The following is a 57,671-nucleotide window of genomic DNA, read 5'->3' as shown; positions in this document are numbered from 1 at the left end:
CCTGGCAGCAGCTGCCTTTCCGTTGGCCTTTGAAATCCCACATGCGTCTGCTGGCGCCGGCCCGGCTCCGCCTGGGTAGAAGCAGCTGCCAAAGCACAAAAAGGTCTCCGGAATTTCGAGCCGCAACGCGCCCAAGTCAGGCGCCCTCTCGAGCGCCGGTATTCGCCAAGAGCCGCAACTCGCGCGCGCCGACCGGGCTCGTGCCACTATTCGGCTTGCGCTCGCCAGCGGCGAGCCGGGAAGAGGCCGGGAAGGGGGAAGTGGGCTCCACAGATGTGGCACAACGGGATTCCCGGGTCTCATGCAAGCAGGCTGGAATGTCCTTGGATCTGTCCCAATCTGGAGATGCTGGCTCCGGCAAGCGTACGCGCTCGCGTGCGAATCATTCTAGGTACAAGACCGCCGAGACCGAAAGCCGACGAGACTACAGCGGTGGTGGTCTCATCATGCGATTCTTACCTGGCCTCTTGCCTCTCGATATCAGACAGTAAAAGCGGGGCGGAACGACGCCCTGGACCGGTGATACGCCGAATCCGCCCCTACATCACCCGGGAGAGATCGGTGATGCTGTTTAGAACGTTGCAAGCAGCGTGCCTAACCCGGGCCGCAGCTCCTCCAACCATCTTATGCGTGTATCGCCTCGAAAGCTTGAGCCATACGCGGCGTCAAGTTCCGCGTGCTTAACGACAGAGCGCAAACAAGCGGCGCTGGTCACGACGGCAACGCCTATGTTGGACCCATCGCCGCATACGGGGCGCGCAAGTTCGCGTCAATCCCGTTTGCCGATCATGTTCTTATACTGCAGACCAAAGTTCCAGACGTTGGTGGCTGAAAGCGTTAATGGACGGAACGACCGTTGAGCGCAGCGCCGTGCCCAGAGTCGATCTCTGCCGTCCACCCGTGATGTGTGGCGGTTGAACGGCGAGACCGTGACTGTCTGCGCGATGCGCTAGCGCCATTCGGCCTGCGCAAGATCACGGAGGTGCTGCCCCTGCCGGAAAGGGCGCATTCAGCACGTCATACGAAGGCGCGCCAGTGGCATGAGGCCGTCGTCAAAACCGCATGCCGCTTGGCGCGGAGCGTCGAGGTCGGGAAAGTGCTTCGCGCGGACGTGAGGTCGCCGTGAAGGGCAGGACAAGTCCAGCGCAGGGGATCATCATCGTCGTTTCTTTCTTTCACTACGCCAGACTACGCTTCCGGTCTTCGCGCAATTGAAGCAGCAGTCATCCTGCCCTTTGTCTCCTCGCATCTTCAGTGGGCCAATCACTGTCATTTGCAACCGATCTCGCGCCGCGTGCTCGCTCACGCGTGCGTCGGACCTTTGCCTCCGAGGACGAGCCGAGCATGAGCTTTGAGACACAACGAGATGAAGCGAACGGACCAACTTTGGAACGATCCAATGTGGCGGGCCCGAGAGCGCGGCAAAGCTCTTCGGTAACACGAAAGATCAGCGTTCAACTTACCGAACAAATCTTCGAGCGCCTCGAAGCTGCAACCGAACGGCCCGGAGTTGGCAAGAGCAGTGTTGTGGAGGCCGCTCTTGAGCGCTTCCTCGATCCTGCGCCCCCGATTGAAGGTCTGATCTATGAGACGCTCGACCGGATCAACAGCCGGCTTGAGCATCTCGATGACGAGGTCCGCATCATCGCTGAGACGGTTGCGTTGCATGCCCGCTATCACCTGACCGTCACACCTGCGATGCCACAATCACAACAGCCTCAAGCGTGTGCATTGGGGCGAGATCGATTCGAAGCCCTGGCCGAACAGGTCAATCGGCGTGTGAGCCTGCGGCGCCCCTTGATACGGGAGACAATCGACCGCATCGAGAACGAACGGGTCTGTGCTGGCACAACCGAAATTGCTTCGCCGGCTTCGTCTGATGCAGTCCGGGATAGTGCGTCGGTCAATAATACAGTGGAAACCGCTGACACGATTGCTGCCGCCGAGGAGGGCGGCAGCAATCGTAACTTTCAACATCTGCCAAACGCGTTCTGCTGAATTGGCCGGAGGCCAGGCGGGCGGTGCGCGAGAAGCAAGCGGCCGCGTCATCCGCAAGCGGTCGGATTCCGATGCTGCGCGCGGATTTCCGATTCTGCGCCTCATCGCTTGTGTTTTTCTCCCGTTTGCCGCGGGTTACTACCTGTCCTATGTGTTCCGGACGATCAACACAGTGATTTCCGGGCAGCTGTCATCCGATCTGGGTCTTGATGCCGCCAACCTTGGCCTTTTGACATCGGTCTATTTCCTGGTCTTCGCCGGGGCCCAGCTTCCCGTTGGAACGCTGCTGGATCGTTTTGGCCCACGCCGCGTCCAGAGTGTGCTTCTGTTGATTGCCGGCTGTGGGGCGGCTCTGTTCGGAGCGGCGACGGGCTTGGTGGAGCTTCTGATCGCGCGCGCGTTGATCGGTCTCGGTGTGTCGGGTGCAGCCCTATCCGGGATGAAGGCTATTGTCACTTGGTTTCCAAGAGAGCGCGTGGCGCTCATCAATGGCTACATGATCACGCTCGGGGCGCTCGGTGCGGTAACCGCAACGACGCCCGCTGAGTGGCTACTAGAATACACCGGATGGCGTCAGCTGTTCGAAATCTTAGCCCTTGCGACGTTCGCTGCGGCCCTTCTGATCTTCTGGGCGGTTCCTGAAGCGATGCGGCCACAGGAGACCAGGCTGAGCCCCCTAAAGCTAAGAGCCATCTACACGGACAGGCGTTTCTGGCGAATCGCGCCACTTTCCGCAAGCTGCGTCGGATCGGCCTGGTCGTTGCAGGCCTTGTGGGCGGCGCCTTGGTTGAAGGATGTTGAAGGGCTTACCCGCGAGTCTTTGATCACACAGCTCTTCATCATGGCGCTGGGAGTCTGCGCCGGAGCTCTGCTGCTTGGCACCCTGGCTGACCGGCTGCGGAGGCGTGGGATCGGGTCAGAAGGACTGTTCGTCGCAGTGACGGTGCTATTCATGGGCGCCGAGCTTGCGCTGGTCTTCCGCGTACCGCTACCATCGCAATTGTCATGGCTCGTCATCTCGGTCGTTGGTGCGGCAACCGTCCTCAGCTATGCGATCATCGCGGAATATTTCCCGCGCGAGTTCGCCGCCAGAGCAAATGCGGGCTTGAATGTTGTTCATTTCGGGTGGTGTTTCGTCGTCCAATACGGCACCGGGCTGATCCTGGAGCAATGGTCCACTCAGAATGGCCACTATCCCGCGATCGCCTACCAGGTGGCGTTCGCATTCGCCGTTGCTGTGCAGTGCCTGGCGTTAGCTTGGTTTTTGATGCCGTGGCTGGGTATATTGGGCAGGTGGAGCGTCAAGCGCTCCCGCAGCACACCGACGATCGACCCATCCTTGATTGAGGCACTCATGCCACCCCCGGAGACTGCTGTGCACCAGGTGGAGGAGGAAGACGAGTGGTAACGCGAGTGGCATCAGCGCGTTTTATTCCCTCCTCATGGTACGCACATCGAAAAATCCGCACGTAAGAACCCGCACGATCTACTCGGTGCCGCTTCTAGGACGTACCTTGCGTTGTCCCTTTTGTAACGTCGGAGACACGGGTGATGCTCGGCCGGCGCGCCCGCAGCATCGTCAGTTAAGCTGCTAAATAGAATGCAGAACGGACTTTCTCGCGACTCTTCCTGCGCGTTTGGCGCGGCTCTTGAGTGTCTCTCTTGCGCGGCGGCAGCAACTGCCGACCGGCACCACTGAGAAAAGGAGTCAACAATGAAGACCGATATGTCAGCCTATGGTGTCACAGAATTAGCGCCTGAAGAAGCATCGGCGACTTCGGGCGGGGTGCTTTGGGGGCTTGTAGCGGGAATTGTCGAACTCCTGGTGCTAGGGGCAGCCGTTCCAGTTGCTGCTACAATGATCCCCTGGAACAAGGCCTGAACGGCCTTGGCTTCGCGCTGACAAACGAAGCCTGAATTGCGCCACTGTGCGTAAGCAGCCCGCCGGCGGAGCCGGTCAAAAACCGATCCGCGGCCGCGGATAGGGCCGCTTTCGTCGTGCCCTTCCCATGAGCGCGCTGCACCAGATCGAGCCGTCTCGAGCGCCGTAGCGGGCGCGAGAAAGTCCCTCAACGCACCCAAGGCATTTGACCGTCGGACTTACCCGTAGAGGTAAAATCCGCCTCTTTGAAGATCTAGAAAGTTGTTGCTTGTCTGTTTCGACAATCCGCCAGCCCGCAAGGGCGTTCGCGAAGCCCGGCCACTTTGACCATCAAACGATCGAAAAATTCACGCTATCAGCGAGCGAAGCCGCACCAGATTGTCGGCGGCGGCAGCTAAGATGAAGGTCCGTCCGGAGGAACCGCGGCCACGAAGCTGTTTTTCTCTTGCCCTGCGGCGATCTTGCTTCGAAACCGCTTGCGGATGAGGCGTCAATGCAAAGATCGGGCGACCGCCTCAGAAGGAGATTGTACGACTGGCAGCATCCACGCGTTCGCGTACAGAGTGCGCGAGCGGCAAGTCCATTCAGCCGCATCCATGTGGTCTCACCAAGTTGCGACTTCTTCATCGTTCTGGACCTGCACGATCTACCCGTTGCTGTTCTCCCCGAGATATATTGCGTTGCCTTTGTCGAGTTTGTCGCGTCCCAGACACGATGATGCCCGGCCGGCGTCCGCCGCATTTTCAGGTAAGCCGTTGAATAGAATGCACATCGGACTTTCCGGGATCGCTCCTGCGCAATTGGCACGGCACTTGAGTTCTCTCTTTTGCTGGGTGGCAGCATGCCGACCGGCTCGACTGAGAAAAGGAGACAACAATGAAGACCGATATGTCAGCCTACGCTGTGACGGAACTAACGCCTGAAGAAGCATCGGCGACTACTGGCGGGTTTTGGGGGCTTGTAGCCGGACTTGTCGGGATCTTGGTGTTAAGCGTGGCTGTTCCAGCTGCCGTTGGAATCATACTCAAGAACAAGGTCTAAACGGCCGTGGCTTCGCGCTCACAAACGAAACCTGAATCTCGCCTTGTAGGCAAAAGGGCCTATCAGCCCGCCCGCGGTGTCGGTCGCGGCCCGCGGGCAGAATCGCTTTCGTCGTGCCCTTCCTATGACAGCGCTGCACGGATCGAACCGTATCGAGGGCCGTAGCGGGCGCGAGAAAGTCTTCACTTACCGACGGTAATTTCACCGTTGGACTTACCCGTGAAGGTGAGATGCGCCTCTTTAACACGTAGAGGAAGTTGCCGCCCCCGTTGTCTGTTTCGACGGTGCGCCAGCGACGTTAGGCTTTCGCGAGGCGCACTCTGACCATCTAACGATCAACGGTCCCGCTATCATCGAGTGAAATGCAGAGCAGCGGCCGTTAGCGTTCCGTGCAAGATACAGCCTCGGATTCATTGAGCGCAGCTCGTTGACAGATTCGTCTGTATCGCAGGGAATGCACTTAGCGATTGCATCCGCGTTCCTCCCTCAACGGCGTGTCAGTCGAAGTCCGAAGGGGGCTCTTCTGGCTAGCAATGGAAAACGAGATTCGAAGGACCGGACGCGCCTGCTAGCTGCGTTCCTGGCTTGCCCGTTTGATATGCAAGCTTGATCGTAGCTTCTATTGAACGTGCGCAGGCTCGCATTCAGATGCGCGCAATTACATAACGCTGCTCACGATTCGCCTGCAACGCTACGCAACGTGAGATTCAAGCCAATCCTCAAAAACTAAATGTTGCCCGCCAGGTACAGCAATTCGCGTCGACGCTGGTAGTAGCGAACGACTGTATCGTCTTAATGGGGTGAAGCTCGAAATGAACAACTTGTTGCTTGCCGCTGCGACCATCGTTGCGCTTAGCGCGGCGGCGCCCGCACTCAGTGCGGATCTAGCTTCGCAGCCGGCCTACATTCAGGCGCCATCGCCGGTCGCAACCCAGGTGAACGAATGGGGCGGTTTTTATGCCGGCATCAATACCGGTTGGGCTTCGAGCCAAAACTGCTGGGATTTCGGTGGCATCAGTTCAGAGGGCTGCCATCATGCAAATGGCGGCACGGTCGGTGGGCAGCTCGGGTATCGATGGCAATACGGTCACGCCCTTGTTGGCTTCGAAGGCCAAGGCAATTGGGCGAATCTCAGCGGCTCCAATGTCAGCATTGCGCTGCCAACCGACTGCATTCGAACCAAGGTCGATGGATTCGGTATGATCACGGGCCAGGTCGGGTATGCCTTCGACAATGACGTGCTTATTTACGCCAAAGGCGGCCTCGCGCTGACGAGCAACATCTGCGAGATCAATTCCAGTCTCACCGGCGCGCCGTTGGCAAGAGCTGGGGAAATTACTTGGGGCGGTGCAGTAGGCGCTGGCGTGGAATTCATGTTCGCACCGAACTGGTCGGTTGCCGTTGAGTATGACCACTTGTTCATGCAGGACGGTGAATTTTTACCACGGCTACAGGTCCCGCGAATGATCGCATCCATCAGGATGTCGATCTCGTGACCGCGCGGCTCAACTACACGTTCACCCGCCTGTGGTTGTCGCGCCGGTAGCTGTCAAATAGCGATTCTCGTCACCTCCAATAGGTCCTCGAGAGCCTCTGCCCCTGGGCGGGGGCTCCTTTACCTCGCTGCTTATCCGCCGCGCAGGCGTTTTCCCCAAGGGCGTGTTACTTCACCCGCCGCCAAATCAAGGTATGATCGGCAAGCCGTTCGCATATCACGCATTCTGTTTGTATCTTCCGGTAGGGGTCGAGCATGAGCTTCGATGCAGAGCTCGGCAATCTCCCTGCCGGTCCTGTTGCATCCCCAGCGATTGGACTTCAGGCGGCTCGTTCAGTCATCGCCTATCGTGGCCGTCAGCGTTAATGCCTTCTTCAAAGGATAAGGGCGCTGCTTCAAATGGCGGTATTTGCCTCGCCATCAGAACGTTGTTCGATTGTCCCCCTGTCGCACGCGAGTCGAAAATGCGAGCAGATGCTGCGCGTAGAGGACGCGGCAACAATCAAAGTGGCTGAAACATCCGCTCAGCAGTGTTTAGGCGCGGATGGCGCGTCCGCTCAAGAGAAATGAGACGGCGGCCGCGTCCGCCAGAGCATGCGATTTCGTCGTCATGCTGATTGCTCGGAAGGTAAAGCGGGGCGGCACCGACGCCTGGATCGGAATACGCCGAGTCCGCCCCTGCGTCACCTGGAAGCTGGTGACGCTGCCTCAAATCTAGCAAGCAACGTGGCCTAACCGAGGCTGTGGTCCTGCAATTATCCTATGCGTGGTTCGCGCTCGAAGCGGTTGAATCGTACGCGGCGTCAGATTGTACGCTCGCGAGTCAACGGCTACTTGGCGATGCTCGGTGAGCGCGGTGCGGTGACTGCAACTATGCTGACTAATGGGGGTTTGACTGCACGCGCTTCGTTCGAACTGGCGGCCCTTGCGTGTTCGTGATGGTCGGTCAGTCTAAGGCCTGATGCTCATGTTCGATCAATTGACGGCGGAGACTTCGCGCGCGTCTCTGCCAGGTTGCGCATCAACCAAGACCGCTTACGCCGGCTTTGAGCGGCCCATTCATTCTCGAATAAATGAAATTCAATATGGAGGCCAAATGCGCATCTGCGGCATCAAACTGGGTCATGATGGAGCAATCGCTGTTATCGAGGATGAACGGCTAATCTTTTGTGTCGAGCAGGAGAAGCGGGGCAACAATCGACGCTATCAAGCGATCGACAATTTCGACGCAGTTGTTGTCGACTTGGCGGAGCACGGCCTCGATCCGCACGATATCGATTGTTTCGTCATCGACGGCGCGTGGTGGAGAGACGGCCTTCGGCTCGTCAGTGGCGCCGAACCTGTCACTCTCGAATGGGCGTCGTATGTCGAACGTCATCCCGAAGGCCTCCTCGTTTCACACGACGGCTGTGGCCTGGTTCTCGACGGCCGGTCCTTTCCTTATAGAAGCTATCCGCACGTCACAGGCCATTTGACTTCGGCATACTGCACCAGCCCATTTGCCAAAGCCGGACAGCCCGCATTCTGCCTGATCTGGGACGGCATCATTTTTCCGCGTCTCTATTATATCGACCCCGGCGGCGCGCGGTTCGTCGAATGCCTGTTTCCGCTGATAGGTCAGGTCTACGCGACCGCGGCCGATCACTTCGGGCCTTATACGAACCGCTCCAGCTGGGACGATCTCGGCGTTGCAGGCAAGCTCATGGCCTATATTGCGCTTGGGTCTACCGATGAAGACATCATAACTGTGTTCCGAAACCTCTACGAGGAGCGTCTTGCGGCCGACGCGGAGCTCATGCGTCACTACCATGCCGAGAGCAGCTTCGACTCCTCACTTGCGGCCATCCACGAATTCTTCCGCGCAAGTGCCCTACAGCTGAAGGCCAAGCGACCGGAAGATGCGCTTGCATCGTTTCATGGTTTCCTCGAGCGTCTCCTCATCCTGGAGATGACGAGCGTTTTGCAGCGGCAGACGGATTTTCCAGGAGCGCGCAATTTGTGTATAGCCGGCGGCTGCGGTCTCAATATCAAATGGAACAGTGCATTACGTGCGAGCGGTCTATTCGATGCTGTCTGGGTGCCGCCCTTTCCGAATGACAGTGGGTCGGCAATAGGTGCCGCTTGCGCCGGAATGGCGGCAGATAAAGGCTTCGTGCCGCTGGAGTGGTCAATCGATAGTGGGCCAGCCCTGCAGCGTGGCGACATGCCGAGCGAATGGAATGCTGTACCGTACAGCCTCCATGAACTTGCCAGGATTCTTGCGGGCAACAAGCCCGTCGTGTTCGCCGGCCGCGCCGAGCTCGGACCACGGGCATTGGGTGGCCGAAGCATTCTTGCAACCGCAACATCGCCGGGAATGAAGGATCATCTCAACGACATCAAGCTTCGTGAACACTTCCGGCCAGTGGCGCCGGTATGCCTGGAGGATCGGGCGGGGGAGTTTTTCAGTCCGGGAAAGCCCGATCCTTACATGCTGTTCGACCACGAAACACGGGCAGAATGGCGAGACAAAATCCCCGCCATTGTACATCTCGACGGATCGGCACGATTGCAGACCATTGCCAGAACCTCCCCGCATAAGATCGCGGAGCTTCTCGTCGAGTATGAAAAACTCACGGGGCTTCCTCTCCTTTGCAATACCAGCGCCAACCTCCCTGGACGAGGGTTCTTCCCCGATGCGGCCTCGGCCTGCCGGTGGGGACGCGTTGAACACATATGGTCGGACGGTCTGTTGTGGACCAAAGGAGCCCACGGCTGAACGGTCGCGGGCCATGCACGTTCTTCATAGGACGATGTTTGCAAGCGTTGAATGACTATTTCCGGCGTAGGGCCCATCGCGAGTCTGCCGTTCAAGGCGACCATTGGCGACTCGGTTCAAGGACGTCGGGGCCGCGGCTGTCGATCTGGACTGACGCCTCGTGCTTATCAATCCGGAGAGATTTGATCGATCAGGTAAGCTGCGGATCTTCTTCGCCGCAATGTTGGTCGCGATCTTGACGGCCTTCACCGTCTTGCCGCTGCCATCGAGCACCGGAATGTAGGATGCTTCGATCCAGATCTCGCGACCGCCCTTTGCCGATCCGCGTGAATTCGGCTGCCTGGAATTCGCCACGAGGCGAGCCTCGCTGGGTGCACTGGGGGCGTCCGAGGGCACGCCCGCCAATCGGGTCCAATTGCCAACCAGTCGGTTTGTTTCCGATCTTGAGCTGCGTTGTTGTCACGCATCGGAAGGTAAGTGGCTGGCCTCGTCTTTCGGAACGGATCGATCGGGTGCCTTCACACGAAATTCCCACGGAAGCATGAAACATGCACCTGATCCGGCCGGCCCATTCATACCTGGCAACCCTCTCACCAAGCGGCTCGGAGCCCGAATCCGCGATCAATTTGCCCGCGACCTCCTGAAGGGTACACTTAATGCGCTCACCCCGAACAATGTGACTACACGGGCGTAGCATTTTTCGGTGCGCATGCGTGAACCCAGCGACTAAGCCTTGCGGGCGATGTAGGCTCTGACCTCGGTTTCCAGCATGTCCAAAGGTAGACTGCCGGCGGCCAGCACAGTTTCGTGGAAATCTCGAATGTCGAACGTCCTGCCCAGCTTCGCCTCCGCTTGTTGCCGAAGTGAAGAGATCTTCAGTTGCCCGATCTTGTAGGCGCAGGCTTGGCCGGGGTGGGTGAAATAGCGATCGACTTCGGCGTGGATATCCCGTTCCGTGTTCAGGGTGTTCTTCCTCAAGTAGTCGACGACCTGGTCGCGGTTCCACCGCTGGGCATGGATACCGGTGTCGACCACCAACCGCACGGCGCGCCAGAGCTCGAAAGCTACGCGGCCAAAGTCGTCGTAGGGATCCTGATACATGCCGGCTTCCTTGGCTAGCTTCTCGCAGTACACGGCCCAGCCTTCCGTATATGCGGTGAAGGACGCGTTGCGTCGGAACGTCGGTAGGTCGGTCTGCTCCAGCGCCCGCGCGATCTGGAAATGATGGCCCGGCGCGCCTTCATGGAAGCAGGACGCAGGAATCTGCGGCTTCAGCACCTGGGTCATGTCGGACAAGTTGAAGTAGACGATACCCGGCCGCGAACCCTCAGGCGCGCCCGGCTGATAGGTGGGCACCGCCGATGCGCTCTTTTCGCGGAATGGCTCGATAGCCCGGACTTCAAGCCGCAACCTGGGCAGTCTGTGAAATTGCGTGCGAGCGAACGTCATGTAGTTGGCGATGATCTTTCGTCCGTCGGCTAGGCACTGCGCCTTACCCGCGGCCGTATTGGGATACTGGAACCGCGGATCGGTTCTCACATGGTCGAAGAACGCCTCCAATGAATCCGCGAAGCCGATCTTGCTCTTGAGCTGTTCGATCTCGGCGCGAAGGCGGGCGACTTCGGAAAGCCCGGTCCGATGCACCTGTTCAGGTGTGAGGTCAGTGGTGGTCTGAAGCCTGAGCATGTCCGCGTAATAAGCGGCGCCATTGGGAAGGACCCAGACGCCATTCCTGCCACTGGCCTTGTCCGCCATCGCCTGCAGCGAGGCGATGTAGCGCTTATAGCCGTGCCGCCATGGACCTTTCAGGGCGGCTTCGGCCGCAGCCTGCAGCTTGGCCTTGACCGCAGGATCTGTTTTCAAGGCCACGAGCTTCATCTTGAAGTCGGCAAAGACGGGATGGTCAGGGCCAGCGTCGAAGGGCGCGCCTTTGAGCTGGTTCTGCGTATCCGAGAGCACCTGGGCGAAGATGAAAGATGGCGGCAGGAAGCCCTTCGCTGTCCGCTCGTCGAGGTCGGCGGATACTTCGCCTGCCACCCGCTCCACGGCGCGCAGGCGGGCGACGTAGGCCTCGGCGTCCGCTACCGTGTCGATCCGGTGGCCGTTGATCATAAGCAACGGCACGGCATCCAGCGGGCCGCCGTTGGAGGTTACGGCATAGCTCTGCCAGTACCAACGAATACTGGTGCGCTCCCTTTCGACGGTCTTGTCGAACAGGTCGTAGGAAAGCTTGGCTCTGTCGCTTAGTTTCTCGCGGTCGAAATCGCACTTCATGCGGACGAGCTGGTCGTTAAGCAGCGCCATCACCTTGTGCTGGAAGGCTTCGGTATAGTCGCCGAGCTCGCCATAGCGCTCCTTCATCCCGCGCCAGGTCATCGTTTCCGGGCTCAGGCGAAGCCGCGCCAGCGAGGCTTGCTCGAAGAAGTCGTTCAGCCGTGTATCCTCCGAGGCGGCGGGAATGGCGCCCGGAGAGGCAGCGGAAAGTTGAGCCAGAGCTCGTTTCGGAATCATGACGGCAGCGAGCACGCTAACACTGAATGTCCTGCGAAGCATGAATCCTCCCGGCGGCCACGTTCGTGCCGCTATTGGCAGCCCGTAGCGTCAGCAGAGTGGGCGCCGTCCGTTGCCTGGGCCATTGACGCTCCACCTGTCTGTGACGAGCACTGCCCTATCGCGGGCCGCTAATTTCAGCGGCCAGCCTCGCCTACAAAGCGAACCACCAGTCGCAGCGATGGTGAGCGCCGCCAAGCTATATTGCGAGGAAGCCCCGTACGCACCTACCAGGGTTGGTTGCTTCACAGTCAAAGCGCCCATCGTGCGAACGGGCCGCGAACTGCCAGCGAGCTATGGATGCTCGAGATGCGAGACGTCTCGCTGAACGTTCCCCAGGTTCGCCAACAGCATGGCTGCGGCGTTCAAGCTCGCCAAGCGCTGTGCTTTGTTAGGCCTCCAAAGAAAGGGCCGGCTGAAACGTTGTTAAGTCTGTACCTGGACCAGCCGAGCTGCCGGAATAGCGGGTTGTCGGTAACGAATAGCATCGCCAAACTCGGACGTGTCCGCAACAACCCGGAACGTGATTGGGATCAGAAGAAAGCCCGGTGCGCTGGCTGACACAGATCTGGCCGCGCTCGGAAGCTTTGCGAACTCGCTACTGGACAATGGCGACGCTCGTGGACAATGGCGCTTGAACGAGTGCGTGAGCCTCATCAGCCAGTCCGCGACCCGAAGATCGCCGAACGCGCTCGCGCCTATGATCTCCGAGTCGATCCGCGCGAAGGTCATCGCAAAATTATGACCGATGGCTACACTTGGCTGCGTCAAATATGACAGCTGGGAGGCAGTGATGGACACCTACTGGCCAATAGTGCATAGCTATCGGCACAGCCCCGACGCCGGCCCCAGGTGGCTTGCTCATCGGCATTTGTGGAGTCTCAAGTGAGCTATCGCCCGCGGGAACAACATTAAGGTTGCTTCTTCACCACATCCTGGCACGATCTTGCAAATGAACCATTGCAGGCGCCCTCTAAAGTTCAGATCGACGCCTTGGGCTTCCCCATAGGCAAAGGCGAGATTTTCGTCATCTGCTGGCGCCGGCATGGTGATGGCAGGCTTGCCTAAGCCGCCGCGACCGAGGCGGGCCGCGGTCCGAGCGCGGTACGCGCCCTCTAATCATCCAGTGGCGGCGCGCTACCGGTCTCGATCAGGTGATTGTGGAAGACAGTCGTCGATCGAACCCGCCTGGTGGAAGACGCAGGCACGATGTTGCACGCGTCGAACCGATCCTTGTCTTTTGGTTTCCGATGGGTTTTAAGCCCGTCACCTCGTGATCTCGACGTGAACGGGAAGCAATTCGTGTGTTCTTTCCGGCCGATGATGAATAGCAAATCGGCGTAGTTTATGTATTCCAGACGGTTCTGCGCCTCTCAAGGGAATCCATCATGGCCAAGATGACCAAGAATCAGCTGATTGACGCGATTGCTGAAGGAACGGAGGTTTCCAAATCTGGCGTAAAGGCCGTCATCGAGCAACTTGCGACTGTTGGTTACAAGGAGTTGAATCAGTCCGGTGAGTTCGTCATTCCCGGCTTCGTCAAGATGTCGGTCGTGAACAGACCCGCGACTGAAGCCCGCAGCGGAGTTAATCCCTTCACGAAGGAGCCGATGGAATTCGCGGCCAAGCCGGCCAGCAAATCGGTTAAAGCGTCACCGCTCAAGGTCGCTAAAGACGCAGTCGCAGTATGACGAGGTCTCTGCTAACCGTGGATAAATTGCAACTGAGCTAGACGGCATGGGTCGTCGACACACTGAAGCCAAGGCAACTCTCAAGAGAGCCAAAAGGGGCTGCGGGCAAAAAGGCTAGCTAAGTCCGACCTGCCGCCATCGAAAGACGGTCGCAACGCCAAGGTCAATCACGTCCGGCGAGACGCCGGCAATGCAAGCGAGTCAGGTGATCACGCGATCGCCTGCCTTGAGCTGGCGAAGATGCTCGCCGAGCGGCTCGGCTCGTATTGCTCGGGCAGTGTCGTGTCGGCTTGGTTACGACGGAACAGGCCGCTTTTGTGCAAGCTCGAAACGAGTTGCACGGCAAAGAGAGCGCAACGGCCGGGTATCCATGCCGGCGTGACATCGAAACCATTGGTCGCCTCAGTCTCGAACCAGATCTGGATGCTATCGGCAATTTTCTCCAGCGGTCGACGATCACTCAGTGACCACATACGCCGGAGAGGCGCTGCACGAGCAGACAGATCGTCGGCCTTTCGCGATCGACGATGTTGGCAATGTGCCCGAATTGGCTGGCGACGCCATGTGCGCGATTTATGTCGATCAGGTAACACGAAAAGGGCATCGAGATAGAACCCGACCGTCCTCTTCTAGCGATCCCTTTGGCGCGTCTTCCCCACTCCCTCGCCGTTTTCATGCTCTGGCTTGCCATTGCGCGCGTTCATCGTCTCGGCGAACTCGTGAACGATTGCGTTCGTTTGGCTCTTCGCCCCCGGTCAGTTCGGCATAGCGATTGTCGGTACCAAACAGCTCGAGCGACAGGATCTGTGCTTCAAAGGGCGAAAAGGATACGTCGAGCAAATCACGACGATCGGGGGGAGCATGGTAGGCGATGTCTGGAGACAAAATCCCGAAGCCATCGAACTCGCGGAGCTCGTCAGTGGGATCATCGAAAAGCTCGCTAGCTAAACGAAGAAGTCAGGATGATGGCGATTCGAGCAGATGAACCGTACCGAACGCCTATAGGCTAACAATCGCTGCAGATTTTCTTTTCGTACGCCAGTCTACGATCGTTGGCCACGCCTCGTTGCATGATCGAGGTCCCGCTTTTTAGATCATCCCCATCCGAGGCCTTCGAGGGCCTCAGCTGTTGGGGCATCGATGACAATCAAGTCGTATCAACCGGAGGTGATCTCGCGCGGCGCGCGCATGCTGCGTACTGCGCTTGGTCCCGCGATCGCACGCTTTCTGGAAGAGCCGTCAATCGTAGAGGTAATGCTCAATCCAGATGGTCGACTATGGGTCGATCGGCTCTCGGTCGGCTTGACTGATACCGGCGAAAGCCTGTCCGCCTCCGACGGCGAACGGATCATTCGGCTCGTTGCTCACCACGTCGGCGCGGAGGTTCATGCGGGTGCGCCCCGCGTCTCGGCCGAACTGCCGGAAAGCGGGGAACGATTTGAAGGTCTCCTGCCGCCGGTCGTTGCCGCTCCGGCATTCGCGATCCGCAAGCCGGCCGTGGCTGTGTTCACGCTCGAGGACTATGTCGCCTCCGGTATCATGACCACTCAGCAGGCCGGCGCGCTCCGGGCTGCTGTTGCCTCTCGCGCTAACATCCTGGTCGCAGGCGGCACCTCGACGGGCAAAACCACCCTGACGAATGCCCTTCTCGCCGAGGTCGCCAAGACGGCAGACCGCGTCGTTCTCATCGAGGATACAAGAGAGCTTCAATGCAGGGCGCCAAATCTCGTTGCCTTGCGGACCCGGGACGGCGTGGTATCGTTATCGGATCTCGTACGCTCTTCGCTTCGCCTACGCCCCGATCGTATTCCGATCGGCGAGGTGCGGGGAGCCGAAGCACTTGATCTTCTCAAGGCCTGGGGCACAGGCCATCCCGGAGGGATCGGGACCATCCATGCCGGCACGGCGCTAGGTGCGCTACGCCGGCTCGAGCAGCTCATCCAGGAAGCCGTGGTCACGGTGCCCCGGGCGCTGATTGCCGAAACGATCAACGTCGTTGCAGTTCTTGTCGGCCGCGGCGGCGATCGTCGCCTCGCCGAGCTTGCTCGCGTTTCGGGCGTTACGCCCTCCGGTGACTACAGCCTTTCAACAATAGGAGATCAATCATGAGCAGCTTTCGCTCGCCTCGCAGCATGGGCATCACTGCGATCACGGGGGCGGCCCTTGTTTGCACCACTGCGCTCCCGGCGTGGGCCGCCGGGTCGAACATGCCCTGGGAGCAGCCGCTCAACCAGATCCTGCAATCGGTCGAAGGCCCGGGGGCTAAGATTCTCGCGGTCATCGTCATCATCGTGACCGGGCTGTCCTTGGCATTTGGCGATACGTCCGGGGGATTTCGCCGGCTGGTTCAGATCGTCTTTGGGCTGTCGATCGCGTTTGCCGCCTCGAGCTTCTTTCTGTCGTTCTTCTCGTTCGGCGGTGGAGTGACGATCTGATGGACGAGCCTGTCGCAGGTTTTGCCGCGCCCGTGCATCGAGCGCTAGCAGAGCCGATCCTGATGGGCGGTGCGCCGCGGTCCGTCGCGATCCTCAACGGGACCTTGGCGGCCGCGCTCGGCCTGGGCTTACGGCTCTGGATCGCGGGACTTCTGCTCTGGTTCATCGGCCATATGGCGGCCGTCTGGGCGGCCAAGCGCGATCCCGACTTCGTCGAGGTGGTGCGGCGGCACGTCCGCATTCCCGGTCATCTGAACACGTGAGTTGTCCCATGATGAATCTTGGCGAATACCGACGCTCCAACACACGTCTTGCCGATTTTCTGCCCTGGGCCGCGCTGGTCGACGAGGGGATCGTCCTCAACAAGGATGGCTCGTTTCAGCGTACGGCGAGATTTCGCGGACCCGATCTCGATAGCGCGGTGCCGGCCGAACTTGTCGCCGTGGCCGGCCGCTTGAACAATGCGCTGCGCCGACTCGGGTCCGGCTGGGCGGTATTCGTCGAGGCCCAGCGCCATTCTGCCGGGGCGTATCCTCCGAGCACCTTTCCCGATGTGGCGTCTGCGCTGGTCGACGCCGAGCGCAAGGCTCAGTTCGAAGAGGAGGGCGCTCACTATGAATCGAGCTACTACCTGACCTTTTTCTATCTACCGCCGGCCGAAAGCGCCGCGATGGCGGAGCGGCTCATTTACGAGGGTGGCAACCGGACGACCGGCGCGGGTTCGCAAGAAGCCTTGGGCGGCTTTGTCGATCGCACCAACCGCGTCCTCCAGCTCGTCGAAGGGTTCATGCCGGAATGCGGCTGGCTCGATGACGAGGCGACGCTCACGTACCTTCATTCCACCATCTCGACCAAGCGGCATCGGGTCCGCGTCCCCGAGATCCCTATGTATCTGGATGCCTTGCTCGCCGACCAACTGCTAATCGGCGGTCTCGAACCGGTGCTGGGCCATGCTCACATCCGGGTCCTGACCGTGGTGGGATTTCCAAGTGCCACGACGCCCGGGATCCTCGATGATCTGAACCGTCTGGCATTCCCCTATCGTTGGTCGACCCGGGCGATCATGCTCGACAAGGCCGATGCGATAAAGCTCCTCACAAAGATCCGGCGCCAGTGGTTCGCCAAGCGCAAATCGATCGCGGCGATCCTGAAGGAGGTGATGACCAACGAAGCCTCGGCTCTGCTTGATACGGACGCGCACAACAAGGCGATGGACGCCGACGCAGCTCTCCAGGAGTTGGGCTCGGATCAGGTCGGAGAGGCCTTTGTCACGGCGACCGTAATCGTCTGGGATACCAATCCGCGACTTGCCGACGAAAAGCTACGGCTCGCCGAAAAAGTCATCCAGGGCCGCGACTTCACCTGCATGAGCGAAACCGTCAATGCGGTGGAGGCCTGGCTCGGCAGCCTCCCTGGACACGTCTATGCCAATGTCCGCCAGCCGCCGGTCTCGACCCTTAACCTTGCCCACATGATCCCGCTATCGGCCGTGTGGGCGGGGGAGCCAAGGGACCATCATTTCGCGGGCCCGCCGCTCTTTTTTGGCAAGACGGAAGGAGCGACCCCGTTTCGATTTTCCCTGCATGTCGGCGATGTCGGGCACACTCTTCTCATAGGGCCGACCGGTGCCGGTAAGTCCGTTCTCCTGGCGCTGATGGCCCTGCAGTTCCGCCGGTATCCCGGGGCACAGATCTTTGCCTTCGATTTTGGTGCCTCGATCCGGGCGGCCACGATCGCAATGGGCGGGGACTGGCATGATCTTGGTGGGGCTCCGGGCGGAGAGGCATCCGACCTCGTTGCGCTGCAGCCGCTCGCCAGAATCGACGAAGTTGCTGAGCGCGGCTGGGCGGCGGAATGGATGACCACAATCCTGTCCCGCGAGCGGGTCGAGATCACGCCTGAGGTCAGAGAGCACATTTGGTCTGCGCTGATGTCGCTGGCCTCGGCGCCGAGCGCCGAGCGCACTCTCACGGGCCTGTCGGTCCTTCTTCAGTCCAACAACATCAAGCGAGCGCTGCAGCCCTATTGTATCGGCGGAACATATGGGCGCTTGCTCGATGCGGAAAGCGAGCGCCTCGGCAGCGCCTCCGTCCAGGTGTTCGAGACCGACGGGCTGATCGGGACTGCGGTTGCCCCTGCCGTCCTTTCCTATCTGTTCCACCGGATTGAGGATCGCCTTGACGGCCGGCCGACCCTCCTCGTTATCGATGAGGGCTGGCTCGCGCTGGATGATGCCCACTTTGCCGGCCAACTGCGCGAATGGCTCAAGACCCTTCGCAAGAAAAATGCCTCTGTCGTGTTTGCGACCCAGTCGCTTGCCGACATTGACGGTTCAGCCATTGCGCCGGCGATCATCGAAAGCTGTCCGACCCGGATTCTGCTCCCCAACGACCGCGCGATCGAGCCGCAGATTGCGGCCATCTATCGTCGCTTTGGGCTCAATGACCGGCAGATCGAGATCCTGGCCCGCGCAATACCCAAGCGCGACTACTACTGCCAGTCCCGCCGCGGCAACCGCCTATTCGAGCTTGGTCTAGGGGAGATCGCGCTCGCGTTCGCTGCCAGCTCCTCCAAGCCTGACCAGGCTCTGATTGACCAGGTCCTGGCCGAGCATGGCCGGGAGAACTTCGTGACGGCCTGGCTCAAAGCCCGTGATCTGTCTTGGGCCTGTGAGCTCATTCCACAACTTGCAAAATAAGGGAACTTCCAATGAGACGCTTAACTCAGCTCGTGGCAGCGAGCTTGATTGCGGCTGGCTTGATCCAGGTGCCGCGAGAAGCCAGCGCACAGTGGATCATGTTCGATCCCAACAACTACGCGCAGAACGTTTTGACCGCCGCGCGCGAATTGCAGCAGATCAACAACCAGATCACCTCGCTGCAAAACCAGGCCTTGATGCTGGTCAACCAGGCCAGAAACCTGGCGAACCTACCATACTCCTCATTGCAACAGCTTGAGCAGTCGATCGCGCGGACTCAAAGCTTGCTCAGCCAGGTGCAAGGCATAGCCTTCGATGTCCAAGAGATCGATCGCGCGTTCTCGTCCACTTACGCACCAGCGTCCACGAGCCAGCCAGACCAGGCGCTGATCGCCAACGCGCAAACCCGCTGGCAGAACGCTGTGGCCGGTTTGCAGGACGCCATGCGCGTGCAGGCGACGGTCGTCGGCAATCTCGATACGAACCGTAGCCAGATGTCGGCGCTGGTGACCGCGAGCCAGGGCGCGACCGGTGCGCTGCAGGCAGCTCAAGCCGGCAATCAGCTGCTCGCACTTCAAAACCAACAGCTTGCGGATCTCACTGCAGCAATTGCCGCGCAGGGGCGTGCTCAAACCTTGGAGCAGGCTCAGCGCGTGGCCGCGCAGGATCAGGCTAAGGAGCAGCTCCGGCGTTTTCTTATCCAAGGGCAGGGCTATCAGCCGAGAACCGTGCGGATGTTTCACTGATGTCGATGAAATGGTTCGAACGGATCCCAATGGCCGTCGCGGTGACCCTTGCCGTCCTGGTTGTTGCTGCTTGCGCGATTCGGCTGCGCGGCGACCAAGATCAGGACCAAGGCCCAGCGGCGATTGCGCAAGGATCTGACCCGTCGGATGCAAAGCTCGCGCAATGTCGGACGGTCCGATACGAGCAGAAAGATGTTCTGCTCGAATGCCAAAAGCTCTGGGCGGAGAAGCGCCGTGAATTCTTCAGCATGGGCAGCGGATCTTCCGCCTCTCGCAACAACGCACCAGAACTACGGTCGCCATCGACTCCGCCCGGGAAGGATGAGAGCCGCCTGCCATCACCCGGAAAGGATGAGAGCCGGTTGCCGTCCGGCTTTCCCCCGATTTCCGATAGGAGCGAGTGAGCGATGGGCGGTACTGGCATCATTGACCAATTCCTCGAAACATTCACCCGCTACATCGATTCCGGGTTCGGGCTTGTTGGCGGCGAGGTCGGATATCTCGCAACCACCCTTGCCGCGATCGACCTCACGCTGGCCGGCCTGTTCTGGTCCTGGGGTGCTGATGAGGACATCATCAACCGGCTAGTCCGGAAGACGCTGTTTGTCGGCGTCTTCGCCTATCTGATCGGCAATTGGAATGGCCTTGCCCGGATCGTGTTCGAGAGTTTCGCCGGCCTTGGGCTGAAAGCCTCCGGCAGCGGCCTTTCGCCGGCGGACTTCTTCAGGCCGGGAAAAATCGCCCAGGTCGGTCTTGACGCCGGACGGCCTATACTCGACTCGATTTCGGGGCTGATGGGCTATGTCAGCTTCTTCGAGAATTTCGTTCAGATCACGGTCCTCTTGTTCGCCTGGATCGTGGTGCTGCTCGCCTTCTTCATCTTGGCCATCCAGCTCTTCGTCAGCCTCATCGAGTTCAAGCTGACGACGCTCGCCGGCTTTGTGCTGATCCCATTTGGGCTGTTCGGTAAGACCGCGTTTGCCGCCGAGCGGGTGCTTGGCAATGTTATCTCCTCCGGCGTCAAGGTCCTGGTGCTTGCGGTCATCGTCGGCATTGGATCGACCCTGTTTGGGCAGTTCACAGCCGGCTTTGGAGGCAATCAGCCGACTGTGGAGAACGCGATGGCGCTGGTTTTGGCTGCCTTGTCCCTCCTGGGCCTCGGCATCTTCGGACCAGGGATTGCCAACGGCATCGTCTCGGGCGGACCGCAGCTCGGCGCCGGCGCCGCCGTGGGCACGGGTCTCGCTGCCGGAGGACTTGTTGCCGCCGGAGCCGGTCTCGCTGCAGGTGGAGCAGCAATTTCGGGTGGCGCAATCGGCGCTGCGGCAAGGGGTGCGACAGCAATCGCGAGCGGAACATCCAGTGCGTTCCGGGCCGGCGGCCTGTCCGGTGTGGCCGAGGCGGGAGCCTCAGCTGCGACAAGTCCCTTGCGCGCGATCGCGGCGCGGCTTGGCGGAGGCGGCAGCGCGGCGTCCGATGTCACCCACGGAAGTGCGTCAGCATCTGGCGCTGATGGTGCACCTAGCTGGGCACGCCGTGCCAAGCGCGCGCAAACAATCCAGCAGGGCGCAACAGCCGCCACAAATGCCCTTCGCGCCGGCGATCACGCGGGCGGCGGCGCATCGGTCGATCTCAAAGAGAAAGACCAATGATGGCGCTGAAGATGCGTCCCGTCCTTTCCGGCCAAGAACGGCACTAACAGATGCGGCGCCAACAAGAGCGGCACTCAACACGAGCGGCACTCAATCTGCCAGTTTCAATTTGAGGAGATCACTTTCATGTTCAAACGATCGGCCGTTCACTATGGCCGCACGCCCGAGCCGGTCACGCCCTATCAGAAGGCAGCCCAGGTCTGGGACGATCGTATTGGCTCGGCGCGCGTGCAGGCCAAGAACTGGCGTCTGATGGCCTTTGCTTGCCTGTTTTTGTCGGCCGGATTTGCGAGCGCCCTCGTCTGGCAGGCGGCACAGGGAACGGTGACGCCGTGGGTCGTGGAAGTTGATCGGCTGGGCGAAGCGCGAACCGTTGCCCCGGCAAATGGCTCCCATCGACCGAGCGATCCGCAAATCGCCTTTCATCTTGCCCGTTTCATCGAGCATGTGCGCGGACTTCCGCTCGACGCCATCGTGCTGCGCCAGGACTGGCTGCGCGCCTATGACTTTACCACGGACCGGGGCGCTGCCGCGCTCAACGACTATGCCCGCAACAATGATCCCTTCGCCAAGCTTGGGAAGACGCAAGTTGCGGTGGAGATCTCGAGCGTCATTCGGGCTTCGCCCGATAGCTTCCGCGTCACCTGGACCGAGCGGCGTTATGACAACGGCCAGCTTGCCGCGACCGAGCGCTGGAGCGCGATCCTGGCCATTATCATTGAGCCGCCCCGGGATATTGACCGTCTTCGCAAAAATCCGCTCGGCATTTACGTCAACGCCATCAACTGGTCGAAGGAGTTCGGATAGTGACGTCTCCAGTTCTTGTGCCGAACCTCCAGAGGTTCCGACGGGGCGCCGTGGCCGCACTCCTGATTGGCGCGATTTCGCTTGGCGGCTGCACCACATTCAAGCCGCCGCAGATCAGCTATGATGGCGAGATCCCGCCCGCGCCCGACTTGCCGACCTTGGCCGATGAACGCGTGAGGCCGCTTCACGTCCCGCCCGCCTGGACGCCGGCGCGCGGCGGCAAGGCGGGTGAAGCCAAGGAACCGATCGAGCGGATCGAGAATGCCAATGAGGCTGCGCGCGTTGAGCCTCGCAAGGGCGGATATTTCAACGCGGTGCAGGTGTTTCCTTATAGTCCGGGCGCGCTTTACCAGATCTACGCCTCACCAGGACAGATTACCGATATTGCGCTCGAGCCCGGTGAGCAGCTGATCGGTTCGGGGCCGGTTGCCGCAGGCGATACGGTGCGCTGGGTCGTGGGCGATACCGAAAGTGGCGAGGCGGATACGCGCCGCGTGCACATCATGGTCAAGCCAACGCGCCCCTCGCTCCAGACCAATCTCGTCGTCAATACCGACCGCCGTACCTACCTGATTGAGCTCCGCTCTCGGGAAAAACCCTACATGCCTTCGGTTGCCTGGTTCTATCCGAAACCTCGCTCCACGCCTGGCAAGACAGCGGCCCTGAGGCCCTACATTCCGGATCTTACCGAGCGGCGCTATCGCTATACAATCGAAGGAGACAGCCCGCCCTGGCGTCCGTTAGGCGCCTATGACGATGGGCGCAAGGTCTACATCGAGTTCTCAGCCGGTATCACCCAGGGCGAGATGCCGCCGCTCTTTGTCATCGGAGCGGACGGCAAGACCGAGATCGTCAACTACCGCGCTTACGGCAATCTCCTCATCGTGGATCGGCTGTTTGCGGCCGCAGAACTGCGGCTCGGCGGCGAAGGCCAGCAGAAGGTCCGCATCGTGCGCGCAGAGGGGAGATCGCTATGAGCAATCCCGAAGATCTGATCGGCCGCGAGCCGGCACGACCGGAATCGCGCGAGGAGCCGGAATCGCGCGAGCAGATTGCCCAATCCTTGCGCTTGCGGCCTGACCGGCCGCGCGTCGCACGCCTGTCGCGGAAGGCCTTGATTGCGGCTGCAGGTCTTACTCTCGCGGCTGTCTCCGGAGCTATTCTTTGGGCGCTGCAAAGGACCGAGAAGCGAGAGAGCACGGCGGAAGAGCTCTACTCGACCGACCATCACACTATTGCGGACGAAGTTTCGACCCTGCCGAAAGATTATGCCGCAATCCCGCGCGATGTGCCGCGGCTCGGACCGCCCTTGCCGGGCGATCTGGGCCGGCCGATCGTTGCAGCCCAGGCCCAAACGCAATCCGGCTCGCTCGCGATGATCGACGCCGAAAAGCAGCGCAGCAACCAGGAAAGCGAGGCCGCCCGCACCAGCAAGCTGTTCGCATCCACCAATATTCGTCAGACAGCTGTGACCACGCCCCCCAGCGAGACGTCTGCGATCGGGGCCGCGTCTTCCGATGAAGCCTTCGCGCAGAATGGGCAGGATCGCAAGCTTGCCTTCGTCAATGCCTCCGTTGATCGGCGAACCACAAGTCCTGATCGCCTGCGGAAGGCCGCTTCGCCCTTTGTCGTCCAGGCGGGAACGGTGATTCCGGCTGCGCTGATTACCGGCATCCGCTCCGATCTTCCCGGACAAATCACGGCCCAAGTGACCGAAAATGTCTACGACACCCCGACGGGGCGGTCGCGGCTGATCCCGCAAGGAGCCCGGCTGATCGGGATCTATGACAGCCAGGTCGCCTTCGGACAGTCGCGCGTGCTGCTCGTCTGGACACGCCTCATCATGCCAAACGGACGCTCGATTGTGCTTGAACGACAGCCGGGAGCGGACGTCGCGGGCTACGCCGGTCTTGAGGATCAGGTCGACAACCACTGGAAGGAGCTCTTGGGAGCTGCGGCCCTGTCGACGCTGCTCTCTGTTGGAACCGAGGTGAACTCCGGGGCCGACACTGGCACCAGCAACGGCGCATTGATCCAGGCACTGCGGCGCGGGGCGGGAGAGTCCCTCAGCCAGGCGGGAGACCAGGTGGTCCGGCGCAACCTCAACATTCAACCGACATTGACGATCCGGCCCGGTTTTCCGGTGCGGGTCATCGTCAACCGCGATCTCGTGCTCGAACCGTATAGAGGGTGAACATGGTGAGACTTAAAATTGGAGCGCTTCCGGATGACAAGCCCGTTCGACTGGCCGTCGAATTGCCGGCCCCTGTGCATCGCGATCTGATTGCGTATGCGGAAGTCCTCTCGCGTGAAACCGGCCAGAAGGTCAGCGATCCCGGAAAGCTGATCGCGCCGATGGTGGCGCGCTTCATGGCGACCGATCGCGCCTTTGCCAAGTCACGAAAGAAGCGTCAAGCAACCGAAGACAAAGGATAGCGCTCCGCCAAGAGCTGAAGGAACTTCGCCAAAGCCGGGTTCTTGTTGTCCTCGCGCCAGACCGCGGAAAAGCAGATCCGGCTTTCCAGACAATCGCGCAATTCTCGATAAACGAGATCGGGAGAGTTGGCGTCAACGTCGGATTCCAGCACGAGACTGATGCCGAGGCCCATGCTGACGAGATTCTTGATCTCTCCGCGGCTGACATCGCGATGCTCGATCCGCGGCGCCTCTCTCGATGTGGTAAGTTTTGCGTTCAGTAGCGCTTCGAGTTCGCGCCCCGGATCGTATTGGCTGATCAAAATGCTCTGGTCCTCCAAATCGTCGCAGGAGATGACCTCCCGGAAAGCCAGGGGATGATCGGGCGGAAGAGCAACAAAGACACCTTCGCTCCAAAGAGGGGCGCTCCTGCTGGCCACATCGACGACATCTCCTGCTACAATATAGAGGTCAATCGCGCCATTGCGCAGCGCGGTGACCAATCGCGTTCTGGATCGCTCAACCGTTCCAAGCGCGACTTTCGGAAATCGCAATCTGTGTTCGAGCAGCGTCGCCCGGAGATGACCCGTTGTCAGTGATGTGCAGAATCCGATTGTGAGGCGGTCGCCTTCCCCATGATCGGTGGCCTTCGGTTTCGCGACGAGCATATCCATCTGTTCAAGGATCGAGCGCGCTGTTCGCAGAAAATGGCGTCCAGCGGGCGTAGCTCTGACCCCGGCAGTTGATCGCTCGAAGATTGTTATACCAAGCGCATGTTCCAGTAGCAGGATAGAACGGCTGAAAGACGACTGCGCCATCGAAAAGCTCTCCGCGGCTTGCCGAAAGCTCCCGAAGTCAGCTGCGGCAACCGCCAACCGAAGGTGGTCGAGGTCCAAATTGAGGCGTCGGGCTCTGACCGTCAAATCCGCAGAATTTGCGTTTTGCTCCATAGCTGGTCCTTGAAAAGAAGCCCGGGAAGGGGGCGTGCAGACAATTGCGAGGATTGGTGGTTGTGATTGCCGTGAGCCGGCCGGCGCGATCATCGCTTAAGACAACTAAGACCTCTCTTCGTGGGACGCCTTCTCCACGTCGCAGGCTCGCGCTAGCGGGCAGCCGCATTTACATGGCCGCCTGTTTCCTTGAAGGGGATGAGCTTGCTCGGGCGATCCATCTCACTCATCACGTCCAGCTCGAAAGGATGCTCGTGATTTGGGTTATTCACGTCCTCCGGACGGCGAAATCGAACCGGAGCGCGTGCGAGCGGTGGCCCAAAGAAGCCATGGCGCATGGCGTGTTCGGCGGCGTTGATGGAGGCAATCGATCGATTTCGACATGGCAGATGGAGAAAAGTCACTTGGCGAGCACAATTCGCGGCGGGCTTTGAGTAGTTCACGCCGCCTCCAATAGGACCGGCGTCCAGAGAACCGGCCCGGAGATAGCCCCGGCAGCCCGCACTTTCTGAAGCACATCTGCCGAGACTTCGAGGTGTCCTGCCAGAGCGAGGGTATTTCCGATGGTGCAGGGAGGCGCGATCCGGGAGAGCGACCAGCCGGCGCGCTTGAGTATCCGTTCCATGCGGACGTCGGTGACCGTGACGATGCTGTTCAGTCGCCGCGCGAGACCGAACTCGAGCATTCCTGCGAAAAGCTCGTAAGTTGCCTTTGCCAGGCCATGCTCGCCCTTGCGACAATCTGGCGGCACATCAATTGCGAACCGGCTGCTCTCCCAGACCTGCGGGTCCAATGGGGCGGGCAGGCCCCCAAGAAGCATCGGAAACGTGTCACGGACCATTGTCGGTCCCGTGGTCGGCAAAAGCCGAACGGTACCTTCGACCCTTCCGTCAGGAGACGTTTGGACGAGGTAGGCCGGACAAAGGAGGTCGAACTCGTCCATCTCCATGTCGCCGCTGGTTATAACGCTCCAGTCTAGCCGTTCCTTAAAGACCCGGTATCGTAACTTGTACATCGACGCCAAGGTGCAAGAGAACGCCTCGTACGATGACTCCGTAATGAGCTGAATCATGACCCCTCCCAAGAAGATGAAAGTTTGAAGGAGTTGCGTGCGAAGATCATCCCGTACAGCTCTGCGGGACCGGAGTCTTAATCTTGCCTATCTGCTTTGGCAGCGGCGAGCCGCATGGCAGCCTGGACGACTGTTTTGACCCCGAGCTTGCTTCTGGCGCTATTGAGATAGTAGGCCGCGGTATTGCGGGATATGCCAAGGATCTGTCCAATCTCCCAAGTGGTCTTGCCGCGGGCGGCCCATCCGAGACAATCCAGCTCACGGGGAGACAGCGGGATTCCGTCGATCGTCACCTCCTGCAAGAGCTTGCGGCGTACCTGCCAATGGAAGCACCTGGCCATCAGCTGAAGCACGGGCACTTGCAGATCAACACACTTTTCAAATTGAGGCCGCCTTTGGTCGGCGGCAAAGGTCAGTGCCGCAACCGAGCCGTCCTCATCGTGAAGTGGGACGGTGAAGCCGATACAGATGCCGAAATCAGCCGCTTCGTGCAGAAATCTCTGCTGAGCCGCAGAGAGTGGTTTTGATGGCAGGTCCAGCCCCCATTGGAATGGTTCGGTGCTCTCCAACGCGAGCGTGATGATCGGATCCAGGCGCTCATAGCGACGGCGCACATAGTGGCTGACCCAGTCGACCGGATAGGTCGATATGACCAGTGGCCTCTTACCGCGCCGCCGCGGCATCGCAAGATATGCAAAGTGAGACAGACCGAGTGCGGTCGCGGTAACCGCCATCGCCTCTGAAAAGCCGTCCGCATATTCAGCGGCAGAAAGAAGATCAACGTATCGTTGAAAGATGCGATGCATCGTCGTGCGCGCTCGATACATGTGTTGGGGGGGAACCAAGGACTGCGAAACGTCTCTAAGGAGATGGTTAGGTGAGGGGGGTCATCTCGGTGAGCGTGAGTTCGTTCGTTTGGAAGGCAAGCTCGTTCGGGTCAAGGATGGTCTTATACTTTCGAGCGGCTGTCGTATTCCAGCGCAGGATGGCGCAGAATTGCGTTTCTGTGCTTATTCTAGTGGGGTCGCAATGGAGGTCGCTTCCGGCTTTGTGCTGTGACGAAGCTGCGAATGCGTACCCCGCACTTTGCTTTGGTTAGTGGCGATGAAATCCTGCATCGGTAAGCGGATCGTCGCTGAATTTCTGCGTTGATGTGACGGTGGGGCTGAAGGCGTCGTTCGCAAAGAGATCCAACGCTTCAACTGCGACAGTTCCGCGGCAATATTCGGCGCTCTGCAACCGATCTATAACCGCAGTCCGTCGAGATAATGCGAACGGCGAACGATCTGTGCGAACGCGTCACGTCATACTTTTGAGCCGAATATTCTGCTCGTTGTGCTCAATCCTCATCGCGGATCGTTTGAGCGAGCTGCTTTCCCGTCATTGATCGAGTGCGTTCAACTCGACTGATGAGAGCAATCGATGCAAACGCGCGGTGAAAAGCACTCGTCATAGAAGATGATGCCAAGTCGCGTGAATAGATTGAAATATGCAACTCTTGCGATTGTCATCGAGCTCTCGCTAAAAACGACATCAAAGCTATCGTGGCATCGCAGGTGGAGATTTCGTGAGAGTAGCTTTCGTCATGGCGCGATTTGTGAGCCTGTTTGAGCGGAGGCCGAAGGAGGCGCTACCTTGGTGCTGTATCAAGGCAGCTCCATCCATCAGGCATCGCGCCACGTCTCATAACCCCACGTGGAGCGCTGACATGAGCACGCGCCGACGGCTTAACTTCGACGTCGATGCCATGAATGCGGCCCATCATGGCGCCTCGTGGCGCGCATCATCGTCCGGGGTGGGGGTGCCGGCGAGTATCGGTCACCGCGCGAAGGTTGACGCGTTCGCCGCCTTTGAGCTGGTTGTTGTTGGTCGTCTGCCGTCGGTCGGAGGCGAGTTGGAAAATCATTCGTTGCGGACGTTCGTGCTAACGATCATGCGTTCCAGTGGAGCCCCTCGCACACGGCGGTTCGAGCGGATCGGCACAATGTCGGAGACGCCCAAACATCCACCCAATTCCGTTCATCGTCCTTTCTTGCGGGAATCCGGCCGCAGCTTGCGTCTCGGTCGCTTGGTGGTGACCACTGCTGACGGAGCGGTTAGCCGAACGGCCTTGCCTCGATTGATCAGTCCTGCCCGGTATTCTCCCGCACCTCTCATGGTCCGCTCGGCTCTCACGCTCTGCGGGAAGTGCTGCGCGCCAAGCGGCCGCGCAGAAGCGCGAAGTCAGCTCGCCCAATAGTCTCGTCAACCCCGCTCATCCTCGAACCGCGCCCGCCGGCCTTGCCTGGAGGTTTCATGTCGTCAGCGACCCGCACGCTTCATCTCGGTCTCAATCTTCACGGCGCGGGCGGCCACGCGGCAGCATGGCGGCGGCCGGGAACCAATCCGAGCGCGTTCTTCGATATCGAGCATTATCTTCGCGCCGCGAAGGTCGCCGAGCGTGGCCTGCTGGACGCGGTCTTTCTGGCAGATACGCCGGCAATTCCCTTCGACATTACCCGCCGGCCGCCACTCAATGGCCTTGAGCCGACCCTTGTTCTGACCGTGATCGCGCGCGAGACCAGGCATATCGGCCTGATCGCGACGGCGTCGACGACCTATAACGAGCCGTACAATCTGGCGCGCCGCTTCCAATCCCTCGATGTCATCAGCGGGGGGCGCGTCGCATGGAATGCGGTCACGACATCGAGCACAGCGACGGTGGCAAACTTCGGCGGTCGCGAGCTTGGGCGCGAGGAGCGTTATGAGCGCGCCGAGGACTTCGTCGAAACCGTCCGGGCACTGTGGCTCAGCTGGGCGGATGACATCATCATCGCCAATCAGGCTTCTGGAACCTATGCCAATCCTGGTCGTTTCCGGCTCCTTGATCAGAGCAAAAATGCCTTCGCCATCCGCGGCCCACTCACCCATCCCGGTTCACCCCAGGGCCATCCCGTCATCGTTCAGGCTGGAGGATCGGATGCTGGCTTACGCCTGGCTGCCCGCAGCGCCGACGTCGTGTTCGCGGCCGCCGGCGACCTGCCGACGGCGCAGCGCGAAGCCGAACGCCTGCGCGTGCTCTCGCGTCAATTCGGCCGAAGGACCACCCCGATCATCTTGCCTGGCGTCGTCACTCTCATCGGTGGGACCGAAGAGGAGGCCGAGCGCCGAAAGAGGGCGATCGACGAGCTGCTTGATCTGCCGACCGCTCTGGTTGCCCTCGCGCACGGCATGAACCTGCCGGCCGAAAAGCTCAACCTCGACAAACCTATTCCCGAAGAGCTGTTGCCCGACCCGAACAGCGTGCCGTTTTCGGTTGGTCATCATCGCACCATCGAAAATCTGGTGCGACAGGGCCTGACGGTCCGCGAGATCATCAGCAACGTTCAAGGCTTTGGCCATCGCGTGCTGGTGGGCGCGCCCGAGCAGATCGCCGATTCGATCGAGGAATGGTTCCGCGCTGGCGCAGTCGATGGCTTCAACATCATACCGGATGTGCTGGAGGACGGTACGCCCGCTTTTGTCGACCATGTCGTCCCGGTGCTGCAACGCCGCGGCCTTTTTCGAACCGAATATCGCGAGACGACCTTACGCGAGCGTCTTGGTCTCGCACGTCCGGGCGAAATAGCCGAAAAACTGGCGATCGCCTGACCGGATTGTAGCCGCCTCGAAAGACAGTGACTCGCTATCGAGCGCGCTCTTTTTCACTCTTATAGGCCGGAGTTCGAGATGCCTCCTTCCGTTGTACGATCGTTGAGCGTTCCACTGGAGCGGCCGCGCAGGCGCAAGCGAAACGCAGCGTCGATCGGGCTTGCGCTCGCAGTCCTGCCGCAAATCGGCGTCATGGCCGCGGCGCTTGCTCAGGAAGGTTTAGCCGACAGCGCAAAGCGAGGCGGCATTATTCGCTATGGCCATTTTCAGGAGCCGCCTTGCCTGTTCGGAGGCTGGGTACAGCAATGGTACCTTCAGCGCCAATATAGCGACAATCTGGTTGCCCGCACCCAAGACGGCCAGATTGTGCCGTGGCTGGCCACGTCGTGGTCGATCTCGGACGATAAGAAAATTTACACGTTTGAGATCAAGCCCAATGTGAAATTCACTGACGGAACTCCCGTCGACGCTCAGGCCATCGCCGACAACATCAATGGATGGCTGAGCGATAGTCCAGATCTTCGCAATCCGACGGCGGCCCCGTACCTTACCGACAGTTTTGAATCGGCAAGCGCGACCGCGCCCTTGAGGCTGCGGATCACATTGCGGACACCATTCCAGCCGCTGCTCAACGTTCTTTCCCAATCCTCTCAGGGCATTTTGTCGCCAACCGCGCTCAAGCGTGGCCTTGCCGCCAACTGCGAGAAACCGGTCGGGTCGGGCCCGTTCATCGTCGAGAAATGGAACCACGGCAAGGACGTGATTTTCCGCCGCAACCCGGACTACAATTCGCCGCCGGCGACCGCACAGCATCAGGGACCGGCCTATGTTGACGGCATCGATTGGAGGTTTTTCCCGGATCAGACCGTTCGCTACGGCTCACTGCTGACGGGCGAATCTGACACAGCTTACGACATTCCTTCTGTCGCCTGGAAAGACGCCAATTCCCGTTTCACGGTCCTGCGGCACATTACGGGCGGCACCCCCTTGCGCCTTGCGCTCTATTCGGCCCGGCCCCCTTTTGACGATGTGCTGGTCCGTCGCGCCTTTGCCTATTCTGCGGACCGAAAAGCGGCGATCGAATCCTCTTTCCTGGGCTCGCTACCGTTTGAAGGAAACGGGGCGCTCAGCCAGAGCTCGCCAGAGTACATCAAGGAGCTTGGCCAGTCCTATCCTTATGATATCGGCAAAGCCAATCGGCTCCTGGATCAGGCAGGTTGGACGGAGCACAACGGGCAGGGCATTCGCCTGAAGAATGGCAAGCCGCTTCTGGTACGCATCTCCTATTCCAGCTCGTTCTTGAAGCCGGACGGAGAGCAGGCATTGCAGGTCATCCAGCAGCAGGCGAAGGCTGCCGGATTCGATGTGCGTCTTCAGCCGACCAATCAGGCGGATTTCTTCGCCGGTAGGAACCTCGGTCCCAACGACTACGAGGTGGCGCTGCTCTATTGGGTTGCTCCTGGCGCGGAGATCTTCCGGATCTCGTGGAAACCCGACCTGAACGGTCAGCTCAACCGCTTCAATCCCTCACGATACCACGATCTGACGCTATGGGACGTCATTCAGAAAGCGGAACAGAGCTTCGATGGCGCTGAGCGGACCGCTCTCTATCAGCAGGCAGAACGCAAGCTCGTGGAGAACGCTCCGGCGGTTGGCTTTGCGGTCTTGGACGTCACTTTGGCCGCCCAGCTCAATCTGAAAGACATTTGGCTGGACCGCGGGTCGGTCGGCGAACCCGTCTTCTATGACGCCTATTTCACTGGGAGGAAATGAGCGCCATGAGGATGGTAGCCAATAGTCGCCTCTTCTGGCTAGCGCGTCGCCTCGCCTCCGGCGTCATCGTGGTGTGGGCCGCGGCAACGTTCACCTTCCTTGTTCAATGCCTGTTGCCCGGCGATCGGGCTCAGATCATCATCAACGTGATGACCGGCAATGTCGGGCAAGCATCACGGCAAGAACTTGCGGCGGTCAACGCCAAATACGGCTTCGACCAGCCGCTTGGTGTTCAATACGCCAAATACATTTGGGCGATCGGGCACGGGGATCTCGGTCAATCCTATCAGCAGCATCGGCCCGTGGCCGAGGTCGTCGCGGAGCAGATCGGACCGACAATTGTGCTCGCGCTCGCAGCTCTGATCGCGGCATGGCTCATCACCATCCTGACAACAGTCCTGGCAGCCGGCCGGGACAATATCTGGTCGAGGCTGCTCGGCGGGGTACAGGTTCTATTGGCAACTCTGCCGCCCTATTGGCTAGCGACCATCCTGCTCGTCGTCTTTGCCATTAAGCTGCGTCTCTTCCCGGTGGCGGGAGGGAACTCGCCGATCGCCCTGGTTCTGCCAACGCTGGCCTTGGCGCTAGAATTGTCGGGATTCTTCGGACAAGTCGTCGTGAGCGAGTTCACGCGCGTGCTCGAGCAGCCCTTCGTGACCTCGGCGCGGATGCGCGGGATGAGCGATCTGGGCGTCCGTTTTCGCCATGTCCTTCGCCATGCAGCTTTGCCCGGCATCACCTTGTCGGGATGGGCTCTGGGTAAGCTGCTTTCGGGGGCCGTCCTGGTCGAGGCTGTCTTTGCTCGTCAGGGACTTGGGGGCGTGCTTGTCACGGCGACTTCCACCCGCGACATTCCCGTCGTCTCCGGCGTGATCCTGGTCTCCGCCGGCCTGTTTGTCCTCACTAGCACGGTCGTCGATCTTACCTACGGCATCGTCGATCCCAGGATCAAACTGACATGAGTAGTTCCGAAGTGCTTGGCGGAGCCGGCGCATTCCCGCATCTGCTGCGGACGCTGGCAAGGGTGCGAACTGTCCCTCTGCGGGTCTACGCAGCTGTCACGATCGTCGGATTCTTTCTTGCTGCGGCGATCGCACCCAAGTGGCTCGAGACGCACGATCCACTGGCGATTGATTTGACGGCCTCGTTGCAAGCGCCGTCAATCGCGCACTGGCTTGGGACGGATCAATCGGGCCGGGATCTTTACTCCCGAATTGTCGAGGGGGCAGGTCAGTCGCTCTCGATCGGCCTTGGCGCGACCGCGCTCAGCCTTTCCCTCGCACTCATTCTCGGCGTCACCGCCGGACTTGTCGGTGGGGTCGTCGATACGGTTCTGAGCAGGCTCTTCGACGTCCTTTTCGCGTTACCTACGCTCTTTCTTGCGCTTCTGTTCGTAACCGTATTCGGAACGACGGTCTTGACCGAAATCATAGCGGTCGGGCTCGGCACGGCGCCCGGCTATGCGCGCATGATCCGGGGGCAGGTGCTCGCTGTGAAGGGGGCCGGCTATGTCGAGGCTGCAAAGGCGCTCGGGCATCCTTATTTGCGTATCGTGCGCAGGCACATTCTTCCCAACGCGATGAATCCGCTGACGGCCATGATGACGCTTGGCGTCGGCCAGGCCATCATCTGGGCATCAGGACTTGCCTTTCTGGGTCTCGGCGTCGCCCCGCCGGCGCCTGAATGGGGTGCGCTGCTCAATGCCGGACGCAACTACGTGATCTATGCCTGGTGGCTCGAGATCATGCCGGGCCTCGCCGTCGTCGTCTTTGCACTCAGCGTCACCGTGCTCGGTCGCTATCTCGGCGAGCGCCTGGAAGGGAAGAGCTGATATGCTGCACTTGGTCCAGCCTGAGGCGCAACTTCTCACGGTCGATTCGCTACGTGTCTGCTTCGCTCGGAACGTGCCTGAGGGCACGGCCGTGCGCGGTGTGTCCTTCTCGCTTGCGCCGGGGCGGTGCCTTGCTATCGTCGGCGAATCCGGTTCCGGCAAGAGTGTGACCGCTCGCGCTCTCGTGGGTCTCGCCGGTCACAGAGCTCGTGTTCATGCGCGCGGGCTGAACTTTGCGGGCATGGATCTGACGGGCTTTGATGACCGCGCCTGGCGGCGCATCCGTGGCAAGGATATCGGCTTCGTTCTGCAGGATGCCCTCGTCTCGCTCGACCCGCTACGCCCAGTCGGGAAGGAAATCGGCGAAGGATTGCGCCTCCACCGCGCTATCGCCTCCCGCGAGGAGCTCGAAAGCCAAGTCATCGGGCTCCTCAAGCTCGTTGGTGTCCAGGACGCCGAAATCAAGGCGCTGCAGCTGCCGCATCAATTGTCAGGCGGCCAGCGCCAGCGGGCGCTCATTGCCGCGGCCCTTGCGCTCGATCCTCGCCTCCTGATCGCCGACGAGCCGACCACGGCTCTCGACGTCACCGTGCAAGCTCAGGTCCTGGGCCTGCTTGAAGAGACCAAGGCGCGCGGCAAGGCGCTCATCCTGATCAGCCATGATCTCGCTGTGGTCTCGCGCATGGCGGACGAGGTTCTGGTCATGCGCCAAGGCGAGGTCGTCGAGCGCGGATCGGCGGACCAGATCTTCCGCGAGCCCCAGCACGCCTATACCCGCCAGCTCCTGGACGCCGTCCCCTCTGGGCGGCGGCGCGGCTCGCGCCTGTCTTCATCGCCGGCTCCCCGGCTGCCGCAACCGCACGGCCGCTTACTGGAGCCGTCTGCCACGAGATCCTCTCAAATCGTGATCGAGGCGACAGATCTCGTAAAGCGCTTCAAAGGGCCGGGCGGAATCTTGCGAACGGTCGTCGATAAGGTGTCCTTCCAGCTGCGATCGGGCGAAACTCTAGGGCTCGTCGGCAAATCCGGATCCGGCAAGTCCACGACGGCACGCATGGCCTTGGCGCTGGACCTGCCGGATGAGGGAGCCGTTCTGTTTCAGGGGGAGGCCTGGACCACACTGACCGAGCGCGAGCGCAGGGCGCGGCGCCGCTCAATCTCGGTGATCTATCAGGATCCGCTCAGCTCTTTCGATCCGTGCTGGACGGTGAGGCGCATCCTGGCCGATAGCCTCCTTGATGACGTCGAGACGAGGCAGGAGCGGCACAAGCGCGTCGCCGAGCTCCTCGATCTCGTTGGCCTGTCACCGGCTTTCCTCAATCGACGGCCCCTTGAGCTCTCGGGCGGCCAGCGCCAGCGCGTTGCCATCGCGCGCGCGATCGCGCCAAGGCCAAAGGTGATCGTCTGTGATGAACCGGTCTCCGCGCTCGACGTTTCGATCCAGGCGCAGATCTTGGATCTGCTCGGGGATCTGAAGGCCCAGTTAAGGGTGAGCTATTTGTTTATTTCGCATGATCTTGGCGTTGTCCGCTATCTCAGCGACCGTGTAATGGTCATGCGTGATGGGCGGGTCGTCGAGAGTGGGAATACGGAAGCGATTTTTGCCGAACCTCAGCACGACTACACGCGCGATCTCCTGGCGGCGGTCCCCACCTTGCTGGGGCGACAGCCTCAGTCTCGTCGCGACCGAGATGCCGTAGCCGCGGTTTGAATCTTGTCTGTGTAGCGGCTTGCAGCGGTCGATTTGCCTCGGCAAGTGCAGGCCTCTAGGCGAAGTGATGACTTACCGCTCGACGAACCTGCTTTGACTGCCGACCGACCATCGTCACGGTCCGCCCGAAAGAGCGGATGATGTGGAAAAGAAGACGTCGATCTCGAAACCTGGACCGGCCCCACTATACCATCGCCTCGACGTGCACTGCCGAATATGGACGGTGATCGCATCTCCCGTCGAATGTAGCGAAGCTCCGCGGGATCGATCCGAGAGGCATCTTTGACCGACGCCGTCGGCCGGATCCTTCGGCGGATATTCTTAAGAGCGCTCTCGACGAGCTCCAACGGTGGACTTATATTTGGTTCCCAAACCTCGGAAAACGCGACCCAACGCCGGAGCCGAGGTTCTATCGAGGATGGACGTGGGAACGATGTCGGAAAGCTCATGGCGACGGGATGGGATCGATTCTGGCTGGTTCATCGCCGCCGATGGCATCGGATCAGTGCGAAGCACTGCCAGTTACGGAAGACCAGGAGGATGGTGGTTTCTCCCCGCCTGGTTGCCTGACACGCAAGAGAACGACATCGGTCCCTTCAAGACAAAAGCTGCCGCACTCAAGGAAGCTGAGCGTCTGGCTGCTGTCCAAGTCCAAACCGCACGGAATTGATCGCGGATTGGCACTAAGGTCGTACCGAAGCATCGCCTACCTCCCAGCCTTTATCAATAAAGCTATCTCGACCTTGATGTGTGCCAGCACGAACGGCTATCCAGGCGGGCCGCTCGTTCGCTTTGGCTGGCGTGAGATGCCACGTACGACCTGGCCCAAGGGATCAATCGACATTCACAGTTCGATTCCTTCCTGCACTCGGCGCCCCGTAGCGGGCTTCGCCCAGCTTCGTGAAGTCGAGCATAGGATTCCAAGGCAGTACAATGTAGTCGTGGATGTACGAGTTAAGCTCGCAGTCTCATCGTTGCGACCATCGCGCGCGATCTCTTTCCTCTGTCCGTAGCCAGGCGGAGCAGCATGCGCCGATCCTGCGGCAAATCCGTCAATGGACTCGAGACGCATCCAACGTTGAGCGTATATCGCTAGATCGCCTTCAAACGGCAACCCGTTCAAACGGCAAGCGGAATGCGTCCCAGCGATCGGGTGCAGGCTGTTCAAGATCTCCGCGCTACAGATTGCACCCGTAAAGCGCGCCTCCCTTCGAAAAAGTGCATCCTTGCCCGCGCACGGTTGCAGCGCCGCAAATTCCCTTCAAACGACCGGTCGCCGCCGAATTCGCGTGGAGATGCGTGTCGACGTCGAGTGCTTTGGCGGCATCGCGACGGCATCAAGCTTCTTCTGGTGGTTTGCTCGATCATTGGCGAAGCCGGGACGGGGCGAGGGGCCCAAAAAGACCCGGCCGATCAACAGCTTTAAGAGCAAGGGTGATCTGTGGCTTGTCCCCGTCTCGGCGGCTCGCAAGTCGATCTCTTGGTTGGCTCGTCCTCGACCGATCTCATCTTTTTCGAACATAAGGCTTTCTCCCTGAGGTTTCATGGCGGCTCGTTTTCATAGGACTGGGCGCGCCTGATCTTTGTGTTTTCCGATGCGCCTGGCCGGCGTATTGGGCATTGCCCGTTTGTTGCGTTGGCGCACGAAATGGCCTGCGCAAGGCGGCGCATGCCGTTGGAACTTGCAATCATGTTCGATGTCAGACAGCGGTACGGGTTTGTCAGGTTCAAGGCAACCGGGATCATTGGTCCCTTTTACTTTTTCGACGTCCTGTCAAGCGCTTAGGTCGCCTGATGTGGCTGGCATGGACGTTGCTGTCGAGATGAAGTGACAGTGACTGACGGCTCAGTGAGTTCTGGCGTGCAAGGCAAGCGACGCTCTCCTTCTTTGCAGGTGCGTGATCGCTTCCTAAGGAGAGCAACAAGCTCTCAAATGGCTCGCTGAAGTGTGATCATCCACCAACGGAGAGGAAACATGGCTTCACTGGGAAAGAATGCAATTTGCGACGAGAAGCCTATCGGTAAGTCGAGCATCTCACGGAACGCAGGGGTAGCTCCGATGTCCCGAACCCCGCCGCTATCGCTCGAGTTGGCGAGAGCGTTGAACCGAGAACGTAGTTATCAGTTGGCAACATTTGCCTGGAGTGGGGCGGCCCTGTGCCCGATTTCGGCCGCGTCAGCTCTGTCGTTGATACCTCGATTAAAGAGAACGGCACCGCAAGAACATAAATCTCGATCGAGCAGCTGGCAGGACAATGTCTACAGCGGCTCCTTCTCGATCGGCCACAAGCGCACCTCTGGACATCTGGATCGTATGCCGAAAGAGATGACGGCGAGATGTGGGCCGCCAAAGATGACGAGACGCGTGCTCTGAAATGGCAGGCGTCTCCGGCTCGATGATCCGACAAGACGGGGCGGGTCTCGAGTTCCTCGGCGTCATCTTCAATAGGCTCAAGTGCAATTCACAAGGCGTCAGTCAACATGAGGCCGGCAAGAATCCGCTCGTCATCGCACAGCATTGAAAGATCTAAGAATGTCGCCAGCTATCGACGCCGAACGCGACGTCGGCATGCGTGAAGATACTGCCGTCCAGCCAGTGTCCCAATGCAGCTCCTCATCAGATGGAGAATTTTTGCGTTTCTGGAGCAGATTGGGCGAGCGAGCGTCGGCGATAGCTGCGGTCAGGAAACGAACCGAGGAGGCGATCAAAAAAACCGGAATAGGTCTACAGTTATCTTCCGCAAATCTTAGCGGCTGTGATCTATCGGAATTTTCGTTGCAGCGATCTGTCCTGAACCGTGCGCAGCTCCACGGCGCTAAGCTCGATGGAGCCGATCTGTCTGAAGCCAACCTTATCTGCCCAGGACTGGAAAAAGCGAGCTTTCGCAGAGCCAAGCTCGACTTCGCCTATATGCATGCAATGGCTGCGCAAGTGTGCAATTTCGATGATGCGAGTTTACGTAACGTCATCGATGCAACCGGCAGCCTGTTCCACGGCTGCAGTATGAGACGGACGCGTTTTGACAAGGCGATTTTAAGTGGCGTGCTCTTCTATCAGTGCGACGCCGCCCATGCGGTCTTCGAGGGCGCCGAATTGCAGGGTTCCATCATCAATGAGTGCTTCCTTCCGCGGTCTTCATTCCGCTCTGCCAAGCTGAACCAGGTGACGATGACGAAGGCCCATCTGGCTGGTTCCTCGTTTTGCCGCTCGAGGGGCGAGAGTTTGTCGATTCTGCGCCCGACCTCGATCAACGATCTCGTTTTGGAAGATGCCCACCTCCCGCACTTCAGGCTTTCAAAGGCGAGCGGACGCATTCTCGCCAAAGCGCTCAACGCGCCATTTGCGGATTTCAGCCTCTCAAATCTTTCGAAGTCGGAGCTTGAACAGGCAGATTTAACGGAGGCGCGGCTTGTGTCTGTCAATTTGACTGAGGCGAACCTGACTGGAGCGGTGTTGAACGGCGCGTCTATTCGTTCATCTCAGCTTGACGGAGCCGACCTGTCTCATGCGTCAGGGGAGACCATCTCCATTGTGGAGAGCACAATGCGATCCGCAAAATTCAATGGCTTTCGCGGCCGCTGCGCGTTTATGCGCGACTGCGACATGACGAATTCGGACTTCGCACATGCCTATCTATACCGATCAATGATCACCGGAGATCCCCCGCAATCCATGGCGTTGAACGACGCCAATTTTGAGGGCGCCAACCTCGTTCAGTCGTATATCGCAGCAGGAATGGCCGGAAGTAGCCTCGAGGCTGCCCGCACCGCATACGCTCGGATGAACCAATCGTCGCTCCGAAAGGCGAATTTGAGCGGGATATCGCCTTTTCAAGCAAGCTTCGTGAAGGCTGACTTTTCAGATGCGACGATTACGACATTCGAGCCACCGTTCTTTGCAGACCGATGTCCTGGACTCGGGACTGCCTTGAAGGATCTCAAGGATCCACACAGCGCAACTTCACGGTACTTAACTGACTTTTCGTTGTTGATGGGACGTGGCCGAAATGGGTCAACCTGATCTCCTGCAACCGAGTCATCGGTTTGGACGAGATGCCATGTCGCGGTTGAGAGCAGGAGAGGTATTGGGCCGTTCGTCTTTCAGACGCCCTTTGTCGACGGGCGCCTCCAAGGCGCTCTCCACCATCGATCCTGGGATCGAGATGGACCACGTTGGATCTGACTCAGCAGCAAACCCGGTGCCAATTCGACAAGTGGAAGTGCAAGTATGCATCTCACGTCTCTGTTAGACGGCAAGGCCTTCCTCACGGAGGTTGCCAGAACTGGCCAGACGATCGGCACAGTCCACACGCTCGGTGCGCTGCACGCAGGGCACGCGGCACTCATCAGAAGAGCCGCAGTCGAGAACGATGTGGCAATTGTCACTGTCTACCCGAACAAGATCCAGCTGAGACCGGGTGACAACTACGACTTCAATCTGGACGAGGATATCCTGTTTGCACTGCGCGCCGGCGCGACTGCTGTGATCTCGTCGAACGACGCGGAGATGTTTCCGCCGGGATATCGAACATTGGTCTCCCAGGGCGAATGTCAGCTTCGTTTGGGCGGACCAGAGGCGCTTCTGAAGGAGGCGATTACCGGCGCGATTCGCTGGATCTGCTACGCCCGACCAACTCGCAGCTATTTCGGCCTAAAGGATATCCAACAGGCGCTTCTGGTGAAGCGGGCCGTCGCAGACCTGCTGCTTGACTGCGAGATACGATTCGTGCCGACAGTGCGGTACAAAAACGGCGTGCCGATGTCGTCGCGTTTGCGACGCTTCAGCCGTTCCGACCTTGATGAGCTTTCGTATCTCTTTATGGCGCTCGACAATATAAGGAAAGAGATCGCTCGAGGAACCTCTTGCGTCCAAGATCATCTGATAGAATCGGCAATGCCGCAGATCAACTTGGGGCAGTTTGACCTGAGGTTTCTTCGCATAGTTGATGCGGACAGCTTTGAAGACCAAGAGCACGTTGTGCTCCCCTTCATCATCGTCGGATCGGTAGCAGCTCATCGCATTAAGGTGTTCGACAATATCTACGTTCCGGATCACGAAACTCTGCTGGATGGTCCTTCATATGTCTGGGCCGATCTGCCAGCGTAGTTGGGAGCAGCTGTGATCATGATGCAAAACCAGAGGCTTGAGGAGCCTGGCCGCGCTGGATCGGCGATCGGCCGGGCAGCCCACGAAAACACATTAGATGCGTGGCGCCATATGCCAGTTGCTCGCGAGAGTGATTCCGGTCGCGTGGGGCCACGAGCTCATTCGTCCCTTGGTCCAATCCGCTCCCTTGGAGACTGTGAAGGCGGTTGAAGGTCCTCGGAATGATTGCGGCTACCGGGCGGGCGCATGAGTGTGGCCGTCGTGCAGGATGACCTCAGGTGTTCGGAACTCAGAGTGATGCACCAGTAGCAACCGCCTTTGAAGGGTGCGGGCGCCATGAGACGTGATGCTCTGCCGAACCGCCAGGCGAATTCATGCGCGTTGAACGTGCGGAGCAGGGTTGTTGACTTACTGTATTCCCGAGGCTGCGGCTGCGTACGCAGTGAAATGATATGATGCGAGGAGAAGCCTGATATCGCGCGAGCGACCGGGTGTCCGATCCACGCCTACCGCCCAACCAACCACGTCGACCCGTAAAGAGCAGGTCAATCACTTTGCAGATGAGCTGTGAGGGTGATTGTTTGCCGGTCTCCACCCCGCACATCCGCCGCAGCTTGGACACGCCTGCTGGACTGCCTCCACTGCGAGACGCGCTAGGCAAGTTGAATCCGTTTCGCCCGCTGTGGCCAAAGTTAGCACCTTTTCGGCAAGACATGCCTTCAGCGAAGTCGTTCGCTTTGTTTCTGGCACCATCCGGACAGCATCCTCGATAGCCCGTCTCAGCGCAGCACATTGTCGAATTTTCGAGGAGTTTGCAGCATCGCGCTAATTCACAAGGAACCTAAGTGTATCCACGTTGGCTGAGGTCTTCCATTCACTGCCAAATTCCGCCGACCTGATATCCTGACAGGATCGCTCATCCGGTGAGGGGCAGTCGACTTCGGCGAAGTGTGGCCGCAGCGACGAATACAATGAATACGTTTGGGTCTTGTGACAGTGAAGCTTCGTAGAGCGAAATTTTCGGGTCTGCTTCGTGGACAGTCTTAACGAGTGTTATGAGGTCGACGGCTCAGGCCGGGGGAACAACTTTAGTCTTCGACTGAACATTTTTCCTCTGGGCACACGTTGCGAGTCGTCGAGATCGCAGCATGGACCAAGCCTGCGCACCCCTCGTTCGCTGGAATCCTGCATCGAGGCAGGAAAAACGCCGAATGTCTGCGCGAACTGGCTCCGTGTCCCGCTAGCCTGCACTGCATATCCCGCGATAAACAGTCGGCCTGATTATGAGTTTGATCCGGGACATGAAAGCAGTACACGACAGAGGGGTGGACTGACCACGCCTTGGGCCGTTGCGAACGTCGAGCGCGAGGTCTGCTTCGGTTCGTGTCGCAACGTCGGCGACGATGGCTTCGGTTGCTTGCCTTGGACCACCAGCAAGAAGGAGGCAATCGGGGTTGAATCCGCCGAAGAACCGACGAGGTCGGCCCGCGCGCCGGCACGGGTCGACGCGAGGGCTTGCTCAGATCGGCGATCGTGTCTCCATAACTCTCGGAGAAGGACATCAAAGGCCGGACGTGCTGTTGAACGGAGTAGCAGAGTTTCAAAATCTGGGGCGATGCGGCCGCCATAGGTTGACGGACTGGGTTTTCGCGATCAATTCATTTCGATGCAAAATAAGGGGCCGGTTACGCGCAAACGCGAACTACCGATATGGGGTAAATGGGCAGCAACGAACAGTCGCCAGATTCGACGGCGGTATTTATCGAGGAATTGGGGCTGCACCTGTCCAAGCAGGATGGCGTCGATCCCGAGCTCGCCAACATCATCAGCACTCACCTGTTACAGGTCGCGCCAGCGCAGGATGTGGTGAGCCTGACGAAGGCTGCGATCGTGAAGCTGGCAGCTCAACGCGCGGCCTCTCCGAAGGATAACGCCCATGGCTGATGCGCCCTACTTTATTCGAACGCTGGGGCTCACGGCATTTCGAGCCTTCCTACAACCAACAACGTTCGACTTTTCGAAGAAGCGGTGTCTTGCAATCTTCGCGCCAAATGGACACGGCAAATCCAGCATGATTGACGCGCTGGAATTCATGTTCTCGAAAGATGGCACGCTTGAGCGGCTTGGCATCCGGACGAGTAACAACAATGCGGGTATTGTCGCCTTGGCGCACAATCTGGCCAAGGATGCAAAGCTCACTCCGGCCGTGACGATCGGCTTCGTCACTGGCAAGACTGTCACAAGTGAAACTCGGGCAGCTGCGGGCGCGAAGCGGTCGATGCCAGCGATTGCAGCATCGGTGTACCAATGCTTTGCAGTAAGCCCGATTATTCGCGGCTATACGCTGCGGACATTTGTGGAATCCCATACGCCCGAGCAGCGTTATGCCGATATTGCGACCTGGTTACAGCTCGGACCGCTCGTCGACCTGCAAAAGAACCTCCGCGCGCTCCGTTCTCAGGTCAAGGCTGCAGCCGAGGACCTGACAGCCCAGAAACGAGTGGATGCGCAGTTCGCTACGGAAACGGCTAACAGCGTTCCCGCCTGGGACGCGGCTGCGGCTCTGGCTCATGTGAATACCATCGTCCTTGCGGCGCTCGATAAAAGCCTGGTGCTGAAGGCGCTGGACGTGTCCGATGCTGCCTATACTGATCTCAGTCATCGCGCGAAAGCAGAGGAGCATCAGATCGGCCTTGCGGGTCTGCGCGTGACCCGACAGGCGGCAGCAGCACTCTTCAATGAGATCATCAATGAGGAGACGGGGGCGACGACCCTCAGTGGCGCCGTTCCAGTATTTGAGGGGGCCGTCGCTGGTCTCTCCAAGGCAGTCGCTACAGAAGCGGACGAGCGTGGCAAGGCGGCAAATGCCAGTTTCCAGGCTCTATGGAAGGCTGTGGAGCCGTTCTTTACTGAAGACAGCCCGAACCTCGCAAATTGTCCGGTCTGCACGACGCCGATTGCGGAGACGACAGCCGGAAGCGCAGACGGGATTCGCGCACATATAGCCAAGCACCTCGACGAGTTGGCCGATTATGCTGTAGCGAAGGCTGCTCTCGACGAGGCGAACGCAGCGGTGAGTCGGGCTCGGCTTCGACTGCTCGGCGCACTGCCGGGGCTTTCCGGACTGCTCGCCGATGCGGATGGGGCTGTCAAGATGGAGATCGAAGGCTATCAAGCCGCCGTCGAATCCTGGTCCAACGGCAAGGCACCGACCTCAACTGCCATCATTGCCTCGATATCGGCGCTGCTGAGCCAAATCAACGCGAAGATAGCAGAGATCGAGGCTAATCAAGGGGAGCACACCTACGCCAAAGCGAAGGCCAAGCTAGATCGTCTGCTTGAGCTGCAGTCCGAGCATTTGTTGGCGGCGCGGAGTCAGCAGGAGCTGGAGAAGCTTTCGAACGCTTTGATCATCCAGGCGACGACGATTTCGGGAGAAATCCGCAAGAAAGTGCAGGCGCTGCTCGACACGCTGCAGAAACCAATGAATGACATCTATAGAACGATCCAGGGGCCTGGAGCGGCACCCATTCGTTTTGAACTGCCGGCTGAAGATGATACGAATCAACAGCGGCTTAGCCTCCTCATCGACTTTGCAGGGAACCGTCCAGGCGTGCAGCCCGGCGGGTACTTAAGCGATTCTCAGATCCATTCGGTGGCGCTCGCCTTGCGGCTAGCAGCGATTAAGCAGTTCAATAAATCGGCGCCGATCATCGCACTCGACGATATCGTCACCTCCTATGATGCCGACCATCGACGGACGATTGCCGCTCTTATTGCTACCAAATTTAGCGATTGCCAGATCCTGATCACCACCCATGACGAACGGTTCTTCAACTATCTGAAGGATCAGCAAGAGGTGAACAATTGGCAGTTCACGCGGGTCATTCGTCTTGATCCCACACATGGACCTTGTTTTGCCGATCACAAGGTAAGTGACGAGATGATCAAGGCGCGTTGGGATGGTGGACAGTCAGCGGCCAACGAGATGCGTCAAGCCGAGGAAGAATGGTTGCTTAAAATCTGTCGTGAGTTTGGCGTGAGCCTGCGGATACGTGCCCTGGAAAGAGCCTATTCGTACGAGCGCGGTGAGCTGGCCTCGGCGCTTGCGAGCTTCCTCAAGGAAGCTAAATTGGATCCGCAGCCGGTTGCGGGCGTCAATAATCGCTTCCTGGCCAGCTTGCAGAAGGGCGAGATTGAGAATTTCGGCAGTCATTTTCAGGATGGTCCTTACGGCGATGGCTCGATTGGGGACGAACGCGCCCGCTGGGATGAGTTCAAGGCGTTCCGGGCACAGTTTTCCTGTCCAAAGTGTAAACGCACCAAATTCCAGAGGCCGATCACTCTAAAGAAGCCCATCTGCGCGCATGGTGGATGTGAAGCCCAATTTGAATTTCTGGAAATCCCGGCGCTCATACTTGCAGAAGGATCAGTCTAAATGGGACGTTCAAAGCCGGTTGAACAGGCGACACGAAGTTTCGCCAAGCAAGTTGACGCTCGTCGTCTTTAAGGCGATGTTCAATCGCTATACTCCGGGTCAACGAGTAAGCGGTGAGGACGGGTTAGATATCGTCGCCTTGCTGGAGCGGCATACCGAATACGCGTCGAAAGTAGGATGCGGGGTCAGCCATTTCGAACTGGTCATGACCGAACACGGGACGCAATGCTTCCGCATTATTCGTGTCGATGGAAGCGGTGCAGATTTTTCGTATCTGCACCGCATCTCTCAACGTGCTCCGAGTCGCGAGTTGGAGGTCAGCCAAGATTTCAGGCGAGCCATTAGGTTCGATCTTTACAAGGCACGTGATACATGTTTTTGCTGAGCACAGCGGTTCGGCGGGCCTTGTCACCTGCGCCGCGACTGGCGAACGCATCGGACGCGACCAAGGGCACATGGACCATCGTCCTCCTATGACTTTGGAGGTGATCGTCACAACGTTCCTCTGCGGCCATGGGCTATCGCTGGATGATCTGTCGCTGACGACGGGACAGGACAATCGAGTGGCGCCCGAAGTGACCGACAGCGAACTTTGCGAAGCATTTCGTCGCTACCATGCGAGTGTCGTGCAGCTCGATTTTGTGAAGGATAGCATCAATCTGTCAAAGGCGAGCCGCAACCGACAAAGGGCTGGGTGCGTCACTTTGTAGGTTATATCGGCGAATGCCGGCGCAAAATCACGTCTGCCAGTGCCGAAAGGCTGACGCGGCCTGGTCCGAAGCGGTCCTGGCTGGACAATTGGCGCGGTCTGCCTGATTCCAACGACCTGGTCCCCTCCGCGCGAAGCATCCTTGACCTGCGCGATCGCTGAGCTGCAGAAAATTGAGCGCTCTACTCAGTACCCGGTCTCCGACGGCTCTGTTCACCGGGGCTGGAAACACCAACCCAAACTATCGGCTTCTGTCGGTGGAGCGGCCACTACCCAACTGGTTGGTCATGGTCGTCGGACATCACCGCGGACTTGCGGCATGTGCGGGCTTCGGCACACTATGCTCGGCTCAAGAAGGCTTGCCCACTGTGTCTTTGAAAGATCCTGACGCCGTAGCGGCAATTGTCTCAACGTTGCGGCGCGTCCGCGGCGACAACGTTGCGCGTGCGCTACTTGCAGAGCGCGTGAGCCTGGCGGCACTTATCGACGCGGCGTTCTCGTTGCCAATCAGCAACAGTGACGCTGTTCGTATGATCGCGAGAGCGCTAGATTCGGGTGATTTCAGTTTCACACCGGACATAGGGCCGCTTTGGCACGTGCGGTACATTTATGAAGATCGACGTGCATCAATGCGCGTGGTCGACATGGAGATCTTAACGCCGGATAGGACCTTTGCGAGCACTGACATTTCGATGCGTCTGCCCGTGTGATACGGGTAATGTCGCTCTCATGCCACGTTTTTGTCGATCGGTCTGTAACGGGCGCCTGATCGATCAATGTTTGGGCGTCTAATCTCCGAATAGGGAGAGGAATATCGCGGTCGAAACACACCTCTTGAGTTGTCGGTGGCAAATGTAAAGTGCCGCCTTAGGCCTTCAACTGCTCGATTGACCCGCTGCCTCAGGCGACCTTCAGCGTTTCGCCGCCAATCTCGCGATCGCAGGGGCAGAGTGCGTCGGTTTGCAGAGCATCCAGTACACGCAACGTGTCCCTCGGGCTACGGCCAATATTTAGGTTGGTCGCATATATGTGCTGGATGATGTTGTCGGGGGCGACGATAAAAGTGTAGCGATTGGCGAACCCCTCAGGCGCCCGTACGCCAAGCCCATCTACCAGCGCGCCCTTGGTGTCCGCGAACTGCCATATAGGCAGATGGTGCAGGTCCTTGTGCTCGCGCCGCCAGGCGAGTTTGCAGAACTCATTGTCGGTCGAGCCGCCCAGCACGGTCGCATCACGCTGGGTAAAATCCTTGGCTAAGCGGGCGAACTCGGCTATTTCTGTCGGACAGATAAATGTGAAATCCCTGGGATAAAAGAAGATGATCTTCCATTTCCCGGGGAAGCTCTTTTCGGTCAGCGTCTCGAACGCGCTCTGCCCGTTCTCCTCGTGCGCGTGAAAGCCGGGCTTCACGCCGGTAATTTCGAACGACGGCAACTTACTTCCGACTGTAGGCATATTCCCTCGCAAGGTTGCTTCGCGTGAAGGATGACGATTCCGGTATGCGCCAAGCAATCCATATGCCATTCGCTCTCAAATGCAAGAAATCAAGTGCATGCCATCTGAACGCGATCGGTCTGGTTGAATGTTCCCATTTCTTCGGTGTGCGCACCGCAAGGCTCCGTGCGTTGAGCGATTACTTCAAGCCGCCTGTTGAGTTGCGATGCCAAAGCAGGGTTGCAACTGATACGATGAAGGTCCATGCGCGATGTATTTCCTTCTCGTAGTGGGCGTGCTGGTCCCTGTAGCTAACGGGGCGGCGGCGAGAACCGGCGGGCCAACGCGATCAGTCTGCGCTTGCGATGCGCGAGCTTCGACGGGAACCTCCGATCTCGACATTGATGGAGAATACGCTGAGGCCGAGGCCAGATTGAGCAATGCGATCGCTTCTGCGCGCCACGCAATTTCCACGATGTATCACTGGACTGCCGTTGAGCGGACAACCCCGACGAAGGGCCCGTGTCGGTCACCCGTCATTTGGGCCCAAGCTGCTGTCCCTGTTGGGTAGTTTTCATTTCCAGCGAATTGGGACTGTTCCGTCGCGAATCCTTGCATCTGGCCGTTTGGCTAGCAGACTCAATTCCACGGGCCGCCACGACAATTGAACCAACGACGTTTTCGTTGAAACCTCGGGGGATTATTGTTCCGTTTCGGACACCGGTAGAGCGACTGTCGGATTCAAAACACCGGCCGCTGTCCGTCGCCCACGAAATGTTTCGAGCGAAATCATGGCTTTGATACGCTCGAAGGCGTTGGCACAGCTATTGCTCGATTGGGCCTGCCCACTTGGCGCAGATTTCAGGGCTCGTGTGTCACAGGAATCGGAAAATGGATGAGGACGACGTTGCCCGCCATCTGTTGATGCGCGAAAACCAAATCATGGCGAGGCTCTGCGCGTTTCTTCGCATACCGAGCGCAAAAACTGATCCAGCGTTTGAAGGAGGAATGCGCCAGGCGCGAAACTTCCTTTTGAGGTGGCTCGAAAGCATGGGACTGAGCGACGTCGAGCTTTTAGACGGAGGCGGCCGTCCGGCGGTTTACGGAGCCTGGGAGGGCGCGCCAAGCAAGCCAACAATCCTGGTTTACGATCATTATGATGTAATGCCTCCCGATCCGGTCGAAGCGTGGGTAACGCTCGCTTTTGAGTCGACACTTGAAACGATCGAGGGCTTTTTGAAGGTCCGCGGCGCCTGTCCTGTGAACGCCAAAGTCTTTCTTGAGGGCGAGGAAGAGAGCGGTAGCGCAAGTCTGCGTAAGATCGTCGATCGCTACCACCCTCTGCTCCAGGCTGATGCGCTGATTTCGGCGGACGGTGGGCGCGCGAGCAATGATATTCCGACGATAAACTTTGGCTGCCGTGGACCTGACGAATTGAAGTTTTCGATCAAAACGGCCGCAAAAGATCTTCATTCGGGACGCTGCTGTGGAGCTGTCAGAAACACCGCGCATGAGATGGCGCGAACTATTGCAACATTACATGATGATAGCGGAGCGATTGCGGTGCCGGAGTTGATCGCGGGGGTGCCAGAGCCAACAAGCGATGCTCGCGAACAGGCGGCCCGGTTTCCGTTCGATGAGGCTGAATTCACCCGGGAAGTTGCGGGCCATGCTCATGGCGAGCTGGGGTATACGGCCCGCGAGCTGCTCACATTGCGCCCGGCCATCGACATCAATGGCGTGTGGAGTGGGTATACCGGCACAGGCATCAAAACGATTATTCCAAATGTCGCGCACGCAAAACTTTCGTTGAGAACAGTACTGGGACAGAGGGTCGAGAAAGCCGTCGCGGCACTGAAGGCCCATCTGCAATCCGTTATCCCGAAGGGTATTGACCTCATGATCGACGATCCCGGGACGGAGGCGGAGGCTTTCAGCCTGCCATCCGACCCTCCACTCGTCGTTGCGGCGAGGAAGGTTCTCCGCAAAACAACGGGAAGGGATCCAATTCTTGTTCGGCTCGGCGCGACGGTACCAATTACGGTCATCTTCGAAGAGTTGCTCGGCGTGCAGACGCTGATGTTCGGCTTCAATCTCCCTGACGAGGACGTTCATGCGACAAACGAGTTCTTTCACCTCACGTCGCCTGCGCAGGGGCTTTCGGCATGGTCGCTGCTCCTAAGGACGCTTGGCGAGTTCGACTGCAGGTCGTTCCATCAAGGCAAAAGAGCAACGGCTGAAGATGGCGGAGCGCAGCTGAACCGCTCGCTCGCGGGCGCATGCCGGGAGACAATTCCTGTGATGCAAGAGATTCAATGTCGCGCAACCGCGCAGAAGTTCAGTGTGCCAGGTTGCGCAGGGAAATTGCGCGAACCGAGCTGATGGCGCTGCGGCGACGTCACGAAATCCAAAATCAAGCCTCAACGAATGAAATGCGGAGCCGGTTGATGCCCGTTCGACTGAGCCCTACTCATAGACGCGTCAACCGCAGTCCCATATCAGTTGCAGAGGGACGAATGAGATGAGCTTCCCAATGAACCGCAGACAACTACTGCAAATGGCGCTACCCGCAAGTGCCATAGGCTGTCTCCCGCTGTGCGCGCGGAAGGCGTCCGCCCAGCCTGCTGGTCAGTTGAAGGCCGTGGTTGGTGGCGGACGATTCGGTAAGGCGTTTGTGGAAGCTTTCGTCAAACCGTTCGAGGCGGAAAGCGGTGTCAAGGTGACGGCAATCACCGACGATATGAGCGGTGCGCAGATTGCAGCAATGGTGGCCAGCAAAAATGTCACCGTCGATGCCATTGTGCGCAATCAGTCGAGCGCGCTCGAATTATCACAAGCGGGTCAGCTCGAGACGATCGACTATTCGATATTCAGGAAGGAAGAATTGGCGAACATTGCCGACTACTGTAAGAAGCCATTTGGCTTTGCTCCCTACGTTTATTCTTGGAATCTTGTCTTCAATACTAGGAAGTTCGCATTGGGGCAGCCTCGCCCCAGTTCCTGGGCTGACTTCTGGGACGTCGAGAGATTTCCCGGCATGCGAACGCTTCCGAGTGGTCAGTATGGCGCTGCCGGTCCTTGGGAGGAAGCTCTCCTCGCCGACGACGTCCCGGCAAACAAGCTCTATCCGCTCGACATCGACCGGGCATTTGCCAGCCTTACCAAAATCAAGCCGTACATCCGCAAATGGTGGACCAGCGGCGCTGAAATCCTTCAGATAATGCAGAGTGAGGCTGCGGAATTCGCTCAATCCTATGACGGAAGAGCCCTCGCGCTGATTGATCAGGGCAAGCCTGTCGAAATTGTCCGAAATCAGGCCAAGTTGACGTGGGACTACTGGGTAATCCCCAAGGGAACTCCGAACGTCGCGAACGCGCAGCGACTCCTCGAATTTACCTCACGTGCAGATCGTCAGGCGGCGTTTGCGCAGCTTTGGCCGCAGGCTCCGAGCAATAGCGCCGCTTACAAATTAATTCCGGACCGAATAGCGCATAAACTTGCCACCCACCCTGACCATGTCGGCAATAGCATCATCCTCGACGCGGCTTGGTATGCTGACGTTGGTCCGGACGGACAATCGAATCTCCAGCGTCTTATCGAGCGCTGGAACGACTGGATTCTTCGGTAATCTGAGCTTGCTCATTAAAGTTTAGAGCAGGGTGTTGCGCCAGTCCGGTGCACGGGCTGTGGACTTTCCAGCGGAGGCTGATCGAGGAGGAAAAATGGTGGGTGCACATGTCGGGAATCTTGCAACGGCTTGTACTGAAGCTGCAAGCTCGGATGGAAGTCCTCCTGCGCAGATCGAGTTTCGCAACGTTACGAAGATGTACGGACGGACAGCCGCTCTTCGGGATTTCTCGTTGACGGTCCGCCGTGGCGAATTCCTGACCATTCTGGGACCCAGCGGATCAGGTAAGACGACTGCGCTGATGATCCTTGCAGGCTTCGAAGCGCCTTCCAGCGGGGATATCCTCATTGCCCAGAAATCTGTTGCAGCAGTTCCACCCTTCCGCCGGGACCAAGGCATTGTCTTTCAAAGTTACGCTCTCTTTCCGCATTTGACCGTGCGGCAGAACCTCGAATTTCCGCTCGAGATGCGGGGAATGAAAGCTAACGATCGCCTCGCGAAGGTCGATCGTACACTTGAGCAGGTCCACTTAAAAGAATTTGGCTCGAGGATGCCTTCCCAGCTCAGCGGCGGTCAGCAACAGCGTGTAGCACTTGCTCGGGCGCTGATAGCGGATTCTCCGGTTTTATTGCTCGACGAGCCGCTTGGAGCTCTGGATCGAAATCTTCGTGAGCAAATGCAAAGCGAGATCAAGCAACTACATCGGGAATTCGGAAAAACGACCATCTTTGTCACTCACGATCAGGAAGAGGCTCTGACGCTCTCTGACCGCATCGTGGTCATGCGCGCTGGCCGTATAGAGCAGGTTGACGCACCGGAAGCGCTTTACGATCGGCCGATCTCCCGATTTGTGGCGAACTTCTTGGGTGAAGCCAATATCCTTTCGCAAGACGGGTCGGACACGTTCAAAGGCGGCGCGCCGGCCGGCAAGGTCGCAATGATCCGTCCTGAACGTATCACCATAAGATCGTTCGCCTTTCCGTCCGTGGACCTTGAGAAGAGACAATCAGTAATGGGCCATGTCGAAGAGATGATCTACGCCGGTCCCCTGCGGAAATACCACGTTCGTGTCGGAGACGAGGTACTCGTTGTTCGCGAGCACGTGGCCTCAGGGCAGCTTATTTTCCAGCTTGGCGATCGGGTGCAATTGAGTTGGTTGCGGTCGGATGTCCGCTTTCTCGCGGAATGATACGCATTGGCATATTCGATGGATGTTTTCCGCGACGTTTTCCGCAATCCGCTTGGGCTCACCGTTCCGGCCTTGACCATCCTCATTGTCGTTTTCGGCCTTCCCACAGTCTTCTTTTTCTTTGCTAGCCTGAACGCTCCTGAATATTCGCTCTCCAACTATCAGGCATTTTTGTACCGAGGTGCTAACCTCCGGATACTCGTACAAACGATAGAGGTAAGTGTCTTCGCCACGCTCATCTGCCTGGTCATTGGCTATCCAACAGCTTATCTCATTACGGCTGCGCCCAAACGCGCCAGAATCGCGCTTACCGTACTTATCTTTCTCCCTTGGCTTACCAGCGGCCTGGTCCGCACATATGCATGGATCCTCCTTTTGGGGGATAATGGGCTGATCAATCGCACATTGCTTGATCTCGGCCTGATCTCAAGTCCGCTTGCACTGATTTACAATCGCTTGGCCGTCTACATCGGCATGGTCCACATCATGCTGCCGGTTATGATCCTGCCATTACTGAGCGTTATGCAGGGCATCGATAAGTCCTTAATGGCAGCAGCCCGAGGTATGGGCGCGCGGCCTTTCTCCGCTTTTTGGCGCGTGTTTTTGCCTCTGAGCCTTCCAGGCGTGCGCAGCGGGACCATTCTTGTGTTCGTCATCTGCCTTGGCTTCTATATCACGCCACAGGCTCTGGGCGGACTGCGTGATGTCATGCTCTCCACTTTGATCGCAACTCAAATCGCAACTTCCTTCAATGTCGGTATGGTTGCCTCCGCAGCTTTCATACTGCTTGCGATCGCCGCTGTTATGCTGTCCGTCTTCGGACTGGATTCGTCAGGCAAACAGGCGCACCCGGATCGATCGCATCGGAAGGATAGGCCTAAATCGGTGTTTCGCTCTTCCGTTTTAACAAAAGGACTGGGGGACAGGGTGCGCGCCGCGTACTGGGCGCGAGAGCTGTATCAACAAGGGGACGCGAGCAACTGGTTGGCTCTTGCTGGTTCCGTTTTCTTGGCCCTTGTGATGACGTTTCTGCTCCTCCCGGGCCTCCTCGTTATCGTGATGTCGTTCAGTGGCGGTGCGTATCTGGAGTTTCCGCCGTCGACCTTGTCTCTTCAATGGTACCAGTCCTTCTTTGGCGACCCGTCCTGGACGGGTGCCCTTTGGACGAGCGTCCAGATCGGGCTGATGGTCGCCGTCCTCTCCACAATCGTCGGTACGCTTGCGGCTTACGGACTCAGCCGCACCACCCCCCGGATACGGTCTTCGGTCACAATATGCCTTATGACGCCCATCACGCTTCCAGCCGTCGTGGTAGGTGTCGCGATTTACTTCGGAATGGTCAGACTCGGTATGTTGGGCACCGCGACTGGCATTGTCCTGACTCAGAGCGTAGGCGCTACTGCCTATGTCGTCGCTATCGTCTCAGCCACGTTGGCGAATTTTGACCGGCGCCTCGAACGGTCCGCCCTGAGCATGCAGGCGAGCCCCCTCCAAACGTTTATGCGCGTGACCATGCCGCTCATCCGGCCGGGCGTCATCGGCGGAGCCTTGTTCGCTTTCATCCATTCGTTCGACGAGGTGGTGCAAACCTCCCTCGTAAGCGGCTTCTCGATCCGCACGCTTCCGCTCAAAATGTGGGAAAACATGCGCAATGAGCTGGACCCGACCATCGCGGCGATCGGGTCAGTGATCACATTGATGCCAATACTTTGGCTAGTGGCGCTCTACGTCACATGGTGGCGCGCCGGCCCAAGCGCGCGCAAGCGATGGCTGAACACGTAGCCTAGTCTCAAGCGGGCAGAGATCCAGGGACACGGCGGTTTACGCCAACGGCGCAACTGCGAACTTGCCATTTTTCTCATTCATTTGAGGGTAGTCGGAATCGAGCTTCGGGTCGGCCATGGATCGCGTGCAAGGCATGCGTGCACGTGCGGTCCTCACATATCAGAAAGCGTCAGACCTTGCCGCTGTCCAAATTGCCGTCACCGATCGACGACCGGATCAGTGCATGGAGCAGCAATCGCTCAGCGAATTCTAAAGGACATTAGACTGTGGTGAACCGCAACGAGGCTCGCCGATGATAGGGACGGGCACCAACTATTCTGGCCCGAAGCGCGATTAGTGTCCAAGACATTACGCAGACAGAGCTGTTGGGTTCCAGGACCAGCTGTCTGAAATGGAGTGTTTGTCAAACAAGAGGCGGCGACTCAAATGCGAACTGGCTCGGTGGTACGGTTGTTGCTCCGTAGATCCGGCAACGATGAGGCAAGACGAGGGCTCTCCTTCCCTGCGGTCGTAACTCGGCGTTCACGCATCTTTGCACTTGAGAAGCTTCTCTAGAGAAGAAACCTAACCTTGGAGAGTATCACGATGAACGAAACAGCCTTCCTAGATAAGGTCATTCCGCGTGCCGTCGTCGTCAAGCGCGCAGCGCGCGTCGGCGCTGAAATCAGGAGTCTCAAGCTCTCGGGCGATCTGCCAGACGAGACGATCGCTGCGCTCAACGGGGCGCTGCTCGAGCACAAGGCGCTCTTCTTCCGTGACCAGACTCATCTCGATGACGCCGAGCAGGAACGCTTTGCTCGACGATTTGGAAAACTTGTGCCGCATCCGATCATGGGCGCAACCAAGGGAACAGCATCGATCCTCGAAATTGATTTGCGCTACGCCGGTAACCGGGCTGATCTTTGGCATGCCGACTTGACCTTCATCGATGCCTATCCGAAGATTGCGGTGTTGAGAGCCGCTGTGATCCCGCCATTCGGCGGCGACACAGTCTGGTCCAATACCGTCGCCGCCTATCTCGACCTGCCGCCGCCGCTGCAACGGCTTGCTGACGAACTCTGGGCCATCTACGGCAACGCCTTCGACTATGCGGTAATGCCCCGCGCCAGAGAGACCGACAAGGAGTACTGGATAAGGTCTATACCAGAACGATTTACGAGACTGAACATCCCGTTGTACGAGTCCACCCCGAGACGGGCGAACGGGTACTGGTGCTCGGTGACGGGGTGCGACATTTTGTTGGCATCCCGAAATACGACGGCCAGAGGCTGTTCGATCTTTTCAAGTCTTATGTGACCGCGCCCGAAAACACCGTGCGGTGGAACTGGAAGGAGGGCGATGTTGCGATGTGGATAACCGGGCCACACAACATTATGCAATTACTGATTATGGTGACCAGGCATCGCCTAGTTCGCTGCGCTACCATCGGCGGCGAAGTGCCCGTCAGCGTCGACGGCAGGTGCAGCGTCATGCGCGTCAAGCCCTCCAAGTAGCCGGCGGCGAACGTCGACAAAGACATTCGCAAGGTTTAGCAGGCTGTTGAAAAAGGCACTCGCCGCCGAGCGGCGACCGTGATTCATTAGCTCCGACGGGATTCGGAGATGGTGCGTGCGCGGGGGCGACAATCGAACGGGCGAACTGTTCAGCTACGTTGACCTGGAAGCGCGGGTACGGCGTGATCATCCGCTACGAGCGATCCGGACCATCGTGAACGAGGCGCTGTCGGCGCTGGAGCGCGAGTTTGCCGCGCTCTATTCGCCAATTGGGCGGCCATCGATCCCGCCGGAGAGGCTGCTGCGGGCGATGCTGTTGCAGGCGTTTTATTCGATCCGTTCGGAGCGGCTTCTGATGGGGCGGCTGGAATACGATCTACTGTTCCGCTGGTTCGTCGGCATCGGCGTTGACGACGCAGCCTGGGACCATTCGGTGTTCTCCAAGAACCGCGACCGGCTGCTGGAAGGCGACATAGCGGCCAAGTTCCTCGCCGCGGTGCTGGCGCAGCCCAAGGTGAAAAAGCTGCTATCGAGCGATCACTTCTCGGTTGATGGTACGCTGATCGAGGCGTGGGCCTCGATGAAGAGCGTCAAGCCGAAAGACAGCTCTGGCGAGCCGCCGGCGCAAGGCGGCGCGCGCAATGCGGAAGCCGACTTTCACGGCCAGAAACGCTCGAACGACACCCATGCTTCGACCACCGATCCCGATGCCAGGCTCTACCGCAAGGGTAAAGGCAAGGAGACGAAGCTGTGCTTCATCGGGCATGGGCTGATGGAGAACCGCCACGGCCTGCTGGTCGACGCCTGCCTGACGCAGGCCGATGGGCATGCCGAACGGGTGGCCGCGCTGCACATGATCGAGCCTCATGCCGACCGGCCGACAGCGATCACGCTTGGCGCCGACAAGGCCTACGATGCAGAAGACTTCGTCAACGAGCTGCGCTCGATGAACGTGACGCCGCACGTTGCGCAGAACACCAGTGGCCGCAGCTCTACGATCGACGGGCGAACGACCCGGCACGGCGGCTATGCCGTCAGCCAGCGCATCCGCAAGCGCATCGAGGAGGCATTCGGCTGGATCAAGACGGTAGCCGGGCAAGAGATGACCAGCTTCCATGGCCGTGATCGCGTCGGATGGGCCTTCACCTTCGCTGCCGCCGCCTACAATCTGGTGCGGCTGCCCAAGCTGATAGCGGAGGCCGGCTGATGGCCAAGGTGCCCGGCTTCGCCAAGGCTTTTGCCGGCCGATGGCGCATCGTCGAAATGGACAACTGGGACAGCGACTTCCTCGATCTTGTCGAAGAGGCGCATCTCACCTTTGAGGGCAAGTCCGACGGTGAAATTGCCTTCGGTGCGCTGAAGGGCTTTCTCGATGTCCGCTACGGCGCGCGAGACGGTTCGGCCTGCGCGGAGTTCTCATGGGAAGGGCACGACGAGAATGATCGTGCGCCCCGAGGGCGCGAACTATCAGTGAGGGAGGATCTCACCCGGATAATTGTCGATTGGTCCGGAAGCTGGCAGGCGGCACGGTCGGGTAACTGACTGGGTCGGAGCCCTGCGACAAAGGCAGCCTTGGGCTGCTGAGCGATCCGATGGGCCGTAACAAAGTGAAGCCTGAGCAGGCCTCGAAAGTTCGAATGCGGATGCCGACCCGCCGGTCATTTGGGGAAGGCCGCACGTGTGGGGAAGCAATCGACACGCGCACCCACGCGATCCGCCGGGGTAGTGGGCACGGCACGCCGGAAGGGTAGTTCGTAGTTACAGGGGGAGACCCGTCGCGGACGAGGGTAGCGGCCTCAACATCGCATGAGGCGGTGGTCACGGCGGGAGTCGGACGGGGCAATAGGAGCGTTGATGCCGGGTAATGCCGGTGGAGCAAAGGGCCCCGACTTCTGGTGCGCTTTTGAAGATGGTGAGGTGAAGGTGATTGGTGATGAGCCTGACAACGCCTGATAAGATCCGGAGCCTTCAGAGAAAGCTCTACTGCAAAGCGAAGGCGGAGCCCACCTTCCGCTTCTATCTGCTCTACGACAAGATCTGTCGCGAGGACATCCTGGTCCACGCCTATCGGCTCGCTCGCCTTAATGCGGGTGCCCCAGGTGTGGATGGGATGACGTTTGCTCGCATCGAAGAGCTGGGCCTGGAAGCATGGTTGGCGGACTTGCGCGCGGAACTGGTCTCGAAGACGTACCGACCTGATCCGGTGCGGCGGGTGATGATCCCGAAAGCGAATGGTGGCGAGCGTCCGCTCGGCATTCCGACCATTCGTGATCGTGTGATTCAGACTGCCGCCAAGATCGTGATCGAACCTATCTTCGAGGCTGACTTCGAGGACAATGCCTACGGCTACCGGCCCGCTCGCGGGGCGGTGGACGCGGTCAAGGAAGTGCACCGGCATTTATGTCGGGGCAATGCTGACGTAGTTGATGCTGATTTGTCCAAGTACTTCGATACGATACCGCATTCCGAGCTGATCAAGTCAGTAGCCCGGCGTGTGGTGGATCGAAACGTCCTGCGTCTCATCAAGATGTGGCTGAGGGCGCCGATCGAAGAACGGGACGCGGACGGAACCCGGCGCATGAGTGGCGGCAAGCGAAACACACGCGGCACGCCGCAAGGCGGCGTCGCAAGTCCATTGCTGGCCAACATTTACATGAATCGGTTCCTGAAGCATTGGCGTTTGACTGGCTGCGGCGACGCGTTCCAGGCTCACGTCATCTCCTATGCCGACGACTTCGTTATCCTCAGCCGCG

Annotated in this window: 45 protein-coding genes and 3 pseudogenes (1 of these 48 running past the window's edge); 38 read left to right on the top strand and 10 right to left on the bottom strand. The window is 59.1% G+C overall.

Annotation, left to right across the window (positions count from 1 at the left end; genetic code table 11):
• From AYJ54_RS46545 to nodU, 7 genes are all read left to right on the top strand, one after another.
• Positions 1–79: the end of a hypothetical protein gene (locus AYJ54_RS46545; RefSeq protein WP_082905413.1), read on the top strand. The gene continues 146 nt to the left of window position 1, outside the view; 79 of the gene's 225 nt are visible here — the last part of the coding sequence; its start codon lies off the left edge, out of view; it ends in the stop codon at positions 77–79.
• 1,265 nt (positions 80–1,344) lie between these two features.
• Positions 1,345–1,998, top strand: coding sequence for a hypothetical protein (locus tag AYJ54_RS46540; RefSeq protein WP_082905418.1), 654 nt, complete (start codon positions 1,345–1,347; stop codon positions 1,996–1,998).
• Complete coding sequence (locus AYJ54_RS01385; protein WP_430641380.1) at positions 1,934–3,406, top strand: MFS transporter; 1,473 nt, start codon at positions 1,934–1,936, stop codon at positions 3,404–3,406. Before AYJ54_RS46540 ends, AYJ54_RS01385 begins: the two co-directional genes overlap by 65 nt.
• A gap of 306 nt (positions 3,407–3,712) precedes the next feature.
• Complete coding sequence (locus AYJ54_RS50490; RefSeq protein ID WP_161491790.1) at positions 3,713–3,880, top strand: hypothetical protein; 168 nt, start codon at positions 3,713–3,715, stop codon at positions 3,878–3,880.
• 876 nt (positions 3,881–4,756) lie between these two features.
• Entirely contained in the window at positions 4,757–4,921 is a 165-nt protein-coding gene (locus AYJ54_RS50485) for a hypothetical protein (RefSeq protein ID WP_161491789.1), read from the top strand.
• A gap of 812 nt (positions 4,922–5,733) precedes the next feature.
• On the top strand, positions 5,734–6,417 hold the full coding sequence (locus tag AYJ54_RS01380; protein WP_347337198.1) for an outer membrane protein: 684 nt from the start codon (positions 5,734–5,736) through the stop codon (positions 6,415–6,417).
• Between the two features lie 1,095 nt (positions 6,418–7,512).
• Positions 7,513–9,174 carry a nodulation protein NodU gene (gene nodU, locus AYJ54_RS01375; RefSeq protein ID WP_063696099.1) on the top strand — a complete coding sequence of 554 codons (1,662 nt, stop codon included), beginning with the start codon at positions 7,513–7,515 and terminating at the stop codon, positions 9,172–9,174.
• 168 nt (positions 9,175–9,342) lie between these two features.
• Here the strand turns inward: nodU and AYJ54_RS53835 are convergent.
• Together AYJ54_RS53835 and AYJ54_RS01365 are read right to left on the bottom strand one after the other, a co-directional pair.
• A pseudogene (locus AYJ54_RS53835) lies at positions 9,343–9,529 on the bottom strand (histidine kinase); the annotation flags it as partial.
• Positions 9,530–9,900: 371 nt separating this feature from the next.
• A complete protein-coding gene (locus tag AYJ54_RS01365; RefSeq protein WP_063696097.1) occupies positions 9,901–11,727 on the bottom strand; it encodes a DUF885 domain-containing protein in 1,827 nt (608 codons plus the stop codon).
• A 1,385-nt stretch (positions 11,728–13,112) separates the two neighbouring features.
• Between AYJ54_RS01365 and AYJ54_RS01355 the strand changes: the two genes are divergently transcribed.
• Positions 13,113–13,415: an HU family DNA-binding protein gene (locus AYJ54_RS01355; protein WP_063696095.1), complete on the top strand. Its 303-nt coding sequence runs from the start codon at positions 13,113–13,115 to the stop codon at positions 13,413–13,415.
• A 209-nt stretch (positions 13,416–13,624) separates the two neighbouring features.
• Here the strand turns inward: AYJ54_RS01355 and AYJ54_RS50480 are convergent, their stop codons facing one another.
• Both AYJ54_RS50480 and AYJ54_RS48755 read right to left on the bottom strand, forming a co-directional pair.
• Entirely contained in the window at positions 13,625–13,888 is a 264-nt protein-coding gene (locus AYJ54_RS50480) for a hypothetical protein (RefSeq protein ID WP_063696094.1), read from the bottom strand.
• Between the two features lie 199 nt (positions 13,889–14,087).
• Positions 14,088–14,300, bottom strand: a complete 213-nt coding sequence (locus tag AYJ54_RS48755; RefSeq protein ID WP_136623354.1) for a hypothetical protein — start codon at positions 14,298–14,300, stop codon at positions 14,088–14,090.
• A gap of 255 nt (positions 14,301–14,555) precedes the next feature.
• On the opposite strand from AYJ54_RS48755, the gene trbB reads away from it, so the two are divergent.
• The 11 genes from trbB (at position 14,556) to AYJ54_RS01295 (ending at position 24,189) form a co-directional block, all read left to right on the top strand.
• Positions 14,556–15,524, top strand: a complete 969-nt coding sequence (gene trbB / locus AYJ54_RS01345) for a P-type conjugative transfer ATPase TrbB (protein WP_063696093.1) — start codon at positions 14,556–14,558, stop codon at positions 15,522–15,524.
• Between the two features lie 23 nt (positions 15,525–15,547).
• Complete coding sequence (locus tag AYJ54_RS01340; RefSeq protein ID WP_063696092.1) at positions 15,548–15,850, top strand: TrbC/VirB2 family type IV secretion system protein; 303 nt, start codon at positions 15,548–15,550, stop codon at positions 15,848–15,850.
• Entirely contained in the window at positions 15,850–16,113 is a 264-nt protein-coding gene (locus tag AYJ54_RS01335) for a VirB3 family type IV secretion system protein (RefSeq protein ID WP_063696091.1), read from the top strand. Before AYJ54_RS01340 ends, AYJ54_RS01335 begins: the two co-directional genes overlap by 1 nt.
• A gap of 8 nt (positions 16,114–16,121) precedes the next feature.
• Positions 16,122–18,548, top strand: a complete 2,427-nt coding sequence (gene trbE, locus AYJ54_RS01330; protein ID WP_063696090.1) for a conjugal transfer protein TrbE — start codon at positions 16,122–16,124, stop codon at positions 18,546–18,548.
• 11 nt (positions 18,549–18,559) lie between these two features.
• Positions 18,560–19,294, top strand: coding sequence for a P-type conjugative transfer protein TrbJ (gene trbJ / locus AYJ54_RS01325; RefSeq protein WP_063696089.1), 735 nt, complete (start codon positions 18,560–18,562; stop codon positions 19,292–19,294).
• On the top strand, positions 19,294–19,698 hold the full coding sequence (gene trbK-alt / locus AYJ54_RS46535; protein ID WP_082905412.1) for a putative entry exclusion protein TrbK-alt: 405 nt from the start codon (positions 19,294–19,296) through the stop codon (positions 19,696–19,698). Before trbJ ends, trbK-alt begins: the two co-directional genes overlap by 1 nt.
• A gap of 3 nt (positions 19,699–19,701) precedes the next feature.
• Positions 19,702–20,946, top strand: coding sequence for a P-type conjugative transfer protein TrbL (gene trbL, locus AYJ54_RS01315; RefSeq protein WP_063696087.1), 1,245 nt, complete (start codon positions 19,702–19,704; stop codon positions 20,944–20,946).
• Between the two features lie 126 nt (positions 20,947–21,072).
• A complete protein-coding gene (gene trbF, locus AYJ54_RS01310) occupies positions 21,073–21,753 on the top strand; it encodes a conjugal transfer protein TrbF (RefSeq protein ID WP_063696086.1) in 681 nt (226 codons plus the stop codon).
• On the top strand, positions 21,753–22,730 hold the full coding sequence (gene trbG, locus AYJ54_RS01305) for a P-type conjugative transfer protein TrbG (protein WP_063696085.1): 978 nt from the start codon (positions 21,753–21,755) through the stop codon (positions 22,728–22,730). The genes trbF and trbG overlap by 1 nt, the downstream gene beginning before the upstream one ends.
• The gene (locus AYJ54_RS01300) at positions 22,727–23,947 is read left to right on the top strand and encodes a TraB/TrbI/VirB10 family type IV secretion system protein (protein WP_063696084.1); all 1,221 of its coding nucleotides are present in this window, start codon (positions 22,727–22,729) and stop codon (positions 23,945–23,947) included. Before trbG ends, AYJ54_RS01300 begins: the two co-directional genes overlap by 4 nt.
• A gap of 2 nt (positions 23,948–23,949) precedes the next feature.
• On the top strand, positions 23,950–24,189 hold the full coding sequence (locus tag AYJ54_RS01295) for a DUF2274 domain-containing protein (RefSeq protein ID WP_063696083.1): 240 nt from the start codon (positions 23,950–23,952) through the stop codon (positions 24,187–24,189).
• On the opposite strand, the gene AYJ54_RS01290 is transcribed toward AYJ54_RS01295, so the two are convergent.
• The 4 genes from AYJ54_RS01290 to AYJ54_RS01275 all read right to left on the bottom strand — a co-directional run bounded on the left by AYJ54_RS01290 (position 24,165) and on the right by AYJ54_RS01275 (position 26,996).
• A complete protein-coding gene (locus AYJ54_RS01290; RefSeq protein WP_063696082.1) occupies positions 24,165–25,118 on the bottom strand; it encodes a LysR family transcriptional regulator in 954 nt (317 codons plus the stop codon). The genes AYJ54_RS01295 and AYJ54_RS01290 overlap by 25 nt on opposite strands.
• Positions 25,119–25,270: 152 nt before the next feature.
• Complete coding sequence (locus AYJ54_RS48750) at positions 25,271–25,561, bottom strand: hypothetical protein (RefSeq protein WP_136623353.1); 291 nt, start codon at positions 25,559–25,561, stop codon at positions 25,271–25,273.
• Positions 25,558–26,190 carry an acyl-homoserine-lactone synthase gene (locus AYJ54_RS01280; RefSeq protein ID WP_063696080.1) on the bottom strand — a complete coding sequence of 211 codons (633 nt, stop codon included), beginning with the start codon at positions 26,188–26,190 and terminating at the stop codon, positions 25,558–25,560. Before AYJ54_RS01280 ends, AYJ54_RS48750 begins: the two co-directional genes overlap by 4 nt.
• Before the next feature lie 77 nt (positions 26,191–26,267).
• On the bottom strand, positions 26,268–26,996 hold the full coding sequence (locus AYJ54_RS01275; RefSeq protein ID WP_063696114.1) for a LuxR family transcriptional regulator: 729 nt from the start codon (positions 26,994–26,996) through the stop codon (positions 26,268–26,270).
• A gap of 1,489 nt (positions 26,997–28,485) precedes the next feature.
• Between AYJ54_RS01275 and AYJ54_RS01270 the strand changes: the two genes are divergently transcribed.
• From AYJ54_RS01270 to AYJ54_RS01250, 5 genes are all read left to right on the top strand, one after another.
• Positions 28,486–29,820, top strand: a complete 1,335-nt coding sequence (locus AYJ54_RS01270; protein ID WP_063696079.1) for an NtaA/DmoA family FMN-dependent monooxygenase — start codon at positions 28,486–28,488, stop codon at positions 29,818–29,820.
• Positions 29,821–29,898: 78 nt separating this feature from the next.
• Entirely contained in the window at positions 29,899–31,593 is a 1,695-nt protein-coding gene (locus AYJ54_RS01265) for an ABC transporter substrate-binding protein (protein ID WP_063696078.1), read from the top strand.
• Complete coding sequence (locus tag AYJ54_RS01260; protein ID WP_063696077.1) at positions 31,590–32,555, top strand: ABC transporter permease; 966 nt, start codon at positions 31,590–31,592, stop codon at positions 32,553–32,555. The genes AYJ54_RS01265 and AYJ54_RS01260 overlap by 4 nt, the downstream gene beginning before the upstream one ends.
• Positions 32,552–33,424, top strand: coding sequence for an ABC transporter permease (locus AYJ54_RS01255; protein WP_082905411.1), 873 nt, complete (start codon positions 32,552–32,554; stop codon positions 33,422–33,424). Before AYJ54_RS01260 ends, AYJ54_RS01255 begins: the two co-directional genes overlap by 4 nt.
• 1 nt (position 33,425) lies before the next feature.
• Positions 33,426–35,135 carry a dipeptide ABC transporter ATP-binding protein gene (locus AYJ54_RS01250; protein WP_082905410.1) on the top strand — a complete coding sequence of 570 codons (1,710 nt, stop codon included), beginning with the start codon at positions 33,426–33,428 and terminating at the stop codon, positions 35,133–35,135.
• 1,261 nt (positions 35,136–36,396) lie between these two features.
• Here AYJ54_RS01250 and AYJ54_RS48745 read toward each other — a convergent pair.
• Positions 36,397–36,657: a hypothetical protein gene (locus AYJ54_RS48745; RefSeq protein WP_136623352.1), complete on the bottom strand. Its 261-nt coding sequence runs from the start codon at positions 36,655–36,657 to the stop codon at positions 36,397–36,399.
• Between the two features lie 1,011 nt (positions 36,658–37,668).
• Here AYJ54_RS48745 and AYJ54_RS01245 point away from each other — a divergent pair.
• From AYJ54_RS01245 to AYJ54_RS51845, 6 genes and pseudogenes are all read left to right on the top strand, one after another.
• Positions 37,669–39,156 carry a pentapeptide repeat-containing protein gene (locus AYJ54_RS01245; RefSeq protein WP_082905409.1) on the top strand — a complete coding sequence of 496 codons (1,488 nt, stop codon included), beginning with the start codon at positions 37,669–37,671 and terminating at the stop codon, positions 39,154–39,156.
• A 207-nt stretch (positions 39,157–39,363) separates the two neighbouring features.
• Entirely contained in the window at positions 39,364–40,242 is an 879-nt protein-coding gene (locus AYJ54_RS01240; RefSeq protein WP_063696076.1) for a pantoate--beta-alanine ligase, read from the top strand.
• Between the two features lie 1,719 nt (positions 40,243–41,961).
• Positions 41,962–42,186 (top strand): hypothetical protein, encoded by a 225-nt coding sequence (locus AYJ54_RS01235; RefSeq protein WP_063696075.1) that lies wholly within the window; start codon positions 41,962–41,964, stop codon positions 42,184–42,186.
• A complete protein-coding gene (locus AYJ54_RS01230; RefSeq protein ID WP_063696074.1) occupies positions 42,179–44,680 on the top strand; it encodes an AAA family ATPase in 2,502 nt (833 codons plus the stop codon). Before AYJ54_RS01235 ends, AYJ54_RS01230 begins: the two co-directional genes overlap by 8 nt.
• Positions 44,610–44,897: pseudogene (locus AYJ54_RS53830) on the top strand (DUF3223 domain-containing protein); the annotation flags it as partial. The gene AYJ54_RS01230 and the pseudogene AYJ54_RS53830, both read left to right, overlap by 71 nt.
• A 25-nt stretch (positions 44,898–44,922) precedes the next feature.
• On the top strand, positions 44,923–45,390 hold the full coding sequence (locus tag AYJ54_RS51845; RefSeq protein WP_245328840.1) for a hypothetical protein: 468 nt from the start codon (positions 44,923–44,925) through the stop codon (positions 45,388–45,390).
• 899 nt (positions 45,391–46,289) lie between these two features.
• Here AYJ54_RS51845 and AYJ54_RS01215 read toward each other — a convergent pair.
• A complete protein-coding gene (locus AYJ54_RS01215; RefSeq protein ID WP_063696071.1) occupies positions 46,290–46,844 on the bottom strand; it encodes a peroxiredoxin in 555 nt (184 codons plus the stop codon).
• An 870-nt stretch (positions 46,845–47,714) separates the two neighbouring features.
• Here AYJ54_RS01215 and AYJ54_RS01210 point away from each other — a divergent pair.
• The 8 genes and pseudogenes from AYJ54_RS01210 to AYJ54_RS01175 form a co-directional block, all read left to right on the top strand.
• Entirely contained in the window at positions 47,715–49,205 is a 1,491-nt protein-coding gene (locus tag AYJ54_RS01210) for a M20/M25/M40 family metallo-hydrolase (RefSeq protein ID WP_063696070.1), read from the top strand.
• A gap of 139 nt (positions 49,206–49,344) precedes the next feature.
• Complete coding sequence (locus tag AYJ54_RS01205; protein WP_063696069.1) at positions 49,345–50,451, top strand: ABC transporter substrate-binding protein; 1,107 nt, start codon at positions 49,345–49,347, stop codon at positions 50,449–50,451.
• 196 nt (positions 50,452–50,647) lie between these two features.
• Positions 50,648–51,640, top strand: coding sequence for an ABC transporter ATP-binding protein (locus AYJ54_RS01200; RefSeq protein ID WP_245328842.1), 993 nt, complete (start codon positions 50,648–50,650; stop codon positions 51,638–51,640).
• A gap of 6 nt (positions 51,641–51,646) precedes the next feature.
• Positions 51,647–53,422, top strand: coding sequence for an ABC transporter permease subunit (locus AYJ54_RS01195; protein WP_347337197.1), 1,776 nt, complete (start codon positions 51,647–51,649; stop codon positions 53,420–53,422).
• Positions 53,423–54,010: 588 nt separating this feature from the next.
• Positions 54,011–54,918: pseudogene (locus tag AYJ54_RS01190) on the top strand (TauD/TfdA dioxygenase family protein).
• Between the two features lie 115 nt (positions 54,919–55,033).
• A complete protein-coding gene (locus tag AYJ54_RS01185; protein WP_063696066.1) occupies positions 55,034–56,125 on the top strand; it encodes an IS5 family transposase in 1,092 nt (363 codons plus the stop codon).
• The gene (locus AYJ54_RS01180; RefSeq protein ID WP_347337196.1) at positions 56,125–56,460 is read left to right on the top strand and encodes a hypothetical protein; all 336 of its coding nucleotides are present in this window, start codon (positions 56,125–56,127) and stop codon (positions 56,458–56,460) included. Before AYJ54_RS01185 ends, AYJ54_RS01180 begins: the two co-directional genes overlap by 1 nt.
• Before the next feature lie 391 nt (positions 56,461–56,851).
• Positions 56,852–57,671, top strand: an 820-nt coding sequence (locus tag AYJ54_RS01175) for a reverse transcriptase domain-containing protein (protein WP_245328818.1), incomplete at its 3' end; no start/stop codon positions are given.

Origin of the sequence: Bradyrhizobium centrolobii (assembly GCF_001641635.1) — a bacterium.
In the GTDB taxonomy this organism is placed as follows: domain Bacteria; phylum Pseudomonadota; class Alphaproteobacteria; order Rhizobiales; family Xanthobacteraceae; genus Bradyrhizobium; species Bradyrhizobium centrolobii.
Note: the sequence above shows the minus strand (reverse complement) of the source record. Positions and strands in the feature narration are given on the sequence as shown.

Excerpts from the sequence above, each read along its gene's own strand:
- AYJ54_RS01180 (WP_347337196.1), top strand. The coding sequence starts at position 56,125 with ATGGCCAAGGTGCCCGGCTTCGCCAAGGCTTTTGCCGGCCGATGGCGC.
- AYJ54_RS01270 (WP_063696079.1), top strand. The coding sequence starts at position 28,486 with ATGTCGTCAGCGACCCGCACGCTTCATCTCGGTCTCAATCTTCACGGC.
- AYJ54_RS01215 (WP_063696071.1), bottom strand. The coding sequence starts at position 46,844 with ATGCCTACAGTCGGAAGTAAGTTGCCGTCGTTCGAAATTACCGGCGTG.
- AYJ54_RS01245 (WP_082905409.1), top strand. The coding sequence starts at position 37,669 with ATGTCGCCAGCTATCGACGCCGAACGCGACGTCGGCATGCGTGAAGAT.
- AYJ54_RS48745 (WP_136623352.1), bottom strand. The coding sequence starts at position 36,657 with ATGTTCGAAAAAGATGAGATCGGTCGAGGACGAGCCAACCAAGAGATC.
- AYJ54_RS50480 (WP_063696094.1), bottom strand. The coding sequence starts at position 13,888 with ATGTGGTCACTGAGTGATCGTCGACCGCTGGAGAAAATTGCCGATAGC.
- AYJ54_RS01205 (WP_063696069.1), top strand. The coding sequence starts at position 49,345 with ATGAGCTTCCCAATGAACCGCAGACAACTACTGCAAATGGCGCTACCC.
- trbE (WP_063696090.1), top strand. The coding sequence starts at position 16,122 with ATGATGAATCTTGGCGAATACCGACGCTCCAACACACGTCTTGCCGAT.
- trbJ (WP_063696089.1), top strand. The coding sequence starts at position 18,560 with ATGAGACGCTTAACTCAGCTCGTGGCAGCGAGCTTGATTGCGGCTGGC.
- trbK-alt (WP_082905412.1), top strand. The coding sequence starts at position 19,294 with ATGTCGATGAAATGGTTCGAACGGATCCCAATGGCCGTCGCGGTGACC.
- AYJ54_RS50490 (WP_161491790.1), top strand. The coding sequence starts at position 3,713 with ATGAAGACCGATATGTCAGCCTATGGTGTCACAGAATTAGCGCCTGAA.
- AYJ54_RS01340 (WP_063696092.1), top strand. The coding sequence starts at position 15,548 with ATGGGCATCACTGCGATCACGGGGGCGGCCCTTGTTTGCACCACTGCG.
- AYJ54_RS01230 (WP_063696074.1), top strand. The coding sequence starts at position 42,179 with ATGGCTGATGCGCCCTACTTTATTCGAACGCTGGGGCTCACGGCATTT.
- AYJ54_RS01200 (WP_245328842.1), top strand. The coding sequence starts at position 50,648 with ATGTACGGACGGACAGCCGCTCTTCGGGATTTCTCGTTGACGGTCCGC.
- AYJ54_RS50485 (WP_161491789.1), top strand. The coding sequence starts at position 4,757 with ATGAAGACCGATATGTCAGCCTACGCTGTGACGGAACTAACGCCTGAA.
- AYJ54_RS01290 (WP_063696082.1), bottom strand. The coding sequence starts at position 25,118 with ATGGAGCAAAACGCAAATTCTGCGGATTTGACGGTCAGAGCCCGACGC.
- AYJ54_RS01250 (WP_082905410.1), top strand. The coding sequence starts at position 33,426 with ATGCTGCACTTGGTCCAGCCTGAGGCGCAACTTCTCACGGTCGATTCG.
- AYJ54_RS01255 (WP_082905411.1), top strand. The coding sequence starts at position 32,552 with ATGAGTAGTTCCGAAGTGCTTGGCGGAGCCGGCGCATTCCCGCATCTG.
- AYJ54_RS01280 (WP_063696080.1), bottom strand. The coding sequence starts at position 26,190 with ATGATTCAGCTCATTACGGAGTCATCGTACGAGGCGTTCTCTTGCACC.
- trbL (WP_063696087.1), top strand. The coding sequence starts at position 19,702 with ATGGGCGGTACTGGCATCATTGACCAATTCCTCGAAACATTCACCCGC.
- AYJ54_RS01335 (WP_063696091.1), top strand. The coding sequence starts at position 15,850 with ATGGACGAGCCTGTCGCAGGTTTTGCCGCGCCCGTGCATCGAGCGCTA.
- AYJ54_RS01300 (WP_063696084.1), top strand. The coding sequence starts at position 22,727 with ATGAGCAATCCCGAAGATCTGATCGGCCGCGAGCCGGCACGACCGGAA.
- AYJ54_RS01355 (WP_063696095.1), top strand. The coding sequence starts at position 13,113 with ATGGCCAAGATGACCAAGAATCAGCTGATTGACGCGATTGCTGAAGGA.
- AYJ54_RS01365 (WP_063696097.1), bottom strand. The coding sequence starts at position 11,727 with ATGCTTCGCAGGACATTCAGTGTTAGCGTGCTCGCTGCCGTCATGATT.
- AYJ54_RS01210 (WP_063696070.1), top strand. The coding sequence starts at position 47,715 with ATGGATGAGGACGACGTTGCCCGCCATCTGTTGATGCGCGAAAACCAA.
- AYJ54_RS46540 (WP_082905418.1), top strand. The coding sequence starts at position 1,345 with ATGAGCTTTGAGACACAACGAGATGAAGCGAACGGACCAACTTTGGAA.
- AYJ54_RS01265 (WP_063696078.1), top strand. The coding sequence starts at position 29,899 with ATGCCTCCTTCCGTTGTACGATCGTTGAGCGTTCCACTGGAGCGGCCG.
- AYJ54_RS01275 (WP_063696114.1), bottom strand. The coding sequence starts at position 26,996 with ATGCATCGCATCTTTCAACGATACGTTGATCTTCTTTCTGCCGCTGAA.
- nodU (WP_063696099.1), top strand. The coding sequence starts at position 7,513 with ATGCGCATCTGCGGCATCAAACTGGGTCATGATGGAGCAATCGCTGTT.
- trbF (WP_063696086.1), top strand. The coding sequence starts at position 21,073 with ATGTTCAAACGATCGGCCGTTCACTATGGCCGCACGCCCGAGCCGGTC.
- AYJ54_RS01240 (WP_063696076.1), top strand. The coding sequence starts at position 39,364 with ATGCATCTCACGTCTCTGTTAGACGGCAAGGCCTTCCTCACGGAGGTT.
- AYJ54_RS01260 (WP_063696077.1), top strand. The coding sequence starts at position 31,590 with ATGAGCGCCATGAGGATGGTAGCCAATAGTCGCCTCTTCTGGCTAGCG.
- AYJ54_RS01295 (WP_063696083.1), top strand. The coding sequence starts at position 23,950 with ATGGTGAGACTTAAAATTGGAGCGCTTCCGGATGACAAGCCCGTTCGA.
- trbB (WP_063696093.1), top strand. The coding sequence starts at position 14,556 with ATGACAATCAAGTCGTATCAACCGGAGGTGATCTCGCGCGGCGCGCGC.
- AYJ54_RS01235 (WP_063696075.1), top strand. The coding sequence starts at position 41,962 with ATGGGCAGCAACGAACAGTCGCCAGATTCGACGGCGGTATTTATCGAG.
- AYJ54_RS01380 (WP_347337198.1), top strand. The coding sequence starts at position 5,734 with ATGAACAACTTGTTGCTTGCCGCTGCGACCATCGTTGCGCTTAGCGCG.